Raw genomic sequence first — 57,671 nt, 5'->3', positions numbered from 1 at the left:
TTTCTCTTTGGCTTTTTTATCAATAATCGCCTTCAACTGATCTTTTGGATATTGTTCATCCATCACAGTTAACGCTTCTTCATATTTCGCTTTCGCAGCTGGATAGTCCTCTTCAGCAAAAGACTGATCTGCTTTTGCAATAATATTCAAATAAGTGGCCTTCGTTTCATAACTTTCTTCTTCTGCCGCTTTTCTTCTTGCTTCCTCAGCTAACTGCTCCTCTTGTTTCTTCTTTGCTATTTTGATTTGTTCAATAGGATAGGTCTCATTTGGCTTAATTTTTAAGGCAGAATTATAGCCTTCAATGGCAGCTGTATAATCAGCAGATACAAATTTAGAGTTCGCATTTTCCAATACTTTACTATACTCAGCATCTAATTTAGCATCCTTCTCTTTACTTATCGCTATTGCTTCTTTATCGGCAGCAAGTTTTGCTATTCTAGCATTGATCTCTTCAATTTGTTTTTTAGGATAATCATCAGCCTTTATTTCAATCGCTTTATTGTAGGCAGATTTCGCTTCTTCCAAACTACTCTTAGCTAACAACGCGTCAGCCACAGCAATTTGTTTATTGTAATTTTCCAACTGTTCAGCTGCTTTCTTCTTTGCTGCATCTGCTGCAGCCTTCTCACCCATCATCGCATTAAGCTCATCGATCTTTGTCTGTGGATAAGTTTCAGAAGGTTTAACTGCCAATGCTTTCTTGAAAAAGCCAACAGCTTCATCATATTTCTTTTCCTTAACAGCGCCATCTGCTTGTGCTACCAAAGCGAGGTATTCAGCCTCATTCTTTGCAGCTTCTTTAGCATTCATAGCCGCTGCAATTAGATCATCGGCCTCTTTTATTTTGTCCTTTGGATATTGTTCGTCTTTTACTAACAAAGCGGCATTATACTTTGCCTTTGCATCATCATATTTCTTGGCACCTAAGGCAGCATCACCCTCTTTAATCAATGCAGCATATTCTGCCTCTTTTTTAGCAGCCTTTTCAGCCGCTTCTTTTGCACCCATCGCAGCCAATTCATCTGCAATCATCTTATCGGCTTCTTTTATCTTATCTTTTGGATATTGCTCGTCTTTAACCAATAATGCAGCATTATACTTTGCTTTTGCATCATCATATTTCTTGGCATTCAAAGCAGCATCACCATCTTTAATTAATGCAGCATACTCTGCCTCTTTTTTGGCAGCCTTTTCAGCCGCTTCTTTTGCATTCATCGCGGCAGCAACCAAACCATCAGCTTCTTTTATCTTGTCTTTAGGATATTGCTCATTTGGCTTAATGGCCAATGCTGCATTGTATTTTTTAATCGCAGATTCAAAGTTTTTTGCACTCAAATCTGCATCAGCCGCGGTAATTTGATCTTGGTATTCCTTATCTTTTTTCTCAGCTTCAGCTTTGGCCAACGCAGCAGCTTCAGCATTTGCAGCCAACTTATCGGCTTCTGCTATCTTATCCTTAGGGTATTTTTCATTTGGTTTAATACCCAATGCCTTGTTATAAGCAGCTTTTGCACTCACAAAATCACTAGCCGCAAGCGCATCATCACCAGTTTTTAAAGCAGCAGTATATTCTTGCTCTACTTTTTCTAATGCAGCAATCGCCGTCTGAGCTTCTTTAATCTTATCAGCAGGATAAACTTCATTGGCTTTTATGGCCAAAGCGCCTTGGTAGGCAGTCACAGCAGCAGCATAATCTTTAGCTTTTAATGCTCCATCACCTTTAGCTATTGCCTCTTGGTATAACTTATCTTGAGCGGCTTCCTTTTCTTTGGCAATTCTTATTTCTTCTAATTCCTTTTGTTTGGCAGCTATTTTAACATCCGCTTCAGCTATTTTATCTTTTGGATAAACTTCCGAAGGTTTTAACTTTAATGCCTCATTGTAAGCAGCTTTTGCTTCTTCATAAGTTTCTTTTCCGAATGCGGCATCCCCTTTTTTGATGGCTTCTGCATAGGCAGCTTCGTTTTTCTCAGCAGCCGCTAATAAAGCCGTTATTTCTTTCAGCTTATCTTTTGGATATGCTTCCGCCGGCTTCAATCCACTTGCTTTTTCAAATTCTGTTTTTGCTGTTGTATAATCCTTTGATGACAAAGCTTGATCTGCTAAAGTGATGGCTGTAGTATAGGCTTGCTCTTGTTTAGCCTGTTCCGCAAGCAATCCATCTATCTCAGAAATTTTATCTTTTGGATAAGCTTCTCCAGCTTTTAAAGCTGCTGCAGCTTGATAACTTTTCTTTGCTGCATCATACTTTTTATCTTTCAACGAAAGGTCACCAGCAGCAATTGCATCAGCGTAAGCTTTTTCGTTGGCTGCTTCTTTTGCTAGAATTCCTTCGATTTCTTTTAATTTGGTTTTTGGATAAGCTTCTGCAGGCTTTAACCCTCCGGCCTTTTCAAATGCCGTTTTTGCACCAGAATAGTTTGAGGCAGCTAAAGCTTCATCACCTTCTGCTATTACTTTTTGATATTCTTCATTCTTTTTATTTTGTTCTGCAAGAATTCCATCTATCTCAGCTAACTTATCTTTTGGATATTTCTCATCAGGCTTTAGACCTCCTGCTTTTTGATAGGCTGTTTTTGCACCTTCATAATTTTTAGCAGTTAATGCCTTATCCGCCTCTTGGATGGCCATGGTATACTCTTGCTCTTTCTTGGCATTGGCAGCCAAAATCCCTTCTATTTCAGCAATCTTCCCTTTTGGATAAGCTTCTTGCGGTTTAATACCAATGGCTTTTTCGTAACTCGTTTTCGCAGCGGTATAATCCAAAGCTTTTAATGCTTTATCAGCTGAGGCGATAGCATCTGTGTATTCTTTTTCCTTCGCTTGTTGTTTCGACAAATAATCATCGATTTCTTTGATCTTGTTTTTTGGATATTCTTCAGATGGCTTTATTCCAGAAGCTTCGGCAAAACCTGCTTTTGCTGCATCATATTGATTCGCTTTTAAAGCATCCTCTGCTTTTTGAATGGCAGCTAAATAATTTTGCTCCACTTTGGCTTGGTTTGCCATTAATCCTTCAATTTCCTTCAGTTTATCCTGCGGCAACTGCTCTTTTGGTTTCAAACCTTGCGCCTTTTGAAACTCAGCCTTGGCTGCGGTTAAGTCTTTTGCAGCAATTGCTTTATTTCCTGCTTCAACCGCTGCAGTATATTCTTTGTCTTTTGCCGCAGACTTTGCCATAAAGTCATTGATCTCAGCTAGCTTATTCTTGGGGTATGTTTCAGATGGTTTTAATTCTGCTGCTTTTTGAAAAGCAGTTTTTGCTTGCTCCAAATTATTTACAATTAATGCTTTATCACCTTCATTAATTGCCGCCAAATAATCTTGTTCCGTTTTGGCTTGATTGGCCAACATGCCCTGAATTTCTTTTATTTTTGAATCGGGTTCAGTCGCAGAGGGTTTTAAGCTTTTAGCGGTTTGGTATTCTCCGATTGCTCTTTGTAAATCTTTCGCGGCATATGCTTTATTAGCAGCTTCCATGGCTGCATTGTATTTTTCATCTGCTTGCTCTTGCTTGATTAATTTAGATTGAATTTCTCCCAATTGAAAAGATGGATGCAACTCCTCTGGTTTTGCCTTTTGTGCAATTAAATATTCTTCTTTCGCTTCCTTCCATTGCTCAGCAGCAAAAAACTTGTCTGCTTTTTTTACCGCTGCGTCATACGTTTTTTGAGCATTAGCAGCATTGGCAGCTTCTGCTGCTTTTTTAGCTTCATATTCTTTTTGAAGCTGATCTAACTGTGCTTTTACCTTCCGTGTATGGTCTAAGTCTACATCAAAGTTGGAGATCCCAGGATTATACCGAATAATACCAATCGGTTGATCCAGGATTTTAATATCTAAATCAGGAATTTTCTGAAAAATATCAACTTCAGCAGGAAAGAAAAAATCTTGTCCGCCATCTTCTGGTGGAACATTTCGAGTATCAATATTTAATTTTTTAGTGATCATCCCCATGGAGGAAAATGTCACCATATAGTTGGCTCCTGCATCTAATTTAACTGTTGCCTTCCCTTTAGCATCAGTATTCAACGATTCTACCTTGGTTCCATTTTTAAAAACAGTTACAGAGGCATTGCCTAATTTTCTTCCATCTTCAGTAACAACGGCTTCTAAAACCATTTTCCAATCTTGTGCAGAAAGTGGAGTACTCGAAATGAAAAGAAAAAGGAAAAATATAGTGAGTTTTAAAGCTTTGTTCATATCCTTAAAATGCGCTTTCAGTCAAATTATTGTGTAATAACAAATATCGCAATTCAAAATTGAATATCACGTTGATTTAACAGTTTTGATAAGGTTTTTTAAACTACTAATTTTAAGCAATTAAGCTACTATATCTATAAGTTGATTGAACAACAGTTCCATCAGCCATTTTAAATTCATATTCTTTTATCCGACTTTCTTCGATATTAAAGTCTACTGGTTTACTGAAAATAGGACCATCAAAACAAAAGGAATGATACTCCCCATTTTCTCCACATGCATCCACATTTTCGGGAAGTTCTTCAATAAATTTAAAGTCAATAACTCGATTGATAAAGGGTAACCCAAGCAAAGTCTCGTTCACACAGCAAGTAATGGACTTGAAATTATACATCAAAAATAACTGAATTAAATCTTCAGGCTTCTTATTCCAAAGCGGAAAAACTGCGGTCATTCCAACTTCTTTTAAACGTTTTGTACGGTATTCTTTCAAGTTTTCTAAATAGATGTCTCCGAATGCAACTTCCTCAATGCCTTCTTCTTTAAGACTTAAAAGTGTTTCTCTCATGGCATTTTCATAAGTCCCATTTTCATTGTTTTCAACATGGACCTCAATTAATGGAATTCCAATTGCTTCAGACTGTCTTTGAACCAATTCAGTTGATACGGCATGCATATTTAAGTTGCCATCTGAATTGAAATTTGAAATTAAATAAACAACGTCATACCAATCGTCATTTAACAAAAAGTAAAGCGCTAGAGCTGAGTCTTTTCCTCCGCTCCAAGAAAATGCAATTCGTTTTTTCATGGGATAAAAATAAATCCAGAAGGAATAATTCCCGCATGGAAAGTTTTGATTTCTGTGCCATCTAATGCATACCGATAAACCAATCCTTTTTGTTGATAATCAATAGCATCAGCAATATATAGTTCGTTTGATGTAGGATGTAGTCCCATACTGTAAAAAAGCCGGCCATTTTTTTCTATAATGGGCTGACTTGGGATACTTCCATCAGCGATAGACATCCGAAATACCCCATTATTAAAAAAGTAAAGTTCATCTTTGGTTTGATTCGTTATCAATTGAGATGGATATTCGCTTACTACATTAAAACTAAGTGTTTGTAGAATACTACCTGAAGAATTAATTTGATATAATTTTGGAATCACTTCATCAAAACCTCCATTACACAACACCCACAGATTATCATCTTTATCTTTAATCATTGACCCTGGTTGCCGAATCAATTGAACTCGTTTGAAAATGGAGTCTTTTGTTAAGTCGATTAAAAGTAATTGATTGTTTGTTAAGTCACAGACGTAGGCCGTATCTTCGATGCGTTCCATTTGTTCGGTCCACCCATTTGTCGGAATAGTTTTTATTACTATCCGATCTTCCAAATCAACAACAGAAATGGCGTCAGCATACAAATCTGAAACATATGCTTTCTTTGCGCTAATTGGTAAAATATATCGCGGAGAATTTAATCCTTGAATACTGCCAATAGATTTGAAATCTGATAGGTTAACAACTTCAATTTTCTGTGAATTATTGACCACAATATATCCTTTGTCATTTATTATCTGCATGGATTGAACCACGTCACCTATTGGCCTATTTTGGTTATTGGATTTAAAAACGTGATCATATATTTTATTCTCCGAACTGTTGTACCAATCTATAGAAGCATTACCAGAACCAAAATTCCCTTCATTCAAAATAATGACATCCACTCCACTTTCATTAGCAATGGGTTGAATTCCTTTGTCCTTTTCAGTTTTACAAGCAAATAATAATGCAATCAGAAATAAAAAAAGTAAGCTTTTTGACATTATTTTATAAATTGATAATTAATGGTAATTCCATAATTTCTACCAGGCATTGGTCGCCATTGAATCGCCTCATAGTTATTATCCAGTAGATTATTTATTTCTGCCATAATTACGAAACGATGTTTCTTAGTGGATAGTTGCCTCTGCACTTGTAAATTGTGCAATGTATAAAAGGGAAGAAACTCGCTGTTGTCAGTAGCAGTATATCTTTCAGCGTTGTAATTTAACTGATATGTCACTCCCCATTCTTTCCACTCAAAGGTGGACCTTAAATTAAATGCATGTTCTGGCACATAAATCAATTGCTTATTCACTGAAGCATCATTGACTTGTTTCACCTTTTTATTTATGGATGAAGTGTAACCATATTGAGCTATCGTTCTGTTTTTTACATTTCCAACTTTAGCTTTCAATCCTATATTTAGCTCTACTCCCTTGCTTTGAACTTCTTCAATGTTTCGTGATTTCCAATAGCCGAAAGCCGAGGGCTCCCAAAGGATATAATCCTCTATTCTTAGGTAGAACACATTCGCATTCACTTCCAATTTTAATTGTTCAGATATTTTTAGAGATTTATTGGCTAAACCAATTTCAATGGCTTCACTTTTCTCCACTTTCAAATCTTCATTACCTCCAGGATTCCAGTACAAATCATTCAAATTTGGATATTTGGCATTTTTAGATAGATTCAATCGAACCAACCAATTGCTTTTCTTAAACAATTGATAGGAAGCACCAAAAGCAGGCAAGACCAAAGCAGGTTGTCGAGAAACAGATTCCATTCTAGTTAAGGCAGAAAGGATAATTCGTTTGGTTGGAGAATAGGAATAATTTAGAAAAAATGAGCGTCGCTCCAATCGTCTATTTTCTTGATACACCTTATTTTCTGCCACATCATAATCATAATGAAGCTTGGTTTTAAAACTGTGTTTAGTAGACGGTTGAAAACTAGCAGTCGCAATATTTTTTATTCCTTTAAATGCTGTTGATGAACTAGTTTGAAGTAATCGATTCTCATAATTCAATTGGTTATCAAACACGTTGCTTTTAAAATTAAATTGCCACAAGTCTTTTCTTAACGTATAGCTAATTCCTAGCCGATTGGAATAATCTTGCTGTCCCTCCTTGTTGTTATTGATCAGCATTATGGCTGGAATTTCTCGATCTGCAGCAAGATAAAAGCCGTTGATTCGAAGTTCATTCCTTGGATTCAGGAGGTAAAAAATTTCACCCATGACTCCGTATTGTTGAATGGCAGCATTTTTCAATTGCTCTTCAGGAAAACCTTCTTTCCCTTTATTAATATAAGTATAATCGTTTTCGCCTGTTTTATAAAATGCCCTCAAATGGGCTTGTACTTTAGTATTTCCGCCTTTAATAATGAATGAAGTTCCACTATTTCCAAAACTAGCTAACCGCTGCTGAGCCTCGATTGAAAGTTGATTTTTATAGTCTACACTATTCGTTAAGTTGATACTTCCCCCTAAACTTCCGGCATTTTTATCTAAACTGGCAGCTCCGAAATCGATGCCTACTCCATCAAAAAAAGCCAAAGGAATCAATGAAAAATCAACTTGCCCGTTAAGCGATGAATTGATTGGTATATCATTCCAAAGCAACATGGTGTGAGATGCCGAAGTCCCTCTGAATGAAACAGAGGCCAATCCCCCACTGCCGTATGATTTTACAAAAATCGTAGAATGTTCATTTAGCACATCTGCTAGGTTTCCGCTGCTCTTGTCACTCAACGCGACAGAATCAATTTCCACAGATTTAAATGCGGTTTCAGGTGAAATTATAGCAGGAAAACTCTCGATAATTACCTCCTTTATTTTGGTGGTATCGTTTACTCCAAATTGAGCTTTCAGAGGTGAAAGTCCAATCCACAATACTGCTGATATTGTGAGTAATCGAAACATTATCGCTTAATGATTTTTAAAACTTGTGAGTGTTGATTATCAATTAAATTCAAAAAGTAGATTCCAGAATCAATTCCTTCAAAATTAATTTGATTCAGCACTTTTCCAGATTGAATCCTTTTTCCAAATGCATTGGTCAGCTGATAGTCTACTATTTTTTTCAACCCAATTATATTGATTTTATTTTCTATTGGATTTGGATATACTGAAACAACACGCAGCTTATTCTCATTCAAACTAGTCACTTTATAATGAATGACTCCAATAGCATCTAAATCGAATCCAGACGAAGCAAATGGCGTAGGATATGGATCTTGTATCGCTCTATTTGCTGTATCGTAAGAAGCATATTGATCATTTAAGGTTCCAACCACATCAATCAAACGAACATGAGTGACTTCACTCTTATTTAGCAATGGTGAATTTGGAAGCTCTTGCAAATCAAATGGAGTTCCATAATTGGCCACATATTTACCTGCTAGATTGTTGATGTTTGTCGGATCAACTGCTCCAAAACCACCAATAGGTTGTGTGGTATCTGTTAATGAATGAGCAGGAAATCGAAAATAATTTTGACCATCTGAGCTCACTTCAACAAATGCTAATTCCAAGAAAGTTGGTGAAAAAGAATTTTCAAACACGGCAAAGTCAGGCCCTATTCCATCTGTTATCGGATATTCAAACTGTAAAACAGCTTTGCCTCCATCCCCCAAACTAACAATTCCGTTTAAACCAGCTTTTCCAATTGCTGAAGAAGCTGTTCCAACTGAAGCATAACCAAAAGAGGCGTCTGCAGTATCCTGCAGACCTCTTTGGATTATGCATTGATTCGCCCAACCTACGAATGCAGAAGAATCTTTATGCATTGCGCTGCTGCCCGCCAAACCAGCTCGCTGTGCATAAGGACCTTGTGCTAAAAGCACAGTTGAACTCATCAATAAAAGTATATTGATTAAGTATTTCATTAGTTCTTAATTATTTTCTGAACAGTATAATTTTTGCCAGACAATGCCATCAACAAATACGTCCCTGAAGGATAAGATGACAAATCCAATTTCAAATCAGAACTACTGGTTTTATTTCCATCATAAACGACTCTCCCATTGAGATCAATTATTCTAATCTGCATCGATGATTCGTTATTTTTAGAAGAAACAGTAATATAATCTGCGGTTGGGTTTGGGTAAACAGTCACGTTCAACTGCGCAGCAATTTGCTCGCTAACACCTGTTGTTTGGTTGTAGTACATTCCAATCACTTCAGGAGAAAAACCAACAATCATGGTATCAATCAACGCTCCACTTCTATCGTATATTTTTCCCTCAGAATAGCTAAAAAAGTCGCTTGCTGTGGCGTAAAATAATCCGTTTAGTGTATCATAAGTAAAAGCAATTGAATTATAATCCACCACATTGGTATCGATAATTGATCGACCTAATAAATTATAAGCACCTATTCTATCGTTAATTTCTAAAAACAAAGTATCATTAAAAATCGTCTGCTTTGAAACATTTGCTGAAATGTCAAAACCAATAGAATCAGTTGAAGTAAGTGGGAAAAAGTAGTTGTAATACGAAATGGTATTAGACACGGAGTTAATCGCCATTAATCCATTTCCGCTTGGGTCTTGAATTAAGTGACCTAAATCTTCCCCATTGTTATTGAATACAATATCATTCACATAATCCATTGTATTTAAATTTACTACTGCTAAATATCCGGCAGAATCAGTGTAACCAATGGTGGAATAATTTTGAGCGATGTATAAAGTGGTATCATAAATTAACATACTCGATACGCCTTTACTGATTTGAGGAACTGAATCTACAAGCGCTAAGGTATTCTTGTCATAGATGTATAAGTTGTTTGAAGTTTGTCCGTACCAATTTCCGGCTAACAAATAATTGTTATAAACCAAGATGGTTTTGGTACTTAAGCCAGCAAACGTGTTAGCTGCAATTCTTTTATCGGTTGTTAAATCATAAGCAACTATTGAATCTTGGGCAGCCACGTAAGCTATATTCCCATCAATTAAAAGTTCTTGAACTGATTGTGTTTGAATGGTATCAATGGTGGTGTACACTTTTGAAGCCACATCATAAGTGACTACATTCACATTACTGGAGTTGTTGCCATATTGGCCTCCATTTACAAGGATTACTTTCTGCGAAAATGCAGAACTAGCAGCTACAGCTACCACAAAAAATAGTACGATTTTTCTCATCGGTTTAAATTAATTTGTTGATTATTAAATTTTTAAACCGGGAAAATGAAAAGAAAGATTACCCTAAATGGCGGACAAATAACCTATACTTCACTTTTATCCCGAAAGCATTATAAGTTATAGGCAGGTCTTCTGACTCACTTCCTCTTTTAACGGCCTTCCCATCCGGTGTTAGCGGACAGTGGCAAAGGGTTGTAAAAGAGTTATTGAAGCTTACAGCTGCGGGAACAGTCTCGGATTTACACCGAATTCCCTTTTAATTCCGACCCGTGAGGGTCAAAAACCAATAACGCGGCAAAGGTAAAATAAATAATGATTGTTGAACAAAAGAGTTTAGAAAGTTTCCATTTTAATTTACAACAACCTAAATTATAGCAATTTAATTTTACTGCAAATTACTTTGTCTACAGGAAAAGTAAATTCGTCTCCTTTCATTTTTGAAATTTCTAACCATCTAAAAGATTGGGCTTCCTCTATTGGTTCAAAGTCAAAACGACTTTTTGAAATGCCAGGTAATTGACCACTGTACTCGTCGATAATGTAATAAATGGACAGCAATTGTTCTTTTTTACTGAAGGCGGAATCTTGAAACTTTTCATTGATATAAAATAGGGAAGCATTGAGAACTTCGATTTCCATCTCTTCTTGAAACTCTCTTTTTAATGCATCCAATACTCCTTCTCCAAATTCTAACCCTCCTCCTGGAAATTTGGTAAAAGAGCGTCCAAAACGAAATTCATCTGAAACCAAAATGCTTTGTTTGTCGTCTGAAAAAATAACACCATAAACACGCACATTGAATCGACTTATTTCTGAATTTTTAACCATGGAGTAAAAGTAAGCACCACTGCTGTACAATAAAAACAGTATTGCTAATGTTTTTACATCAATTAAATTAAAGTTTACATTCCCTGATTTTACTACTTTTGCCTCCGATGTTAAAAAAATGCGCTCTACTTTTTATATTGATTGGCTTCACATTGATTGCAAATGCGCAGTTGGCTGAAATTTATGGTGTAATTACAGATGAAAATGGGGAGGCCATTTTTGCTGCAAATATTTCCGTAAAAGGGGAGTCTGGCGGTACGACATCAAACTCTAAAGGAGCGTTTAAATTGGATGTTCCTGCAAATAAGAACTTAACGATTATTGTTTCCCACATTAGTTATTCTATTCAAACTTACTCCATCAATCTCAAAGAAGGTGAAAGAAAGGAATTAAACGCTACAATTGCGTCTAAATCATATGAAATAAATGAGGTGGGTATTCAAGAAGAACGGAATCGAACTTCGACCATGCAGCGAATTGATCCAAAAACCGTTAACCTAATTCCAAACCCTTCAGGAAATTTTGAATCCATTTTAAAAACGCTTCCAGGTGTAACTTCCAATAATGAGTTAAGCAGCCAATACTCTGTAAGAGGTGGGAATTTCGATGAGAACTTAATTTATGTCAATGATATTCAAATCTACCGTCCATTTTTAGTTCGATCCGGCCAACAGGAAGGATTGAGTTTTATCAATTCTGACATGGTTTCAGAAATAGAATTTTCTGCTGGTGGGTTTGATGCCAAATACGGTGATAAATTTTCATCGGTATTGGATATTAAATACAAAGAGCCCAAAGAGTTTGCCGGATCTGTAACCGGAAGTTTACAAGGAGCTAGCATGCATTTAGAAGGTTCTAATAGTAATCACCGATTGACTTATTTGGCGGGAATTCGTTACCGTACCAACCGTTATGTTTTAGGAAGTTTAGATACTGATGGCCAATACCGTCCTAATTTTTTTGATGCCCAAACCTATATTACTTATGACATTTCTGAAAAATGGGAAATTGGTTTTTTGGGTAATATTTCTAGGAACGAATACAATTTTATCCCGCAGACTCGTACCACCGAATTTGGAACTGTTAATGAGGCGTTGAGATTGACGATTTATTTTGAAGGTCAAGAATTGAATCGGTATGAAACTTATTTTGGTGCAATTAGCAATGAATATAAACCAAATGCGAGTACTTCTTTGAAGTTGATCACCTCGGCATACAAAGCATATGAAGATGAAACTTTTGATGTGTTGGGTGAATATTACATTGATGAGCTTGAAAGAGATTTAGGTAGTGATAATTTTGGCGATGTCGCATTTAATCGTGGGGTTGGTGGTTTTAGAAATCACGCTCGGAATACGCTTGAAGTGAGCGTTGTCAATGTAGAACATAAAGGTAAGATGTTTGTCAATCATGGTTCTTGGGAATGGGGAGCTAAATTGCAACGCGAAATGATCAAAGATAAATTGAGTGAATGGAACATGATAGATTCAGCTGGCTATTCACTCCCTCACCCAAGAGATTACATTGGTTATGATTCTACGGACTTTACAACAATTCAAAAGATTAGGGATCAGCAGTTAGAATTAAGTAGCGTTTATAAAGCAAGAAACGAAATCAATTCCAATCGGGTTACTGGTTACATTCAACGAAATTGGGTTTACCGATTAAAAGATACGACCGAAATAGCTTTCACCGCAGGGATACGAACAAATTATTGGACTTTTAACAATGACAATGTAGTAAGTCCTAGAGCTAGTTTTTCCATCAAACCAAACTGGAAAAGAGATTATTTATTTAGAGTTTCGGGCGGTTATTATTACCAAGCACCCTTTTACCGAGAGTTGAGAAACTTTGAAGGTGAATTGAATGAAAACATTAAGTCTCAAAAATCCATTCAAGTCGTTGGAGCAATTGATTATAATTTTAAAGCTTGGGATCGTCCATTTAAATGGACAACAGAAATTTATTACAAGCACATGACCAATGTAATCCCTTACGAAATTGATAACGTTAGAATTCGTTATTATGCTGAGAACAATGCCAACGCTTATGCAACTGGTGTGGATATGAAAGTAAATGGGGAGTTCGTAAAAGGCGTAGAATCTTGGGCGACAATTGGGTTAATGAAAACGGAAGAAGACATTCTTGATGACTTTTATATAGATAATTATAACACTGAAGATGAGAAGATAATTCCAAACTTTACATTTAATGATACTATAAAATATAGTATTCGTCATGAGCCTGGATATATTCCTCGTCCAACAGACCACCGTTTCAACTTTAGTTTATTCTTCCAAGATTATTTGCCAAAGAACCCCACTTTAAAAGCAAACCTGACCTTTCATTTTGCCACAGGTTTGCCATTTGGACCGCCTTCAAATGAGCGCTATAAAGACACGTTGAGAATTCCTTCTTATTTAAGAGTAGACATCGGTTTCTCAAAATTGTTAAAATCTGAAAAACGAGTACTTTCCGAAAAGAATCCTTTCCGACATTTTAAAAGTATCTGGCTAAGTGCAGAAGTGTTTAACTTATTGCAACGAAACAACACCATTTCATATTTGTGGGTAACGGATGTAAGTAATCGGCAATATGCAGTTCCAAACTACCTAACTTCGAGGCAACTGAATGTTCGATTGCAGTTTAACTTTTAGATTGTTAAATATTTGAGAATTCCGTCGTAATTTCGCAATCAAATGTACAAGGATAACTAAGAAAGCGTGCGTGTAGTCGTAGTAGCTTTAACCCCTCCAAGTGCGTCGCTTTTATCATGTCCAAATTACCTCAGGAAAATCAATTCTTTGATTTGTCCGATTACGGAAGACCAGTCGCAAGAGTTATTGCGAAGTCACTTCAAAACACCTCTTTTACAGCCATTCACGTTACATTGGCATTTGTTGTATCAGGAATTATTGCCATTGTGTGTATGTTGCACGAATACTATTGGGCAACTGCATTTTTCTTAATTCTAAAGAGTATTTTGGATGCTGCAGACGGCGAATTGGCACGATTAAAAAAACAACCTTCTTATGTGGGTAGATACTTAGATTCTGTTTCAGATATTATCCTAAACCTACTGCTATTGCTCACTATTCAATACATTACAGGCTCGTCATTTTTCCTGACTATTTTAGCTTTTATTGGATTGCAATTACAAGGTACGTTGTACAATTATTACTATGTGATTCTTAGAAATAAACATAATGGAGATACCACTAGTCGAGTATTTGAGCTAAAAGCACCTAAAGCATTAAAAGGCGAAAAGCAACGCAATGTAAATGTGCTGTTTGCCTTGTACCAGTTATTTTACTCGTTGTTCGATCGGATTATTTATCAATTGGACAGATCTGCTTCTGAAGATGAAGACGTTCCCAATTGGTTGATGACAGCGGTTTCTACTTTCGGATTAGGATTTCAATTGTTGATAATGGGTGGAATGTTGGCAATGAATTTAGGAGCATACATCATCCCTTTCTTCATTTACTATTCCGCTTTTATATTGGTATTTATCGGTATTCGAAAAGTATTGAATTAATTTATTCCGATTCGTTTACATCCGTCATCCTCATGATAACAGGATTGGCGTACATTTTTAAGTACAACTCGCGTAATTTGTCGGCATCTCCTTCTACTGAACCAACTCTCTTCGTCATTACTTTTTCAAACGTAGCTTTCTCTTCTTCAGAATATTCCTTGCTCCAATTTTGAGATCCTTTTAACAAATCACATGCAATATAATTGGTCGGCCATAATTTAAAAGTATGATAAATTTCATGATCCGCTAAAGCGACTATTTGACTTACAAACTTCTCTTCTACTACATCTTCCAAATTATTACTACTCTCGTTCAATGGTTTCCCAAAGTGGATATGAATGCGACCTTTTTTCCCCTCTATCCCTTTCATCATACTCATCAAATCTTCCATAGGAGATTTAATGTATTCTCGGTCCTCGCTTTTTGCCAATAATTCTGGCAATAGCATGGCATCACATGGATTGTATTCATAAGAAATAGAAACTGGAACTATATTCAATGACTGTAAATGCTTTACAGGACTTTTACGGCCAGCTATGGACAACATTTTGATTAAACCCGGTTGCGTTTTATCAATTCCATCTTTCGTTCTTCCCTCACGCTGAGCAATCCAAACGCTTTGGTGATCTGTATTGATGGAATGTGCGATATAATTTGATAATTGAATAGATGCAATTACTTTGTCCTTTCCTTGTTTTCCTCTCTTTACAATAAAACTCTTATTCAGCCTTACCAAATCATTGATCCAAGGTTCCTTCACAAGGTTGTCGCCGATAGCAATTCGAGCCGTTTCGTAGCCATTGTCGTTTAGTGTTAGGTTCATCAAAGCTGAATCCAACACAATGTCTCTATGGGTAGATAAAAACAGATAAGCCTTGTCTTTTTTTATGTTTTCTAGTCCTGAAAAAGTAAATGAATCAGAGGTTTTTTGAATGACAAAACCGAGCATCTTCGTAATTAGGCCACTTTGAAATTGTTTCACTGTTTCAATGCTTTTTAATTGCTCCACTACCTTTTCAAAAGGAACCATACCTTGAAAAGCGTATTCCACCATTCCGCGAAACTCTTTTACTGCTAATAAGCGCGTTATGCCTTCCTTTACCTCACTGTCGTGTAGTGGCCTAATATCTTCAAAATCTAGTGTTTCAACTTCCATCATCAATCTGATTTAGCTTCAATTATTTGCTTCTAATTAGCTTAACTTTGCTTTAAAAAAACGTTAAAGATACCAATAGGAATGAAAATAAGAGAAAAAAAGTCGGTTTTTAAAGGATTTTATGAGCTATATAAAATTCAATTGGAAGATGAATCAAGCGGTAAAATAATAGACCGAGAACAGTTTAATCTATTTGATTCAGTTGCAGCATTGGTATGGGATACACGGTTGAAGCAAATTATCTTAGTGAAGCAATATCGAGTGGGCGCTGAAAAAGAAATCATAGAAATTCCGGCTGGAAAACGAGACGTTATTGGGGAGTCTGCCATCACTACCGCTAAGCGAGAAATTGAAGAAGAAATAGGATACCAAACAGATTCCATCAAAGAAATCGCAAATTTCTACACGACTCCTGGACCAGTGACAGAAAAGATGACCCTTTTTTACGCTGAAGTGAGCAACCAAACCAGTGCCGGTGGTGGAGTTGAAGATGAAAACGAAAACATCGAACTCATTAGAATGGATGCGACTACCTTCTTAAATTCTACTTTTGAAGATGCAAAAACCATCATTGCACAACAATGGTTTCAAATTCATCAAAAAAATTAGTGTCCAACTGGGTACTAATTTGTAATTTCGACCTTTGATGACGTTTGTATACCCCAATTTCCTTTACGCCTTGATCGCCATTGCGATTCCTATCATCATTCATCTATTTAATTTTAGAAGATACAAAACTGTCTATTTCACCAATATTCGTTTTCTAAAGGACATTAAAGAAGAGACACAGTCGGCCAATAAACTCAAGCATTTATTGGTTTTATTGAGTCGAATTCTAGCCATTTCATTTTTAGTGTTTGCATTTGCTCAACCTATTCTGCCTTCAGGCAATTCTGCGCCAAAAGTTGGAAGCTCACTAGTTGGAATTTACCTTGACAATTCTTTTAGCATGCAAGCTGAAAGTAACAATGGTCAATTATTAGACCTAGCCAAAAATAAGACTTTAAGTATTTTAGACGCCTATCGACCGGATGATCAATTTGTTTTGCTCACCAATGATTTTGAAGGGAAGCATCAACGTGCGGTCAACAAAGAACAATTTATAGAATTGATTCAAGCGGTGAATTTAAGTCCCGCTACAAAAACCATTGCAGAAATAGAACAACGATTGAAAGACATATTGGTAGCCAATGATGCTCCCAACAAACAGTTATATGTCGTTTCAGATTTTCAGAAGTCTACATCAACAATTTCAGCATTAAAGCTTGACACACTAATTCCGTTGACGTTTGTACCCATGGAATCTACCATTGCTTCTAACCTTTTTATAGACAGTTGCTGGTTCTATAGCCCTTTTAGACAAGGAAATGGTACCGAAAAAATGGTCGTAAAGATTACCAACGCTTCTGATAAGAACTATGAAAATATTCCCATTCGACTAGAAATTAATGGACAAACTAAAACTCCCGGAAGTTTCAACATTGGACCAAATGAAAGTACCACGGATACCTTAAGTTATACCAATTCTGAAAAAGGAATTCAATCCGCTAAGATTAGTATTAAAGACTACCCCATCACTTTCGACGATGATTTCTACTTTAGTTACACCCTGAAAGAGAACATTAACGTCATGGTTATAAATGAATCAGAATCAAGCAAAGCACTCAATGCATTGTTTGGAGGAGATGATTATTTTACATTGATTCAGACGTCAAAAAATCAAGTCGATTATTCATCTTTTAATCAGCAAGAATTGATCATAGTGAATGGCATCTCTAATTATTCGAGTGGATTAATTCAAGAATTGAAAAAATTTGTCAGCAATGGAGGTAGCTTATTTATTGCGAGTTCTACAGCTGAAAAAACGACTACAGAATCTGCTTTATTGGCTTTTTCAATGACATCCGGAAAGATGGTAACCGGAGCTTCTAAAGTCGATTACATAAATACTGAAGCTCCTATTTATCAGAATGTATTTGATAATGTTCCTAAGAATTTAAACCTTCCAATCGTTACCAAATACGTTGAATTGAGATCAACTGGTGAGGTTTTACTGCGGTTGCAAAATAGAAAGCCATTTTTAATTCGATCTAATTTTGAGAAAGGAAACGTTTATGTCTTGGCAACGGATTTAGAAACAGCATCGAGTAATTTTACAGAACACGCCATTTTCGTTCCTACCCTCTACAATATCGCTTTGAGAAGTCAGAAAACACATCCTTTATTTTACTTTTTAAGCGACAATAATAAATTGGAAGCGGAAGCTATCGGTAAAAGTGAAACGCCTCTTTCTATAAAAGGTAAACAAGTAGATTTTATACCAGAGCAGCGAAAAGTAAATGGAGAAACGGCATTATTTACCCATGGTCAGATCCCTGCAGCAGGCAATTATTCCATCTTCGATTCGGAACAACCGATTAATGGCGTTAGTTTTAATTATGATCGAAGAGAATCTTCTATGCACTTTTACAACTCTGAGGAATTGAGAAATGAATTGGATCAGAATGGAATGAACAGGTATTCGATCCTCAATACTAGCAACGAACTATTAAGTCAAGAAATTACAGAAAACAACCAAGGGATTTCCTTGTGGAAGTATTGCATCATTTTATGTTTGCTATTCCTAGGGTTTGAAGTAATTTTGTTGCGACTTTACCATTAAAACCAATCGAGAATGAAGCTTTTTATCCAATCGGCCAAATTGATTTCAAAGAATTCAGAATTTCACAATCAAATTGTTGACATCTACATTAATAATGGAAAGATTGAGGCAATTGGTAAAAAACTAACCGCTCCTGACAAAGTCACTGTTTACACCCATAAAAATCTACATGTTTCTGCAGGCTGGTTGGACATATGTGCCAACTTTTCAGACCCAGGCAACGAGCACAAAGAAACCATAGAAAGTGGAATCGCTGCTGCTGCAAAGGGCGGTTTTACTGCAGTTGCACTTTCACCCGCTACAGAACCAGCAGTTGACAGTAAATCCATCGTTCAATACATCATTAATAAAGCTAAAGGAGCTGTGGTGGATATTTTGCCAATGGGAGCCATTTCAAAAGGAATCCACGGCCATGAATTGGCTGAATTATTTGACATGCATGATGCAGGAGCCGTTGCTTTTACCGATGGAAAAGAATCTATCCAAAATCCGAATTTATTAAAAACAGCCCTGCTCTATTGCAAAGCTTTTGATGGGTTGGTGATTAATTATGCAGACCACAAAGATTTGAGCTATAAAGGCAAGATGCATGAAGGCGAAAAAAGCATGCATTTAGGATTGAAGGGAATTCCAGCATTGGCCGAAGAAATTATTGTGAACAGAGATTTGTATTTATTGGAATACACGGAAAGCAAAATGCATTTTTCAACCATCAGCACGGCAAAAAGTGTGGAATTGATCAAAGACGCTAAGAAAAAAGGACTAAAAGTAACCGCAGATGTAAGCGCTGCTCACCTCCTACTGGATGATAGTCATCTAGAAGAATTTGATACTCGATTTAAAGTACAACCGCCTTTTCGAGACAAAACGCATATTGCGGCATTGATAAAAGGGTTGAAGAACAATACAATCGATGTCATTAGTTCCAACCACGAACCTGAGGACATTGAAGCAAAAAAGCGGGAATTTGATCATGCTGCTTTTGGAATCATTAATCTGCAAACGGCATTTGGAGCAGCCAACACTGCATTAAAAGGCAAACTTGAGTTAGAAGAAATTATAGAAAAGTTGGCCGAGAATCCTAGAAAAGTATTGAATCTTGCACCAATCCATATTAAAGTCGGTGAAGCTGCCAACTTAACACTCTTCGCTCCTGATGAAAATTGGACTTTGGACAAAAAGTCCATTGTTTCAAAATCAAAAAATAGTCCGTTCATTGGAATGCAATTAACTGGAAAACCATTGGGAGTCATCAATAACAATACAGTCGTATTTTCTTAAGTTCAGATCATGAAAACAAATCTATTCATCCTCGCATTATTGCTGTCTTTAGTTTCAGTTGCGCAAACCAAAAAAAAGAGCACCACAAAAAGTTCTACTGAAAAAGAAGTCATTGTTAAAGTTGATCCAAGAGCAAAATCAATTGAATCGATTCAAAATTACATGGGAGATTATTTGAATCGAAACGTAACGATGGAGCCTACTTTTAGATTGGACACGATTTTGGTTCAAAATGAAATAACAAAAGTACCAGACAGTTTATTACCGAAGGACAGCATTCGATTTGACACTACTCTTTTAGGGGTTGAGGCTAAATATCATTTGTATACCGACGCTTCATTAATAGACTCCTTATCCTTTTATTTGGATAATAAATTCAATGTAAAAGATAGTAATTTAATAAAATTAGGATACGCTATTCAATTGGCCAATGGAGATTTAACTTCATTGGAGAATGCTAAAATAAAGGTGTTGGAAGAATATCCACACGCCATTTGGAACAGTATCACACTAAGAAGAGGATTAGTAGAACATTATAACCGAAAAGGATATGAATTGGGCGATAAACTCACTTATTATTACTTCGATGGGATCTGTAAAAAATGTTCTTACCAAATTATAAGAATTCAATTTGATGCCGAAACAGGAAAAGTAGCAAGCGAAATCAAAATCAAAACAGATTAATCGCTTGATTCATTTGCCATAAACTAGATAGCTCCTTTTTATATCAAGAAAGGTGAGTATCTAGTTAATTTATTGAATCCCTTTCATTGCCCAATTTTATTGGTAATTTACCAGCAACAAATAATATGGACAAAGACCTTTTTTTTACATTCAAATCAAAAATCCTCAACTTTCTAATTGAAATTGGCCCAGATGTGCTGATAGCGATAATCAGTTTTGTCCTCGGTTTATTCCTGATAAAAGTGCTAAAACGTATTCTGAGTAGAGTTTTGAAACGATCAAATGTAGAGTTATCACTTAAAACGTTTATAGAAAGCCTCAGTACTTTTCTGCTCTATGGATTTTTAATTTTCATAATTGGTTCCATTTTGGGGATTAAGTCAACTTCCTTTCTCGCCATTTTTGGTGCTGCGGGGATTGCGATCGGTTTGGCTCTGCAGGGTAGTTTATCCAATTTTGCAGGTGGACTATTGATATTGGTTTTCAAGCCATTTAAAGTAGGTGATTTAATCAATGTCAACAATAACTTGGGCCATGTTGAGAAAATTGACATTCTGTATACGCGCATCATCACTTTTGATGGACGAATAATCACCATGCCCAATGGAAATGTGTCCAATAGCGATGTCGATAACCGCACGATGGAACCCCACCGCAGAGTGGATTTGAATCTAAAATTTTCTTTTGATGCTGACATCGATCAACTAAGACCGATCATTATAAAGGCAATGAGTGCTCACCCAAAATTAGCAAAGCATTTACCTGTTGATGTTTGGTTAGATGCCATCGGAGATTACGAACTGAAATTAGTGGCAAGATGCTGGGTAGAATCCATTGAATACTGGCCCGCTTACTGGGAACAATTAGAAGCCGTTAAAAAAGCATTGGATAAGGAAGGAATCAAAATTCCATTACCTAGTCGCACAGTTTATCAAGGGAATCAGGAAGAAATAGAGAAACGGACATAATGCCATAGTAATTGTAATACTAGGGAGTTTTCAATCGAAATGCTAAGTGGATTTTTAATTTCAATGATCAATTTATCAAAAAATAAAAATCACTTAACCAATTAGAAAAATTAATAATGATGAACGCAAAATTTAATATTCAGGTTTCAAAATTCAAAACAATTGAAGAATTACCAAATGCTTGGAATCTCCAAAACTTTAAAGATTTACTTGAATTAATGGATTATCAAGGAGTTTCTGAGATTAAGGATGAAGAAATTAAAGAAATGTGTTTCTTGAGTTTAACTGATTTTGAAACAAATGAAGCAGCTAAAATTGTATTGAAATACTTATTTAGCGACTCATTAAGTATTGGTCAGATTGATAATCTATCCAATGAAATTGTCAATGAAAAAATGTGGGAAGAGTACCCAGAGCTATCTTTTCATGAAAAGTTTTTTAATGCAGGTCAACTGTTATACAAAGCGTTTAATGGGAAATTTCCACATCCTGAAGCAGTTCAGTTTAATTTAGAAATAACAGCCACTAAATTAGATGCGTTAAAGGACCTTGACAAATGGACAGAAATTCAACTTTTAAGATTAATCGCTTTTGGTATGCCTGAAAATACATTATTGAAAAGGCTTTTCTCAGATCAATTAGTGAAGGGAGATTTTCCAGATGCAAAAGATATTTTATGGCAAACTGCTCAAACAGCTAAATCCGATACTTCAGTTTCATTTTCTATTGTTTCTTCACTATACTGGTTCCACGATTTAAAAAACACATCAAATTATGATGTCGAAGTTAGTTTAGATGAATTTTATGAGTAAACTACCCTAATTCATCATCAACAATCGAATATACCTCACGGGTGCACTTCCAAAACTTAGAAATTCTTCATGGAAGGTTTTCAGATCGAAATCGGTGCCTTTTCGTTTCTTTAATTCTTCACGCAGATCCATAATTTCATAAAATCCTGTAAAGTAGCTGCACAATTGCACTGACGACAATTGCACTCTTCTCCATTTTCCTCTCGTCTCTTCTTCTTGCTGAAATGCCTCTTTCATCAGCAATTGAAGGGCTTCTTCTTCATTCATGCTCAAAACATGAACGCCGTAATCCAAAATAGTGTTGCACACCGTTCTCAAATTCCATTTGTAATACATCAACCACAATTCATCTGAATTTTTACCGTATCCGTTCTCCAGCATCATCAATTCAGAATACACTGCCCAGCCTTCCATCATGGCTCCATTTCCTAAGATACTCTTGATTAAACTTGGCGACTGATTGCTGTAGATCAACTGTGTATAATGGCCCGGAATGGCTTCGTGGATATTCAATATTTGCAAAACATATTGATTGTATTCACGCAGATAACTCTCTGCTTGCTCAGGAGTGTAACCGTCTAAAGGCGTTACATTGTAATACGTTTCAGCTTCTAAATCAAAAGGTCCAGGAGCAGAAATAGACGCTCCAGCAATTCCCCTCATGTATTCTGGGGTAGCTCTTACAATCAAAGGTTTTTCAGGATCCAAAGTCAATAAGTCATTTTCAGTAACAAAGCGCTCCAATTGGGGAATTTGCTTTCGAATAGTTACTATAAATGAATCTCTGTGCGCATGAATCGAAGACAAAGTGTCAATCATCATTTTAATGGCGTCTTCCTTCCACTCAGGCATTTTAGTATCCGCCATGTATTTCGGCCACATCTTTTGTGTTAATTCAAACATTTTTCCATGCAGGTCATTTTTGCGCTCTATCGCTTTTTGGTAGATTTCTCTCGCCGTAAAAGAAGAGGACATGTTGTGTTTGAACTTTTTCTCATATAAATCTGCTCCCAAACGGAAATCAATGGCTCGCTCTCCACTTTCTACCAATGGCTTCAAATCAACTTCCAACCAAGTGGCAAATTCATTGATATCCGCAATGGCTGAATCTAACTTTGTATTGATTGTCTTTTTCTCTGATTCCTTTAAAGTGGAAGATTTTAACGAATCTCTAATGGATTGGTCAAACACACTGATGGATCCTCTTATTTGCTGAATGGCTAAGTTGGTGTGAACCAATGTCGGTGATTTAATTTGTTCTTTAGCAGCAGTATAATAATTTTTGACACGATCCAGTTTCACTGAAATATTCTGTAATCGCTGATCAATGGAATGCTCTCTATAATTTAATACAGTAAAGAATTGACCACCTAAATTGTATTGTGAAGGATTCCATTCATGGGATTTCATTTCATTGACATTGAAATATTGCCCCTCAATAAAGTCTCGAATCAGGTAATAATCAGTCGTATTTCCTCCTGAAAGGGATTCCATTTTAAATCGATTCAACCGCGCTTTAGAAGAATCCAAAAACAAGCGAACTTCTGCTCTATTTGCCTCATCGGGAATGCTCAATTCTTGATCATAGTCGTGCATGCCTTCTCCTGCGGCCCATGATGGAAAAACTTTCCACAATTGATCAATGAACTCAGTTTTGAATGCCTCAAATTGACCATCTTGATTATTTGATTCGGACTTTTTATCAGTTGATTGAGAGCAAGATATTGCAATCATGCAAACCATTAAAGCAGCAATTATTTTCTTCATATTTTTTGATTTGAAATCAAGGTCTAAAGTACTATTTATCCTTTCGATTTACTAAATCCATTTTTGATTTTAATCAAATGATTAAGTTTACCATTGAAAACAAAAACAAATCGATGAAAAAATTAATCATAGCCTCCTCTATTCTAAGCTTATTTGCTTGTGGTGAAGGAGAAAAGAAAGCCGAAACTCGTGTGGACATCAAAGTAAAACCGTACCCTGAAGTTAGAAAAGACAGCGTGTCAGACGATTATTTTGGAACAATTGTAACTGATCCCTACCGATGGTTGGAAGACGACAGATCAGACGAGACCGCAGAATGGGTAAAAGCTCAAAACGAGGTTACTTTTGACTATTTAAGTCAGATTCCTTACCGCGAACAAATCAAAAACAGGTTGACCGAGTTGTGGAACTATGAAAAAGTCTCTACTCCTTTTAATAAAGGAAAATACTATTTCTACTATAAAAACGATGGGATCCAAAACCAATACATCTTGTATTTCAAAGAAGGATTGGAAGGCGAAGAAAAGGTATTGTTGAACCCGAATGAATGGTCGGAAGATGGAACCGCTGCTATGAATGGTTTGAGTTTTTCTAAAGATGCCGAATTCATGGCTTATGGTGTTTCAAAAGCTGGTTCAGACTGGTTGGAAATCCAAGTCATGGACATGGAAAAAATGGAAATGTTAAGCGACACTGTGCGTTGGGTAAAATTCTCAGGAATCTCTTGGTACAAAGACGGGTTTTATTACAGTAGTTATGATGCTCCAAAAGACGGTTCTGAATTCTCAAATAAAAATGAATTCCATAAAGTCTATTACCACCAATTGGGAACTCCACAATCGGCTGACGAGTTGATTTTTGAAGACAAAGTAAATCCAGAACGCAATTTTTACGCAGGTGTAAATGAAGCACAGACGTTATTGATTATTTCAGGTTCGGAGTCTACTTCAGGAAATACCTTAATGGTGAAGGAATTGGAGAAAAATAACGGTTTCATCACTTTGGTTGATGATTTTGAAAATGAACAAAATGTAGTGGGTTATGAAAACGGTGAAGTATTGTTGTTCACCAACGTAAACGCACCAAACAATAAACTAGTTAAGGTAGATTTAACGAAACCTACCAAAGAAAACTGGGTAGATGTATTGCCAGAAAAGAAAGACTATTTAAACAATGTTATCATCGCCAACGACCAGTTGGTGGCTTCTTATATGAAAGATGTAGTGACGTCATTAGAAATCTATCAGAAAGATGGAACGTTCAGTCATGGCATAGAATTACCCGGATTAGGAACTGCAGGATTTAGTGGTGACAAAGACACTTCTTTGGCTTTTTACTCCTTCTCTTCTTATACCAAGCCAGGAACAATTTATAAGTACGACATGAATACCAAAGAGTCTACCCTCTGGTATGAAGCTAAAACAGCTTTTAATGGGGATGATTACGAAACCAAGCAAGTGTTTTACGAAAGTAAAGACGGCACTAAAATCCCGATGTTTATCACCCATAAAAAAGGGTTAAAAATGGATGGACAGAACCCTACTTTCCTATATTCATACGGTGGATTTAACATCAGTATCAAACCTAATTTTGACGTTAAGACAACTGTATTCCTAGAGCAAGGTGGAATTTATGCGGTAGCGAATTTACGTGGTGGTAGCGAATATGGCGAAGACTGGCACAAAGCCGGAATGAAAGAAAAGAAACAAAATGTGTTTGATGATTTCATTGCTGCAGGAGAATACTTGAAGAAAAACAACTACACTTCTACCGAGAAATTGGCAATTCATGGCCGAAGCAATGGTGGTTTGTTGATTGGAGCAGTGATGACTCAACGCCCTGATTTGGCGCAAGTAGCTTTGCCTGGAGTTGGAGTATTGGACATGTTGCGTTACCACAAATTTACCATTGGATGGGCTTGGGCTGGCGAATATGGTGACAGTGAAACCAAAGAAAGCTTTGATAATTTGTATAAATACTCTCCATTGCACAATGTAAAGAAAGGAACGGATTATCCTGCGACAATGGTGACAACAGCCGATCATGATGATCGAGTAGTTCCGGCACACTCATTCAAATTCATTTCTGAATTGCAAGCGAAAGGCTCTGACAAAAATCCTTTGTTGATTCGTGTGGATGTAAATGCAGGGCACGGAGCTGGAAAACCAACGTCAAAAACCATCGAAGAATGGGCAGACATATGGAGTTTTGTGCTTTGGAACCAAGGGGTAGACAAATTGAAGTAACCACAATTTATATTTTATTCTAAACTCCTTATCCTATTTGGGTAAGGAGTTTTTTTTTGAATTAGAAATTTGAAAGTATTTTTTACAAATTGAAAAAAAAGAGGAAGAGATTTGTTTTGGATGACATCCAATAGAACCGAGATGATGCTGCATCAGGAAAGATTATTATAGAATAATATTTGTGCCCCCTCGATACAAAAAGCATACAACACCCCAACATAAGTTAAATAATTTGCTGATAATTGTATGCAATCAATCACCTGACTTCTCAATCATTGATTGACACTCTAAAAATTAACTTAACAGAATAGAACTTTGCCATTACGACCAATTCTCAAACTTGCTGTATCACTGCTTTTCTTGCTTTTTCTTACTGCTGCAGACTTCAAAGACTACTTTGTTATTTTAGACCAAGAAGACTATATTAAATTGGCCAATAGAGGTGACAAAGAAATATTGAAGCGCAGCATTGTCTTTGATGAATTGATAAAGCCCTCCGAAAATCCACACTTGATCACTAACGAAAAAATAAAAACGGAACAATTTGCTTTCTTGTTGAAGAAAATGAACACTGACGAAATCGAAAAATTCTTAAAGTCACACGATTCTAACTTGTCTATCCATCACTTTTATGTGGGTTTTAGTCAATTTATGAAAGGAGATTACGAAGCTGCAAGTTTAGCACTTCAAAAATATGAGGGGGAAAATTTCCTTTTCCATAAAAACCTGCTCTTAGCCGATTGCTTTTACGAACTAAAAGGACATGCAGCGTTAGATGAATTGATAGTAGCTTATCAAAAAGCAATGGACTCCTCAAAAAATGAAATTGGAAAAGAGATCGTTAAAAATAGAATCAAATACATTATTTATAAAAAATGATCCAAAAGTCTTCCCCACTTCTACTCTTAATCGCTTTTGCTTTCATCGCCACAAGCTGTACTTCCACTAAAAAGGTACAAGAACACTTAGAATACAACAAACAGACGGTGGTATACCTAATGGATTCTGAACCAGTTGATCAAAAAAGTAACATTAAAGTGACCCTTACTTCTGTAAAAATTGATCCAACGATTCGAAATCAAACCATAGCGGTGAAAGAAACAGGATGGGCTGTTCCTTTATTGGCTTTTAATTATTGGGAGTCTCGTAAAATGTGTTATCAAGGTGCTTCAAACTACCGAACTAGTTGGGAGGATGCATTGAAATACAATTTTAGCAGAGAAGTAAATCGTTCGGGAACCTTCCAATTGGATAGTGCTAAAACTGCTTATGAATTGGAACTAACAATCAATAAAGTGCAAGCCGTTGGTCCATATGTCAGTCAGGGTTTATTTGTGTATTTGGTATTCTTTTATGTTTACACTTTTGGTGATTATGCAGGTCCTTCAGATACTGAGCTAGCCATTTCTTATCAACTAAAAGAGAACGGCAATGTCGTTCATGCAAATACATTTGAAACTAAAAAGACCACTGAAGTTTTTAAAAACGGGTATAAAAACAAAAAAGAATTGATTCAAACTTTTGCGACCAGCATGGCGGAAGCGACTTCTGAAAACTACAAACATGTGATCCAATTAATGGTGGATGACTTGAATAAATATTTTGAATCTGAATAAAGACCATCTTCAATATAATCGCTCTTTTCTAATTTTTACAATTACATACAAATACAATCATGAAAACCCGCACGCTTTCATTAATCACGTTATTGCTCACAATCTCTTCTTTTGTATCGGCTCAAGATTCTATTCCTCAATATAAGAGTTCATATGAACAAGCAGTATTCGATAAAATTGCTGATTCCATTGATGTGGATGCATTAGAAATAATGATAGCATTAGAATATCAACAAGGGAATGAAATCAAAATACCTAAACAGATAGATCAACTATACAATGGCTTAGACCCTGAAAAGTTGAAGTCAAAAAGTAAGAAGAAGCAGATAAAAACCATCTACTCCAACATCCATAGTGCGAAGTTAAAAAAGTACATCATTGACGCTGACTTCAACCAGCTATTCACGAAAGGAGAATACAATTGTGTTTCGGCAACTGCACTGTATGTTCAGATATTTAATCGATTCAACATCGACTATGAAATTCGAGAAACTCCAACTCACGTCTACTTAATTGCTGACCCAAAGGGAGAAAAAATACTGGTAGAAAGCACATTACCACTTCAAGGAACGTTTGTATTTGACTATAAAACTCAAAAAGAATACGTTAATTTCCTAAAAGCCAATAAACTCATCTCAGAGGTGGAATTTGAGAACAATTCAATAGAGACACTTTTTGACCAATACTACGACACCAATAAAGTAATTAATGACAAACAATTAGCGGCATTACTTTACTACAACAAAGGAGTTGAAAAATACAACCAAACCAACTATACAGAAGCAGCTTACTTTCTAGACAAAGCTTATCAGGTATACCCGTCTGCGAGTATTCAATTCATGACCAATTATGCTTTGATTAATGTGTTGGCAAAATGCGAAACAACCAATCAATTTGATCCACTTTCGCTTGCCCAATTGGTAAACTTAAATACTAAAGGCACTCAGTACGAATCGATAGGATTGAATCACTTTCAATATGTAAGCAATGAATTAATGGTATTGAGACCAAACATACTTGTGTATAAAAAGTATTACGAACGATTTAAAGCCGCAGTTGACACCTCAATTGATTTAAAGGAATTTGAGTTGAATTACAGGTTTCGACTAGCCTATGTTTATCAAGTAGAAAAAAAATATCCAGAAGCACTTGAAGAGCTGTCGATTGCGTATAAGTTAAATCCTGAGAACCTTGAATTGAAAGAAAATATTATCAGTATGGCTACTTTTCACATGTTGACGGATAGAAAACATAAGGAAAACATCGATTCTTTGGACAAATACATGATGAAGTTTGATATTTTAAAAACAGATCCAACCATTCAGCAGTATTATAATTATTATAAAATGCGAGTAATCCGTGAATATGTCACTTATGGTAAATTCAACGAAGGAATGGAACGTCTTTCAGACTTTGAGAAGAATTTAAAAGATAATCCATCAACAAATTACGATGAAAGCTACCTTGCTGCAATGTATGTTGATATTGCTAACTACTATTACAAAAATGGTAACATGTCAAAAGTAAAGCAATCCATTCAAAGGGGATTAGAATTTGTACCAAACTCCTTGATTCTTTTGGATAGAATGCAAGCAATAAACAAGATCAATAACAGTATTCAAACTTTTGAAATTAAAGAGCAAGAATCTTTTGAAGAGAGAGTGGAAAACTATATAAAAAACTGTTGGTCCTATGACGGCTTTACTACGAAAAAAGGTGAACAAGGAGAATACGACAAAACCTTTAAAATTATGGCGTATCAAAACAAAGACGTCAACTTTGTGATAAATGGAAAATTTGAGGTGGGTAAATATTCCATTCGAGTAAAAGCTAAACTGCTTTACTTAACGCCAAATAGAGATAAGGATGACTATGTTGTTTTTAAAATCATGGAAATAAGCAAAAACTATTTGGTATTGATGCCTTTTAAAGATGATAAGCTGACTGGCGAGAAAATATACATGTCTTTATGTAAAGATTAAAAAAAACGAGGAGTGCAGACATCTGCATTCCTCGTTAACTATTAAACAACCCTCTCATAAATATTAATCCAATTGCTCGCCATTCTCTGCGGCCTTCTTCAATTTTTTGTTGGCAAAAATCGCCATTTCTACTCTTCTGTTGGCTTGTTTTCCTACTTCGGTATCGTTTGATTCTATGGGTTGTTCTTCTCCATATCCAACGATGGAAATTCTAGAACCTGAAACGCCCAATCCTTTTATATAATCAGAAACTGCGCGCGCTCTTTTTTTAGACAACGTTTTATTGTAGTCTTCGCTACCAGTGTTATCTGTGTGACCTTCAATAAGAATTTCCGTGTCTCCGTACTTTTCTAAAGTCTCTGCTAATTCTCTTAAGTTTGCTTTGGTAGTTTCATTCAATGACGATTTATTGACCTCAAACAATAAACCGGAGTCAAAGGTAATTTTAATCCCTTCCCCTACTCTTTCCACATCTGCACCTTCAATGTCCTTTTCAATTTCGCGGGCTTGTTTATCCATGTATGCACCGATGGCTCCACCGGCTGCTCCACCTATAACAGCACCCAAAATGGCACCTGTTGCTGTGCTTCCATTATTTTCTCCAATGATTCCTCCAATGATGGCTCCACCAGCTGCTCCTGCTGCTCCACCTTGTACCCCTTTACTTGTTCCACAACTTGTTATTGTCGTTGCTGCAATGGCTATAGATAATGAAACCATTATCGTTTTTTGCTTTAAATTGATTTTCATATTTTCAGTTTTAAGTTGATATTTAATAAAAAGAGTTCAATCTATGTACCAGAGCAAACAAAGTCTTTAAATTCTCACTCTTCCTAATAGCTTTTAAGATTCAAAACGAACCTAAAACAAGCCATAAGAATTTCATAAACAACTAGATATATCTCTTTAAATTAATTCATACCACCTCTTTACGAAGTAATATCTTTCTCCTCAAAAACTATAGAAATTGAATATCGATTTGAGGAGAAGGTTACACAAAAGCGAGTTTTAAGGTTAAACGTATTTTATATTTTCATTTATATTTGCCTTAATAAACCCTCCTCCTCATGCAAATAGAAGCATCCACTCCAGACGAATACATTTCAAAAATACCTAGAGAACGTCAGGCTGTTATGCAGCAACTGCGAGAAATTATTAAAGCCAATCTAACTGCTGAAATAGAAGAATGCATCAATTACGGGATGATTGGATATGTGATCCCTCATTCGGTTTACCCAGATGGATACCATGTTAATCCAAAGTTACCATTACCGTTTATCCACATTGCTTCTCAAAAGAACTTCATTGCACTCTACCACAGCGGTGTGTATATGAATGAGGAATTGATGCAGTGGTTCGTAGCTGAATACCCCAAACACTGTAAATCCAAGCTCGATATGGGTAAGAGTTGCATTCGATTTAAAAAAATAGATCAAATCCCGTTTGAATTAATTGGTGAATTGATCAAACGAATGACGGGCAATGAGTTTGTGGCTTTGTATGAATCTAATTTAAAGAAATTGCGGCAGTAATTTTGGCCTAAGAATACTCTAATTTGAAAAACCACATCCAGCAATCGCCATTAATTAAGCCAAGTATAGAAATCATGGTTTCTATAATTTTAGTCCCTTTAATAAAGAAGCTCTAGCCGACTACTTTTCTAATTTTTCGAGCCAATTCTCGTTTAAAGTGAGAGAAATTAAATACAAATCGTTTTCCATCAATAATGTATCTTCCTCCTACTTTACTAAAAGTATGTAACCCTTTGTTGTATTTTGAGTTGGCATCAGGCAATACCTCTCCTATTTCGGTTTCTAAATAGGTTGTAGTGGTCATTTCCTGAATGTGCTGTAAAATAACTGATCCGCCATAAGTGTGCGTTGAATTCTGAGCAGGTCGAATCAATCTGCCTTTATCATCAATAAATAGCGGTCCTCCTGGGCGTGCTCCTCTAACGTCTATCTTTATAGGATTCAACGCATGCGGCAAGTATTCGCCCGCTAACTCATCGGAATAAAACAGGTGCAACTCCTCATTTGAATGTTGCTGAGGCGAACAAAACAGCCACCATTTATCATTGTATAAATATAAAGTCCCATCTACCCAACTGCCTTTCAACAACACTTTCTTTTGTTGAAATTGATCGTCTCCTTTTTTATATAAAGCAATTTCATTGGCTTCGTAATTCTCTGGTAAAAGGTACTGCTTATCATTATGATCCACCAAATAGGGATAGGAGAAGTGTGTTCCATTGTCAATGACAGTTTCTAGGTCGCTCCAATTTCCGTTGTTGAAGTATCGTTTGGCTATTTTCCCTTTTCCTGTTTGGTAATTGTACCACTCAAAAAAAAGTTCATTGGTCTTAATATTATAAAAAGGATCTGCTTGATAAGCATCAACATTAACTTCAGGCAGCCAAGATATGTTGCTAATTTTTAAATTATTCCAATTAAAATTATTCGCTATTCCACTGTTCCAAATCTCAGATTGAAACAATTGGGCCTTGTGAAAATTCACTTTCGCTTTCGCAATTTTAAGATAGAATAATCCCACCTTCCAATTGGAGGGCACTTTATAGATTGGACCTTTTAGTTGCAATGGTTGATTAAAAAGCTGTGGCTGATTACTGCGAATGGCATCTGCTACCCAACGTGGAAAATCGATACCAACGGTAAACAACCGTTCGATGTGCTCTAAAAAGGAATGCGATCGACACCTAATTGTTCCTCTTCGCAGTATGACTCCTGCGTCCAACTCATTAGTCAATCGCTGCAAGATAATCCCATTGGTTGGTACTCCATGCAAAAATTCCCAAAACCCCGGAGGTCCGCCTCTGTATTGTTCAGGGTTTCCATGGTGAAACGACCAAATGCCATAAGTTGGCAAGTCAAGTGCTTCACCCCTAATAATGCCAAAACCAAATCGAATCACAAAATCCAATTCATAGGCTTTCAATATATCGCAATCTTCTGTAGAAATGTAATTTGAAATTCCTTTTTTAACCGGTGTTATGGATTCTACTGCAACTTCTGAAAATAAATGGCGACTATCAAAAGGTTGCAGTACTTTTAGCTGTCTTAATTGATGTTCAATCCATCGGTATCCCAACGGTATCTTTGACGCATCGTAACTGCTTTCAGTATCATTTTTAATTACCACCACCAATTGATTGGATGCATCCTGAATCAACCGGTCCACAACAGTCATCTGCCATTGCTTAAGCTGAAAACCATCTATCATGACTCCAAAACGCAGGATATTGATTGGTTTATCCATGATTCAATGCTTTTTTATACACAGTCAAAAATTGCTGACCTATAGATTGTTCACTGTATTCTCGTTCTGCAAAAGCACGAATTGACTTTTTACTATAGTTGTTGTGTTCATTACACATTTGCAATAAAGCTGCTTCAAACGCTTCCAAATCACCTGTTGGTACCATTATCCCTAACTCTGAATTCATTCGTTCTGCAATTCCGGGAATATCAGGAACCACAATGGGAATACCGCAAGACAAGGCTTCGTTAATGACACAGGGTTGATTTTCAAAATAACTGAACAAGATGAGGAAATCAGATTCGCCCATCACTTGAGCTACTTCTACTCTATTTAAAGTTCCTTTCAGCGTTACTTCTTGGTTCAACGATAGTTCATTGATTAATTCTTGACAGGCTTTTTCATCTACGCCTTCACCAACTATGGACAAATGAAAATTTGAATATTGCTGTTTCAACACATTCATCGAGCGAACAATGTCCAATATCCGTTTGGGCATTTGCAACAAATTCCCTACAAATAAGATCTCTGTTCGTGGATGATTCGTTTCAAAGGGAACAAATACCTTCGTATCTACCACATTTGGGATAACGGTATACTCTCCAAATAATCGATGTCCTTGCATGGCTTCTTTCAGTTGGCTAGAAACTGTCGTGATTCCACTCGCTTGTTTCACCACCAATTCTGTTCCCAATTTCTTCAAAAATCCTTTATACAGTCCATTCGCTTTCAGGTAACCCGACCAATGTTCGGTAATAACAAACGGGATATTTTGTTTCATTTTTAGATGAATCGCCAACAACGCCGAACGAGTCAACACATGGATGTGCGACAAATCAGGCGCTTCATGAGTCTTTAGTAATTGCTTGTAGGCCAATTGTTGTGCTTGAAAATATCGAAAAAGGGTAACTAAATTGTTCCACACACCAATTTTAGAAGTCGCCTTTTTGAAAAACACTCGAATCTCATTAATGCCTTGATTGTTTTGTTGAGTCAATCGGTAATTATTTTCCGGTTTAGGCTCTGAATGCACAAATATCACTGAGACGTGGGCTACTAATTTTACAGCATGCGCATGATTCTCAATAAAATTACCGTCGAAAAAATCGTACTCATTTGGGTACCACTTTGGTAAAAAAAGAATGTGCAAGGGTTTTTCTGACAATTAAAAGCGTTTAAGGTAGGATTCAAAAATAGGATTATCCACTATCTGTTGCAAGGATTAAAAAGGGTACAAAATTCTACGAAAGTGAAAACGATTTTATAAGGCAATAATTGCAGAGTATGGTATCTTTAGGCCAAAAAACAATCCATGCGATACATCCTTTCAATTAGTGCGCTGTTTCTCTTATTTTCCTGTTCAAATCCTGTTGAGCTGAAAGACACCGCAACTGAAAAAAACAATGTAGTAACCACAGATGAATTTGAAATTCATTATGCTGAAAAACAGACTGCTACCCTTTTTTTATTTCCTTGTTTTTCCTGCGATGCCAATCATACAAAAGAAGAGTTTGACATTTTGGATAGTGCCTATACCAATGGCATTACGGTGGTTTTACTCAATTTTAATTTTCGACTATCGTTGGATTCGTTTGAAAGAAATATGTTGAAAGACTTTTTCAATGAAATCATAGATTACTATCAGTTAAATACTCAAAATATCACCATTGGTGGTTATTCTGGTGGTGGAAATGTCTCATTATTACTTTCTGATTATTTAATCGAACAAAACAACAAATACCAACCGAAAGGAGTGTTTGTAGTAGATCCACCGATTGACTTATGGAACATTTATCGCTCATCTTCACTCAATATTGAGCGCAATTTTTCCGCACCATCTGTAGAAGAATCCAATTTATTAATCGGCTTGTTAGATAGTATTGTTGGAGAAGAAAATCATTTTCCAGATTCATTTGCGGTTCATTCGCCCATTGTGAATGAGATCAAAAATTACAACAACGTATCGCACTTAAAATCAATAAAAGTGAGGTTATATACTGAACCTGACTCCTTGTGGTGGAAAGAGAATCGACAAGCAGATTTTAATCAAACGAACTCCTATGCACTTCAACAGTTTTACAACAATCAGCATGCAGATTTTACTCAATTGGAGTTAATTGAAACGCAAGATAAAGGCTATAGAAGTAATGGGGCCAGACATCCCCACTCTTGGAGCATTATCAATACCAATGAATTAATTGACTGGATCAAAAAATAAAATGATGAAAACTCACATCGCATTACTCAGAGGAATCAACGTGGGAGGCCACCGAAAAGTACCCATGGCCGATTTGAGAACGCTTCTAGAAAAACTAAAATTGAAGAACGCCTCCACTTACATTCAAAGTGGAAATGTGGTATTTCAATCGGACGAAACAGATTCAGAAAAACTCGAAAGGATTCTTGAACAAGCAATTGAACAGCTATTCGGTTTTGAAGTTTCGGTGATTGTGATCGGATTCAACCAGTATAAAAAAACAGCATCAGACAATCCTTATTTAAAAACTAGTCCGGCTATTGAGAAGCTATACATTTCTCATTTCAAAACTTCTCCAACTTCTGAAGGCATAGAAAAATTAGGAGAATTTAATGTTGGTAGAGATCAATATACGATTGAGAATCAAACCGCTTATTTATTGTATGATGAAAAAGTAAGCGCCTCTAAATTGAGCAACAACTTATTGGAAAACAAACTAAAAGTGATCGCAACGACCCGCAATTGGAAAACCACTTTGAAACTCATTGAAATAGGAGAATCCATCTCAAAGTAGCGGTTTTTTGCCTTATTTTGCAAACTCAAATCTCATCCATGGAAAACAGCTCGTCTACTCGAATCAATAAGTACCTCAGTGAAGTTGGCTATTGCTCACGCAGAGCCGCAGACAAGTTGATTGAAGAAGGACGAATCACCATCAATGGGAAAGTGCCAGAAATGGGCACTAAAGTCGTTGAAGGTGATGAAGTTTGCGTGGATGGCAAATCAGTTATAGCTCCTAAAGAAAAACCAGTTTACATTGCCTTTAACAAGCCGGTAGGTATTGTTTGCACCACAGATACTGGAGTAGAAAAAGACAACATCATTGATTTTATTAATTATCCAACACGTATTTTCCCAATTGGGAGATTAGATAAACCTAGTGAAGGATTGATTCTACTGACCAATGATGGAGACATCGTGAACAAAATTTTACGCTCTCGAAACAACCATGGGAAAGAATATATTGTGACGGTCAACCGACCAATCAATCCATTTTTTATTCGAAAAATGAGCAATGGGGTCCCTATTCTTGACCAAATGACGAAGCAATGTTATGTGGAACAGCTAAGTACCTATGAATTCAAAATTATTCTAACTCAAGGGTTGAATCGTCAAATTCGTAGAATGTGTGATTATTTAGAATATCAAGTCACCAAATTAAAGCGCATCCGTATCATGAACATTAATCTGGATGTTCCAGTGGGAAAATGGCGAGATCTGACCGAAACAGAATTAAAAGAACTCAATATTATGATTGCTGATTCTGAGAAAACGATCTAGGAATAAATTATTTTTTATTGAAATAATCCATATTTCTTTGAGGTTGTAGGTGTATTCTTGACACTACTCAAAGTCAAACAGCAAATATTATTTATGAAAAAGAAAATTTATAATATTTAATGTATAAATTAGTCCTTATTAACTACTTAAGGACTATGCTTCGATACTCAAAACCATACATAGAGCGCTTTTTACTTGGAACAATACTATTCATTTCAATAATTGCAATGATTGGTTGGATCCTAAATATTCCATTTTTAGTTAGTTTTATTAATGGGAGTGTCACTATCAAATTCAACACTGCACTACTCACTTTTTTGATTGCAATTTGTGCTGCTTTGGATATCAAAAAGGGGAGGATAAATAAACTAGCTACTGTTATACTCGTTGGATTTGTGTTTCTATTCTCTTTCCTTTCATTGTTAGAATATTATTATCCAATAGCGCTAGAATTAGATAACCTTTTTATTGTAGACACGATTTCTCCCAATATTAGTGGAAGAATGTCACCCGGCACCTCTGTCTCATTTATTCTTACCTCCTTGGGAATCACCTGTAGTTTAATTTCCAAAAAAGGAGAGAACAGAATATGTAGTGCATTCTTCTTTACAGTGCTTGTGATTGCTTTTATTTCAATCATCACATTCGTCTTGTTTATTCCCATTGAACATAAGCTCCCATTCTTTCAAACTATGTCTTTCCCTACTACGTTGATTTTCTTATCTATTTCAACGTTAATGATGTTTAAATATCCCAGTATTGCATTCAAAAACATTGTTAACTTGAAAAAGGTTGGAAGTAGACTATTTTGGAAATTTATCCCCCTAATTATCCTTTTCCCTATTTTAATCAGTTATTCTTTACTCTATTTTTCTAGTGAAGTCAGAATGAATATAGACTTTGGCATAGCTTTAAGTACCATTATTTTCATCTCTCTTTCTGGAATCCACTTGATTTATCTAAGTATTCAGTTAAATGATTCAGAAAACAAAAGAATTATTTTGGAAAAAAAATTATTCATCTTAAAAGAAAATGAAATTAGGATAACCCTGCTAAAAGAGACGCATCACCGCGTAAAAAATAATTTTCAAATAGTAAATAGTCTATTGGGTTTACAATCAAACAAAACGAATAACCTTGATCTAAAAGTCATTTTATCCGATTGCCAAAATAGAATTCAAGCCATTGCTTCATTGCATGAATCCATCTATGTGACTGGAAATTTTGAAGTGGTTAATCTTGATTACTTCATTAAGAGTATTGTGATTAATCTTATTGAAATCCATTCAGATGGAAATACAATTGATTTAGACATTAACATTCCAAACATTGACCTCGATATGAAGTATGCAATGCCGCTTGGTCTAATCATCAATGAAATCACTACAAATTCATTAAAACATGCATTTGTAGATCAAAAAAAGAGAATAATTAAGTTGCATTTAAATTTGTCTGCTGATTCGCATTTTGAACTTTCAATTGGGGACAATGGCATTGGTAATGATAAAATGAAAGGAGAATTAAAAAATCCTGAAAGCATGGGTGGAGAATTAATCACACTATTTACCGATCAATTAGATGGAGTAATTCATGTTGAAAATAAGAATGGATTAACGTATCTCCTTTCTTTCAACGTGAACAATTCACAACTTAAAATTGCCTAACATACATGCTAATTTCTGATCTAAACTTCTTGTACTTTTCACTTTTTGTACTATTTTAGATTTCTCAATCCAAACTGATTTATTATGAATGCATCAAACAGCGAAATCTCAAATCAAGCATTACAAGCATTAAAAGGCAATTGGGGACTAGCGATTGCTACTTATGTAGTCTATATTATAATTATTGGAGCTGTCGGGGCAGTCCCTATATTTGGACAAATTATTACTCTAATTATTGCTGGACCATTTTCAATTGGCGCCGCTATTTTTGCAATTTCATTATCAAGAGATAAAAATCCAAACATCGAACAGATTTTTAGTGGATTTAATCGTTTACCGCAAGCAATTGTAGCCTACATTTTAATGGTAGTATTTATCATTCTATGGAGCTTATTATTGATTATTCCAGGAATTATTGCAGGAATTTCTTATGCCATGACTTTTTACATAATGGCAGAAAATGAAAGTATTGGTGGCATGCAAGCCATTGACAAAAGCAAAGAAATGATGAATGGATACAAAATGAAGTATTTTCTATTGTGTCTGCGTTTTCTTGGTCTAGGGATTTTGTGTATTTTGACTTTAGGGATCGGTTTCTTTTGGTTAATTCCATACATGCAAATTTGTACTGCTAAATTCTATGATGATATAAAAGGTAAACAAACAGAAAGTTATTTTTAACCATAAAATCAATTCAACCTAAGTTTCATTTAGCTATTATAATGACTAGAGAACAACACCTCACCTTTTGCAAGGTTTGTATAAACAAGTCCTTTCATAGAGACAAAGGCATTACATGTAGCTTAACCAATGAAATAGCAGCCTTCGAAACTTCTTGTGAAAATTTTGAATCAACTGCTCGTTTGGAATCTATCAATACTGATTTGAATACCAAGCAAGTTAACGCATTGGATTTAGCAAGTAAAGAAAAGCGATTCTTAAATTACTTGATCGACTTGGTAGTTCTATACTTATTAAGTATTGTTATAGGATTCATTATCGGAATCTTGTGGGGAATCATTTCGCCAGAAACCGTTGATGCAATCACAGAATATGAGAAAGCACTGGGTTATGTAATCGGAGCCATTGCCATTTTAATTTACTATACGATTATCGAATACCTCACAGGTAGGTCTGTTGGTAAATATTTCACTAAAACTAAAGTGATTGATTTAAATGGAAACCTTCCTAACTTTAATAAAGTATTTATCCGCAGCATTTGCCGAATTATTCCTTTTGAAACATTTACTTTTTTAGGGAAAGAAGGCAGCGGGCTTCATGACAAATTATCCAAAACTAGAGTAATCAACAGTTAATACATCAAATGAAAATCTTACCGATCTATTCAATACTATTTTCATTATTAATTAGTTGTGACAAAGTAGTGGTAGATCCTCCAATAAGTTGCACAGAAGAATTCAGATTTATAACTGTAGAAATCGATGGTGATTCATTAACTGAATTCTATACCGTTAGAAAACTCAATAGCGACACGATTCGTCCTCAATCAAACACTCCACTATTCGAGAACAGCTACGAAGTTTTAAATGACTCCTATTCAAGTATTCTAAAAAACAAATCGGAGTCATTTCAATTTGTTGGAAAAATAAATGATAGCACTCAGGTTCAGTTAGAATACGAAATAGGTGCCGACGATTGCCACATTTATAAAGTCGCAGGCCCCTCCTTTCATCAGTTGTAAGATTTTAGTAAATTGAAATTCCAAATTAAAGGGATTAACTACATTTGCCGAATATTCAATTCAACTGATTATGAAAAAAATTGTTCGCTTTTTCATTGCTATCGCTAGCTTTTTTACGTTTGCCTACCTCCTAATTTTCTTCCCAATTCCAAGTATTGTAGGAATTGCCGTTATTATCACTGCAGTTGGAGTTTACGATTTAACCCAAAAGAAACATACGATTTTAAGAAACTTCCCTATTATCGGACACTTTCGATATTTACTAGAAGGAATTGGACCTGAAATTAGACAATACTTTATCGAATCAGATACTGATGGAAAACCATTAAATAGAAATCAACGAACGTATATCTATTCTCGTGCAAAACTTCAGATTCCGACTCACCCATTTGGAACGGAGACAGATTTACAGAAAGACGGTGCTGAGTGGACCATGCATTCAATCTATCCATCAAAATTGATGGCTGAACCACCGAGAGTTAAAATCGGAGGAAAAGAATGCAAACATCCTTATGATGCAAGTATTCTAAATATATCAGCAATGAGTTTTGGCTCCATGAGTAAAAATGCAATCATGGCACTAAATAAAGGTGCTCAAGGCGGTGGTTTTTATCACAACACAGGAGAAGGAAGTGTCTCTGATTACCACCGAATGGGAGGAGATTTAGTGTACCAAATTGGAACTGGATACTTTGGGTGTCGTGCTGATGACGGTAACTTCTCTGCAGAAAGGTTTGTAAAAAGTGCAGCCATTGAAACCGTTAGAATGATAGAAATTAAACTATCTCAAGGGGCAAAACCAGGACATGGGGGAATGCTTCCAGCTGCAAAAAACACAGAAGAAATCGCCAGAGTTAGAGGTATTAAACCTTGGACAGACGTTCATTCTCCTTCTGCTCATACTGCTTTCAACTCAGCTGAAGGATTGTTACAATTCGTGGCTCAATTGCGTGAATTATCAGGTGGTAAGCCAATCGGATTTAAACTATGTATCGGAAATACCAAAGAATTTGAGGCCATTTGTGATGCGATGAAAACTTCGGGTATAATGCCTGACTTCATTACTGTTGACGGTGCTGAAGGCGGAACTGGTGCTGCTCCAATTGTATTCTCAGACCACGTTGGGATGCCATGGGAAAACGCATTGGTTTTTGTGGTAAAAACGTTAAGAAACTATGGCTTGAAAGAGGATATTAAAGTCATTACTTCAGGTAAAATTATCGATGGTTTTGACATTTACAAAGCACTTTGTTTAGGGGCAGACATTTGCAACTCAGCAAGAGCAATGATGTTGGCGATAGGATGTATTCAGGCATTGGAATGTCACAAGAACACCTGCCCGACTGGTGTAGCGACCAATAACCCAAATTTATTCAGAGGCTTGGTTGTAGAAGACAAGTGGCGACGCGTCACCAACTACCAAAAAAGTACGGTGAAAGATTTCTTGGAAGTATTTTCTGCTGCAGGATGCACTAAATTAAGTGACCTGAACAGTGATATGATTTTTAAACAAGTGAATGGAAAAGCCGTTTCCTTCTCCAATATCTACCCAGAACTGGTTGAATCCAGAAAAGCGAAAGAATTAGAATTGATGAATTAGAACCAACAGCGTTATTCATTTTCATTAATCCATTTTAAGCCGATTGAAAGAACTTTTATTAATTACCCCTCCATTTACACAATTAAATACGCCGTATCCTGCTACAGCCTATCTAAAAGGATTTTTGAATACAATTAATAGATCTTCACTTCAAGTCGATTTAGGTATTGAGGTAATTCTAGCACTTTTTACTTCCAATCAATTGGAATCTATTTTCAATAGTGCATCCACTGCCAATCGAATTTCGTCGACTAATTGTAAACGAATTTATTCATTGCGAACAGACTATTGTCAAACGATTGATGCCGTTATCTCCTTTCTTCAAGGTAAAAACCCCACATTCGCTCGTTTAATTTGTGGGGGTAACTTTCTGCCAGAGGCATCTCGAATGCAAGCTGCAAATGACCTTGATTGGGCCTTTGGTGAAATGGGAATGCAAGATCAAGCCAAGCATTTAGCCACATTATACTTGGAGGACATCTCCGATTTTATTGTAGAATGTGTGGATGAGAACTTTGGTTTTAGCCGATATGCTGAGCGATTAGGCAGAAGCGCTAATAGCTTTGATGAACTCTACCGTGAATTGCAACAACCGTTGTCTCTTGTGGATGAATTAACAGTTAAAATTTTGCACCAAAAGATTATTGAAACTACCCCGCAATTGGTGTGTTTTTCGGTTCCTTTTCCAGGAAATCTATTCAGTGCATTTCGATGTGCACAATACCTCAAAAAACACTTTCCAAATCAGAAAATTGCCATGGGTGGTGGATTTCCAAATACAGAATTGAGAAGCCTTACCGATGTGAGAGTATTCGACTTTTTTGATTTCATCACCTTGGATGATGGAGAAGCTCCAATTGAACAACTTTGCAATTTAATAAAATCAAAAGATGCTGATTATAATAACCTAAAGCGGACTTTATTAAAGCAAAACAACAAGGTTAATTACATTAATAATCCGTCGATAAAAGATTATAAACAAGCTGAGGTCGGAACCCCGGACTACACCGACTTACCGCTCAAGGATTACATTTCTGTTATAGAAATTGCGAATCCCATGCACAGTTTATGGAGCGATGGCAGGTGGAATAAACTAACCATGGCGCACGGCTGCTATTGGGGAAAATGTTCCTTCTGTGATGTCAGTTTGGATTACATAAAAATCTACGAACCAGTTACGGCTCGTTTGATTGTGGATCGCATGGAGGAAATGATTAAAAAGACTGGTGAAAATGGCTTTCACTTTGTGGATGAAGCGGCACCGCCGGCATTGATGCGCAGTATTGCATTGGAGTTAATAAAGCGTCGAGTTTCGGTGACATGGTGGGCGAACATACGCTTTGAAAAAAGCTTTACTATAGATTTATGTCGATTGTTAAAAGCCTCAGGTTGCATCGCCGTTTCAGGTGGTTTAGAAGTAGCCTCTGACCGGTTATTGAAACTGATTGAAAAAGGAGTTACTGTTTCTCAGGTAGCACAGGTAACAGACAACCTCACTCAATCAGGCATAATGGTGCATGCCTATCTGATGTATGGCTATCCCACTCAAACGATTCAAGAAACGATAGACAGTTTAGAAATGGTTCGGCAGTTATTTGAAGCCGGTGTATTAAAATCGGGTTTCTGGCATCAATTTGCCTTAACTGCCCACAGTCCTATTGGATTGAATCCTGAAGCCTATGGCATTGTACCAGAACTAAAACCCATTACATTTGCAAACAACGATGTGGCTTTTAAAGACAAAACCAATATCGACCACGACCAATTCAGTTATGGTCTAAAAAAGTCATTGTACAATTACATGCATGACATCGGCTTTGACTTGCCGCTGAACCAATGGTTTGATTTCAAAACACCACCGCCAACAATAGCAAAGAACTACATATCAAATTCTTTGGATACCCAAGATATTTGGACCATAAAACCAACAGCAAAAGTCGTTTGGATTGGAAATGCTCCTGAACATCATATAATTACCAGAACAAAAAAGGGAAAGTCTTTTGAAAATATGGAGTTGATCATCCACAGTAAGACGGCTCAAAACAAGATTTATTTGAAACCAGAAGAAGGTAAATGGGTGATCGAAACTATTGCTAAAATTTCTATTTATCAGCCAACCTCGTACACTTTTCAGCAATTAAAGATTGATTTCGAAACAAAATTTGATCATTTTGAATTATTCTGGCATTCAAAACCAATGCAAGAGCTTCGGGAAATAGGTCTACTCCTGCTCTAGTGATTTCGATTCCTCCATGAACAACATGTATTCAGCATGTGCCTGAATGTTTTCATCTAAAGAAACTCCTTTCTTCTCAGCATCCTCTTTGACCAACTGCAGCCAATCAGGATTATTTAAAATGCTCTTTTTTGCCGCAACGAGTTTTAGTTCTCGATCTGTATTCGGATGATTGCTATAATACTCAAACAACTCATCAATAAACCCATAAGCGAAATTGGGTAAATTTCCTTCAGTGAATAACAACATCACAACTTGATGTGTCCTAATTTCATTTATTTTATTCAAATCACTCAATTTCCGCTCCTCAAAACCAGGCTGGTATACCAAATTGTTGTAAAACCAAAATTGGGAATTATTGAATACATAATCAGTCACTTCATGGCCATACATTCCCCAGTAATAGCTATCGCCGATGGTCAACACCTTGGTTCTCTCATCAACCCCTTCAAAATCGAACGAGAATTTAGGATACGCCATTCGATTGGGTTTTAAATGAAATAATAAGTTCATTCCCAACTCAATGTCATTGTCAGCAAAACGAGATGTATCAGACCATTCAACTGATTCTATCACAATTTTTGGGAGCGGAGTCTGCCGCACATCAGCTATAAATCGACTGATGGAATCGGCCACTATCATTTCTCCATAATGAGTCCAATGTGTTCCACCTTTTGGATAAAGTGGATAAGTCGTGGTGTCCTTCATTTTTAAAAACCACCCATTTACATCAATTGTCAATAAGTTTTTTTGTTGCAATGCGTTCAGATACCGTTCATAATTGGTCGTGTCCTGCTTTTCTGCCAAACGAGAGTTTGGAATGTATTCCGGGTAGTAAAAACCTTTCCCGGGTGCGATCACGTTAACTAGGTCGATCCCTTCTAGTTTTAATTGCTTAGTAATATATTCAAGCTTCTTTACCTTTTCCGCGATGATTTCTTCTCCAACAAAATCCGTCCCTAAATAAGACCTGACATACTGTTCTTCAAACAAATACTTCTCCTTCCCGATTACTACTCCATTGGCTCGTGCCACTCCAAATATGGAATAAGCAAATTGGTTGTTCAAACGAATCAAGTAATTTCGAAACCCAATGTTCTCTTCAACATATCGTTGTCTCTTTTCTTGATATTCTCCGCTAAACCAAGCATCAAAAGTTAGTTCAGGCTTTGCAGTATTTACATAATAACCATTGAGGTATCCTTTTTCGAAAATCTTAAATTTCCCTTGAATGCGAAATACAAACAGGAATAAAATGATTCCAGCAAAGAGGACTTTCTTGATATGTTGATGCTTCCCCATTAGAATCTAAAATAAATAAATGGGTTAAACTTAGCAGCAGTAATCGCCCCAAGTGAAATCATGAACAATAAGCACGAAAAACCAATGATGACAAAGTATTGAGGTAAAGAATACGCTTCTCTTTCGTAAATAAAGTCTTGGATTCTTTTCCCCACCTTAAATGCTGCGAAAAATGAAAAAACGAGGGCTACAATTCCCATTTCGAATGCAAAAGGAATTAGTCCTGGTTGATAGTACTCACTAAAATCAAACATTCGTTTCAAATAGAGGATTACTTCGCTAAAATCCTCTAAACGAAATAATAACCATCCAAACATCACCACAATAAAAGTAAAAAGGATGCTGATAAATGATCCTAACTTTTCCAATAACTTCACTAAAAACAAGCGATCTAAAATCAAAAACAAACCGTGGTAAGCTCCCCACAACACGAAATTCCAAGAAGCGCCATGCCACAGACCAGATAATAGAAACACAATCCATAAATTGAGGTAAACCCTAGATTTAGAACTCATTCTATTTCCACCCAAAGGAATGTATAAATAGTCGCGCATAAAGGATCCTAAAGTGATGTGCCACCTTCGCCAGAACTCAGAAATATTCTTTGAAGCATAGGGCGAATTGAAGTTTTCGGGAAAGTGAAATCCCATCATTTTACCCAAACCAATTGCCATGTCGGAATAACCAGAAAAGTCAAAATAGATTTGAAGTGTATAAGTTAATATTCCAAGCCAAGCAGCGGCGTAATGCAGCGTTTCTAGATCGGATGTAAAAATCGCATCGGCCTGCTGCCCCATCACGTTTGCAATCAACACCTTTTTAGCCAACCCAATACAAAACCTAAAAAAACCTACCAACTTGTCGTCTATGACTTCTTTTCGATTGGTAATTTCATCTGCAATTTCATTAAATCGAACAATTGGCCCAGCAATCATCTGAGGAAACGACATGATATACAGCAAGTAATCGGACAGTTTATTTAAGGGTGCATGTACTTTGCGGTACACATCTATACTGTAGGTTAACGTTTGGAAAGTGTAAAATGAAATCCCGATGGGTAGAATCACTTTTGTCCAATGAATGGTAGAACCACCAAAAATAGAAAGCAATTCATTTACATTATCAATGAAAAAATTGGAGTATTTAAAATACAACAGCAAGCCCAAATTGATAAAAACAGAGGTAAATAATAAACCGTTTCGAGTGGATTTAATGGTGGAGGAAGCTAATTTCTGAACGATGTAAAAATCGATGATAGTAGAAGCTAAAATGACAAAAATGAATTTTGGTGCTCCCCAACTATAGAATAAAATACTAGCTAATAAAATGATCCAATTCTTAAGCTTTACGCCTACCAAGTGATAGATGAGCAAAAAGATGGGGAGGAAATACAGTAAAAATATACTGCTACTAAAAACCATTTATGAAGCGTTTTTTATTCGATTGCAAATTAATCTAATTCTATTCAATTATCATCCATATAAATCGAATAAAGGAAAGAAAGTGGTCACTCAACGAAAAATTGGCGGCAAAGGGCTTCATTGCGACCAAATAATTACCATACTATTTGAAATAGTTATACTTTCGCAAAAAATATAATCGTCAGAAATGACACCATTTTAAATCAACCAAAATGAAGAAAACCTTTTTAATTGCAAGTTTATTTGCAATCGTTGCTGTAGGATGCAACCAAGCTGAAGAAGTTAAAGAAGAAGTAGTAACTGAAAACACAATGGATGCTGCTACAGATTCAGCAATTACTGCATTGGATGCAGCAACTGAAGAAATCGAAGCATCAGCTGCTGAATTAGACAATGCATTAAACGAACTTTAAAATATACATCGATGAAAAATACATTAAAAATAACTGTTTTAGGTGCAATGATGATGGTTTCTTCTTTCACTTTTGCTCAAATGAACATTGGAAAAGAAGCAGAACAATTAAGAAAAGCGACTGAAGTAGAAGTTGAAAAAACGAAAAAGCAAGAAATAATTGACAACGCCAAGACTACAGGTAAAGAAGTAATGGATAAAGCGAAGGTAAAAGCTGAAGAAGTTGGAAAAGAGAAAATAGAAGTGGCTAAAGTGAAAGCTGAAGCAAAAGGAAAAGAAGTGGTAGAAAATGTAAAAGGAAAAGTTTCTGGTAAAAAAGAAGAAACAACGACGGTTACAGAAACCGCAGAAACAACCAATACTGAAGTAATGGAAGAGACTACTGAAGTAGTTGAAGAAATGGAAACTGTAGCGTCTACTCCTGAAGAGAAAAAAGCAGCTTCTCAAGCAAAATTAGAAGAGTCTGTGACTAAGAATGAAAGCAAAATTGATGCAGCAAAAACAAAAATAGCAGAAGCTATTGCAAAGTTGGATGCGGCGAAATTAGCTGGAACAATAACTGAATCAGAATATGTTGCAAAAAATGAAAAAATAGAAAAAGCAAAAGCAAGTTTGGAGCAATTGACTTCTAAGGTAGCGAATGCAAAAAGCATGTTGTAATTAACTATACGATTCAAAAAAAGGGGCTAAAATCATAGATTTTAGCCCCTTTTTTATTTGTCTTTTTCTACTTCTTGTTCTTTTAGTTCCATTTGAAGTTCCATGTCTCCATAGAAATCTTTGAGCTTGATATTGAGTTTATGGTATCTAAATATTCCCACTATCAAAATAATCACCGTAAGGGTTAAAGAAGTGTATCCTAGGAATTTAATTTGCTCAAATCCTTCTAATTTCAAGAGCGCAATTCCACCTAACAACAAATACAAAGAAGCCCGAATATAGGACAGCAGTGTCCGTTCGTTGGCTAACTTGGTTCGTTCCAAGGCTAAAAAATCACGCAAAATAATGTGCTCTTGATTTTTAAAGGTAGATCCTAACTTTGGTATTATTTTATTGATTTTCATCAGACTATTGAATTAAAAAGGAAAAAACAAAGATATTATAAACGAAGCCGCAACCCAAATAATGATATTCAGCGGTGTCCCAATTTTCAAGAAATCATTGTATTTGTAATTTCCGGGTGCATACACCATCGTATTGGTAGGGTAACTAACTGGTGTCATAAAAGTGAGTGAGCAAGCAAACATTACAGCCACTAAAAAAGGTTTGTAACTGACCTCCATAGCTGTGGCCAAACTAATGACAATGGGAGCCATTAAAGCCGCTGTGGCTTTACTAGACAGGACATTGGTAGATAAAAAAGTAACTAAAAATATTGCACTTAGGGTGATTCTAGGATCTAATTCGCCCAATTGTTCAAATACGAAACTCGATATGATATCAGCTCCGCCAGTTTTTTCTAAAGCTGTTCCCATTGAGAGTACTCCAGCCATCATAAAGATGACCTTCCACTCTATGGCTTCATAGGCTTCTTTGGGTTTGATAATTCCAGTGGTTACCAATAATAAACAACCAATCATTCCACTCATTAAAATAGTGGTGATTCCGGTTGCAGCAGTCGTTACCACACCTGCAGCAATTAAAAGCGCAGGAATGGCCTTTCTTAAATTGACTTTCTTTTCACTGTATTCGGAAAGCATAATCAACAATTTATCTTGAATACTTTTATTGACACTTGATTTAGAACCGTGCACCAAAAGCATGTCTCCTTCTTTAATTATAGCGAAAGATAAATTGTCGGTCATGGTTTCTTCTCGCCTTTTAATCGCAATAACTGAAAAGTGTGAGCGATGCCCCAAATTCATTTCTAAAATAGTACTCCCAGCCAATAGTGATCCAGCGGGTACCATCATTTCATAAACCTTTTGTGAAATATTGCCCTCATCTTTGTGGTTTGCATTCCCAATTACTTTATAAGATGATTGACTTTTAAGCTCTGCCAAATGATTGGGGCTGATTAATATTCTTAAAATATCTTGACTCTCGATTTTATCTGAATTTGCAAAATCTTTGATCCAATGTTTATCTCTCAAAATCCCTAGAATCTGAACATTGTATTCTCTATGTAATCGACTCTTATCTATGTTTAAACCAATGTCCTTATTGCTTGCTAATATTTCAACTTCAGTAATGTAATTCTCCGTTTGCTTCAAAAGGTTTTCATCCTTAAGCTTTCGTTTCGGCAATAGAATGGGACTAAAAATAAAAATAAAAGCCAATCCAATCCCCATTAAACAAAGGGCAGGCAAGCTGAACTCAAACATTCCAAAAGGCTCTAATCCACTTTTTTGGGCAATACTACTCACTAAAATATTCGTAGAAGTGCCTATTAACGTGCATGTTCCGCCAAACAAAGCCGAAAAAGAAATGGGAATCATTAGTTTTGAGGGAGCGATACCTGTTTGCCGACATACTGAAAGCGCCAAAGGAATCAAAATTGCGACTACAGCAGCATCGTTCACAAAGGCCGAAAAGACCGCAGAAATAGAACAGAATAAGAGAAGTGCGACCATGTAATGGATCTTGGCTAACATCACAATCTTGGAACTCAAGCTGTCGATCAATCCGGATTTAAAGACGGCAGCACTCACCACAAACATACAACCCAACGTTATCGTAGCCGGGTGATTAAACCCTGAGAACCCCTCTTCAGGACTCAATACTCCAGTGACGATAAACATCGCCATAATCAGGATAGAAGTGGTGTCTATACTAAAATAGTCTTTGACAAAAAGGAAGATACTTACTGCAATAATTGCAACAGTGAAATACAAATCCATAGAGCAGTTTTATTAGTGTATGAAAATAAATAATATTTTGTTGCTAAATCAAATCTGATTCACATTTACAAAAGTTATTCCCAAGAATAAATTCAAAAAAATGCTATATCTAAATGATGGCGTAATATTTTATAAATTTGAACATGCTCCAATACATCAAAAACATTACTTCAATTCTATCATTTATGATTGTGATGCAATCGTGCTCCTACTATGTGTCTAATACAACTATGCCAACCGCATTTAAAGATAAAAATGATTTTAGTGCAGGAGCAACAATTAGCGCACAAGGTGCATTTGCAAATCTCGCTTATTCCCCAATTAAACATATATCGGTCAACGCTCAAGGAACCGCCGCACGAGGAAGCACTCACTTTTCAGGTGGAATTGGTGGTTACTACTCTATTGATGAAGAATTTGGAATAGAAGCTTGCGTTCAATATGGATTGGGAAATTTTGACTGGGGAGATCCAATGAATGGAATGAGTGAGCCCTCTCAAATAAATTTAGCAGTTGGAAATCTCCAACAAACCAATTCCTTATTTTCATTTAACTTTTATTTAAAGAATTGCGATATTTTATCTCTAGCCTTGGTTCATCGATACCTAGATGTAAGCTTCGATAGAACAAATTATGATGATCCAACAAGAGGATTTAAAGTAAAAAGAAATCAATTTCAGATGTATGGTGCACATCTCATTTATCGAAAACGACTAATCGATCAACTCAACTTAACAGCAAAATTAGGCTATGAGGGAACTAATTCAGAAGACACGTATTATACCTACAATCCAGTGTTTTTAAGAGTAGGTTTAGAATTTCGTCTATCCAAGTAATAATAAAAAATATAACTCCTTAATTAATTTAGTTGTTTCTGATGTAAAAGTGGTATCTAAAAAGTTCAAAATCGCAACAAAGTATTATTCCAAACAATCCACTTACCTTTGCGGCTTAATAAACATATATGACATTCAAAGAATTAGGGGTTATCGAACCCATTCTAAAGGCTTTAGACGCCGAAGGATATACACATCCTACTCCAATACAAGAACAATCAATTCCAAAACTGCTCCAAAAAAGAGATTTATTAGGTTGCGCACAAACCGGAACAGGAAAAACTGCCGCTTTTACTATCCCTATATTGCAGCACCTTTTTCAAGAAAAAGGCAATCAAAACAGAACACGACCAATTAAAGCGTTAATCATTACTCCTACTAGGGAATTGGCTTTGCAAATTGGCGAAAGCATTGTGAGTTACGGAAAACATACCGGACTAAGAAGCACTGTAATTTTTGGTGGCGTAAAACAAGGAAAACAAACCACCGCTCTGAGCCAAGGCATCGATATTTTGGTGGCAACACCTGGTCGTTTATTGGATTTAATGAACCAAGGATTCATTAACCTTAATGGCATCGAATACTTTGTATTGGATGAAGCCGATCAAATGTTGGACATGGGTTTTATCCATGACATCAAGAAGATTTTGGCCAAATTGCCTACCAAAAGACAATCGTTATTTTTCTCTGCTACTATGGCACCCGCTATCGTAGAATTGTCGAATAAAATATTGGGTAACCCAGAAAAAGTAACCGTGAAGCCAGAACAAGCGACTGCTGAAAAAGTAGAGCAAGGCGTTTACTTTGTAAGCAAAGGCAATAAAGTGAAATTGTTGGTTCATTTGATCAATCAGAAAGATGCGAAATCTGTTTTGGTATTTTCTAGAACCAAGCATGGCGCCAATAAGATTGTAAAGCAACTGGCGATGGACGACATTACTGCTGAAGCCATTCACGGGAATAAATCACAAACGGCTCGTGTGAAAGCACTGACGAATTTTAAAGAAGGAAGTACCAAAGTGCTAGTCGCTACTGATATTGCTGCTCGTGGTATTGACATCGACGAATTAGAATTGGTAGTGAACTATGACTTGCCAAATGTTCCAGAAACGTATGTTCACCGAATTGGCCGTACTGGTCGTGCGAAAGCAAGCGGTGTGGCGATTAGTTTTTGCGACGGTGAAGAAAGGCCTTTCTTAAGAGACATTCAGAAACTGATCAAACAAACAGTTCCTGTGATCGAAGATCATCCGTTTCCAGACGATGGTAAAGTGATTGAAAAAGAAGAAAAAAGACCGCCACAAAATAGAAACAGAGGTCCTAAGAAACCGTTTAGAGGTGGCAATAATAGACCAAAGCAACAGTCTTCCAATCGAGATGGCAATCAGCCTAGACGGAGAAGAGAGGATTAAATTTTCGCTGCGCTGTTAGAGGTTAGAAGATAGAAGTTAGACCGCTGCGCTGTGAGAGGTTAGACTTAAATTATTGAATCCACTTTGAAAAACTCTGTGAACTTTGTGTCTTTGTGGTTATTTTTAAATAAATGAATCAGTCAATCAATCAATGAGTCAATTAATTATTGAATCTACTTTGCGAAACCTCTGTGAACTTTGTGTCTTTGTGGTAAATTTAGAGACTAGAAGATAGAAGTGAGACCATTGCGCTGTGAGAAGAGAGAGAATAGAGCGCTGTGCTTTATGAAAAAATACAGAATACCAATGAAACCAAAGAGTAAGATATGATTGTTGCCAAATACATCGTACTGCTTTTTGGTTTTTTCATTATTTCAATGGGGTTTCTCATGTTATTGAATCCAAAAAGAGCGAGAGCAACCTTGCAGAAAGCTGGCAGTACCAATTTTATCAATTATACTGAAATTACGCTACGATTGATTCCTGCCATTGCATTAATTATTGCGGCTCCCATTTCTAAAATCCCATTATTCTTCGAGGTATTTGGTTGGATCATGACTAGTACCTCTCTCCTATTGTTTTGCATTCCTCGCAGATGGCACCACTCTTTTTCACTGAAAAGTGCCGAAATTCTGAAGCCTATTTATTTCAGATTGATTTCACCTTTTGCCATTTTAGGTGGTGGATTTATTATTTGTAGCGCTCTATAAATCATTAATTTAAAAAAATAAATACTTCCAAAATAAAAATAATTTCAAAACAGTTGATATATCAATTGTTATTTATATACATTTGCAGCGCGATGAAAACAATAGAAGAAGTAATCTTATTTCAAATTGAAAAAACAAGTAAAATATCTAAAATATATTCCCAAAAGGAATTTGATAGATTACAACTTGGAATTACTGTTGAACAATGGATTCTATTAAAAATAATTGAAGAATCGACCTTGCTATCGCAAAAAGAATTGGCTAAAAAATCATTGAGAGATCCTGCCTCCATTACAAGAACTTTAGACTTACTTGAGAAAAAAGAATTAATCACACGGGCTAAAATAGAGAATAATCGAAGACAATATAATCTAGAATTAACGCAAAAAGGAAAGGAGTTTATAGCTAAATACCTTCCAGTCATTAACGAGCATAGACATCAAAGCATTGAAGGCCTTACGGTATCAGAGCTCAATTCTTTAACCACTATTCTTAAAAAAATTCAGAACAATTTAAGTTGACTTTTTTTACTTTTTAAATTGATATATCAATATTTGATTATGACAACTATAAAATACATATTAATCATCCTAAGTAGTATCCCCACATTAATTGAAGCACAACCCCAAATGATGGTTTCCAATGAGGTTTATAGTACCTACCCGTTTGGGTTTTCACAAGCAGTGCTAACTGACAATCTCATTTTTGCCTCAGGTATGGTAGGATGGGATACCAACTATCAATTAACAGGTGAAGATTTCAAATCTCAAGTAATACAAACTTTTGACAATTTAGAAAAATTTTTAACTAACAGTCAAAGTGACTTTCAAAACGTATTACACATTCGTTTTTATGTAGTTGATTTAGATGAATCAAAGTTAGGTATCATAGCAGACGAAATGAAAAAATACTATTTAGAAGAGTATAGACCCGCTACCACATTAATTGGAATAGAAAGACTGGCAAGAGAAAAACTAAAAATTGAAATCGAAATAACAGCAAAAAAAATATAACAATGAAAAATCTAATTCTATTAATCATTTTAAGCTCAACTATTTTAAAACCAACACTAGCTGACAAAATGGGCTAAAAGGAAATTGAAAAAAATGGAATGAAAGTAAGTTGGACCCATGATAATGATTCCATCACATTTACGATGTCAGCACCCACAAATGGATGGGTTACTATTGGATTCAATGATCAAGTCGAAACAACCAATTCATACCTATTGATGGGAAACGTAATCCTTGAAAAGGCGGTAGTTGTTGAACACTATACAATTAGTTCGGGCAACTACAAATCATTTGATCAGCTAAATGTAAAATCATCAGTAGAAAAAGTAAATGGAACTCAAACAAATAAACATACTTCATTGACTTTTAGACTTCCCCATAAGGCACAAAATAAATATGCCAAGAATTTAAATTCAGGAAATAAATATGTTCTTCTTGTCGCATACAGTCAAGAGGATGATTTTCAACATCATTCAATTATGCGAACCTCATTAAATGTAATTCTTTAATCATTAATTATAAATACTTTAAACCAATGAAAAATTTAAAATCAGTAAGTCTAGTTGTATTATTTCTAAGTCTATTCAGCTGCAAAGCTCAATCAGATGAAATGAAATCAATCCAACAATTAGTAGAAAATTTTGCGAAAGCAGGTGATCAATACAATACTAATCTACTAAATAACTATTTGGATGAACACTATAGAATTGTAATGAATCAGCTTTTTGGAAGTGACAAAATCTTTACTATGGACAAAAAAAGTTATCTAGAAAAAATAGAGTCAAAAGAATTTGGCGGAGATAAACGCAAAGTAAGCTTAGATCATTTAATTGTAAACGGGAATAACGCTTCGGCTAAAGTGACCATGGTTGGTGAAAAATCAACTTTCATTTCCTTGATGATTTTTGTAAAAGATAAAAGCAATAATTGGAAAATTGTAAGTGATGTCCCTACCATAAAATAATTTACATGAACCTTACTATTGAAGAGGGGATTAGTTTCTCTTTAATAGTAAGGTTTTGATATCACAATGGAAGTATAAAAAACAAGTATTTTTCTATTTGATTTGATATATTTGAATCGAATCCAACCAATTCCATTTTGATGCAACAAAACACCAATAAAGTCGCTCTAATTGTGCATGCCTGTGACCGGTATGAGATCCTTTACCAAGGATTTGAATACTTCTTTCATCAACATTGGGATTTCTCCATTTCGACTACTAATTATTTCGCTACGGAAGAAAAGACGGCTAATGTTAAGGGATTTACCAATATAAAATCAGGTAAAGGCGCTTGGGCAGATCGACTTAAAATAATGTTGGAAGAAAAGGTAGATGAAGAATACATCCTGTATCTGCAAGAAGACATGTGGTTTACCAAATCGGTGGATGGTGTGTTTATCAATGAAGTGATTCAATATGCACTTGACAATAAAATTGATTGCTTGAAGCTACACAGTTCTGAAGTTTATCAAACCAACCCTACAGGAGTTGAATTTCAGGGGCTGTCGTTGGGTCTGTTGGACAATGAACAATCTGGTTTTTTGATGTCACATCAGATTACGATTTGGAAAAAGAGTTTCTTGATACAGCAGCTCCACAAAAAAGAGCACCCGTGGAGAAATGAGCGAAAAGCCACCAAAAGACTGAAAAAACTGAATCCTGCCATTTATCAAATCGACTACTTTGCAGAAAATGGAAAAGGTGAAGTGAACCAAAACAAACGGCCTGAAATTAGAAGTGCTTACTACACCGTTTCGGTGAATGGGATGCTGGGCATCAATTACAAGCAGTTTGTCAACAAAACCTTTAGTGATACTGCTACAGCAGATTATTTCCACCAACTGAATCACAATTTTGCCAATCAGATCACGCACGATGGACAAGCAAAACCAAAAAAGCAAGACATCTTCAACAAGCTTAAAAAGTTAGTGAAAAACAAATTAAAAAAGTAAGCCATGAACATTGAAGAGTTTAGAGATTTTTGCATGAGCTTTAAAGGCGTTACCGAGTCCATGCCGTTTGACGACAAAGTATTGGTGTTTAAAGTGATGAACAAAATGTTTTGCCTGACGAACATTGAAAACTTCTCTACTATAAATGTGAAATGCGATCCTGAAAAGGCCATAGAACTGCGTGCTCAATACGATGCCGTTCAACCTGGTTACCACATGAGCAAAGTGCATTGGAACACCGTGCAATTGGATGGTTCGATTCCCATTACTCAAATACAAGAATGGGTAACGGATTCATATAACCTGATCGTGGCGAGCTTGACCAAAAAGCTGCAAGCAGAATTGGCGACGTTATAATAAAAGCCACAACGTTCTAATTTTTAAACACTCCTACTCTATTTATTGATTTTTTTGGTTTATCTTCGAATTGGAAAAAATGATTTGATGAATTGATGGTGAACATTTATCTGTTTTTACGTGTCTGCCGAGGAGGAAACACTTAGAAACGTTTAAATGACTAAATTTCATTTAGTTAACTTAAATTTAAACAATTGAAGCTTTAAGCGAAATATGTACAATAGCACTTGTACAGTTGTTAGCGACAATTAACAAATAGAATAATCAAAAATATTATGATTAAAAAGGAATACATTCAACATAATTACATCAATGATAATGAGATCAAAGATGTAAAACCAGAGAGCATTGACAGTGTTTTATATCCTATAGGTAACTTTCCCGATGCATATAGGTTGGAACCTTTAAAAAGTGATTGTAGAATTGACAAGGCATCTGCAAAATTCATTGAATTTCCAGATAAAGAATCAGAGATTGATAAACTGCTAAATCAATCTGATTATAATGACTCCAAATTAGAAGAAGCAATTAAATACGTTTTTGGACGAGACGATAGAGTTAGGGTCACTGGCTCAGCATTACAAACCGCACCTTATTCATCAGTTGGTAGAATAACCTTTAGATTTCCAGATGGAAGAAGTGGTATTGGCACAGGGTTTTATATTGGCAATGATAAAGTATTGACAGCCGGACATGTTGTGTGGGATACAAAGGTTGATAAGCCTCACTTGGACGTTTGGTTTGAGCCTCAAAGAGATGGTAATAGTTTGCCAATAGGTAGGTATAAAGCAGAAAAAATTCTTGTTTCTAAACGCTACATAGATTTTAACAGTTACTTCTTTGTTTTTGATTGGGCTGTAATTAAAGTTAGCGGGCTTATAGGGAAATTATGCCCATTGCCTGTATATGGCTCTAAGGAATTGGTTCATTCTATGTTTGGGACAATGGGTACACAGCCTCTTGAAGTAACAGGATACCCTGGGAGGGTTAGAAATGATATTATAGGTAATCAAATGTACACGCATCGAGCTAAGGGTTGGGGAGGCAGAAATGATGTGATTAGCGGTTATAATATAGATTATTCAGCTGGGCAAAGCGGAGGGCCGGTAATTACTATGTCAAACAATGGGCAAAATAAAAGAGTGATAGGAGTTGTTTCTGGAGAAGTTTCCAATATAAATGGAGCCGTCAATAAAATGTCGACAATAATGCATGACGATATTCTTGAAATATGGAAATTCGGCTTGTCAACCATTTGAATGAATCCTATAAAGCAATAGATCAATAAACTTACAATTACCAAACTAATGAAAATGTCTTTAGACATGTTTAACCTAAAAAAAAAGAAAAATAACAGTCGTTGACATTGTATATAAAAATAGCGAAAGTCCTTGCAAAAATTAAGAATTGTGCACTTTTTCAACGTCGCTAAATTTTTAAATTTGGCTTATTGAGAAAAGAAAAATAATAAGTAAAATTTAAAAAATAGGCTTGTGCTTAACCGAATGATAGTTGCTTTTTCCCGCACTGCTTTTCATATACGATGCCGTCAGACTGTCTCAAAACTCACAATCGTTTGTTGATTACAATTCTTAAACTTTATGGTTAAAGGTTTGATATTGGTTATCTTTAGGTATGGAATACATTAAAGGAAATCCTCGAGATCAAATCACG

50 protein-coding genes and 1 riboswitch (1 of these 51 running past the window's edge) are annotated in these 57,671 nt (G+C 35.9%); of the genes, 34 read left to right on the top strand and 16 right to left on the bottom strand.

From position 1 onward, the window contains the following. From ACTB0X_RS12710 to ACTB0X_RS12680, 7 genes are all read right to left on the bottom strand, one after another. Positions 1–4,206, bottom strand: the 5' portion of a protein-coding gene (locus ACTB0X_RS12710; RefSeq protein ID WP_463025412.1) for a hypothetical protein. Its footprint begins 1,599 nt before the window's first position; 4,206 of the gene's 5,805 nt are visible here — the first part of the coding sequence; the start codon lies at positions 4,204–4,206; its stop codon lies beyond the left edge, outside the window. Between the two features lie 112 nt (positions 4,207–4,318). Next, the gene (locus ACTB0X_RS12705) at positions 4,319–5,014 is read right to left on the bottom strand and encodes a Dph6-related ATP pyrophosphatase (protein ID WP_463025411.1); all 696 of its coding nucleotides are present in this window, start codon (positions 5,012–5,014) and stop codon (positions 4,319–4,321) included. Continuing rightward, on the bottom strand, positions 5,011–6,039 hold the full coding sequence (locus tag ACTB0X_RS12700; protein WP_463025410.1) for a DUF5074 domain-containing protein: 1,029 nt from the start codon (positions 6,037–6,039) through the stop codon (positions 5,011–5,013). The genes ACTB0X_RS12705 and ACTB0X_RS12700 overlap by 4 nt, the downstream gene beginning before the upstream one ends. Then, positions 6,039–7,958 carry a TonB-dependent receptor plug domain-containing protein gene (locus tag ACTB0X_RS12695; RefSeq protein ID WP_463025409.1) on the bottom strand — a complete coding sequence of 640 codons (1,920 nt, stop codon included), beginning with the start codon at positions 7,956–7,958 and terminating at the stop codon, positions 6,039–6,041. The genes ACTB0X_RS12700 and ACTB0X_RS12695 overlap by 1 nt, the downstream gene beginning before the upstream one ends. After that, a complete protein-coding gene (locus ACTB0X_RS12690) occupies positions 7,958–8,923 on the bottom strand; it encodes a T9SS type A sorting domain-containing protein (RefSeq protein ID WP_463025408.1) in 966 nt (321 codons plus the stop codon). The genes ACTB0X_RS12695 and ACTB0X_RS12690 overlap by 1 nt, the downstream gene beginning before the upstream one ends. Further along, on the bottom strand, positions 8,923–10,182 hold the full coding sequence (locus tag ACTB0X_RS12685; RefSeq protein ID WP_463025407.1) for a T9SS type A sorting domain-containing protein: 1,260 nt from the start codon (positions 10,180–10,182) through the stop codon (positions 8,923–8,925). Before ACTB0X_RS12685 ends, ACTB0X_RS12690 begins: the two co-directional genes overlap by 1 nt. Positions 10,183–10,287: 105 nt before the next feature. Beyond that, positions 10,288–10,485, bottom strand: a riboswitch (cobalamin riboswitch). Between the two features lie 66 nt (positions 10,486–10,551). Then, the gene (locus ACTB0X_RS12680) at positions 10,552–11,010 is read right to left on the bottom strand and encodes an NUDIX domain-containing protein (protein WP_463025406.1); all 459 of its coding nucleotides are present in this window, start codon (positions 11,008–11,010) and stop codon (positions 10,552–10,554) included. A gap of 107 nt (positions 11,011–11,117) precedes the next feature. Between ACTB0X_RS12680 and ACTB0X_RS12675 the strand changes: the two genes are divergently transcribed. Both ACTB0X_RS12675 and ACTB0X_RS12670 read left to right on the top strand, forming a co-directional pair. Further along, entirely contained in the window at positions 11,118–13,667 is a 2,550-nt protein-coding gene (locus tag ACTB0X_RS12675) for a TonB-dependent receptor (protein WP_463025405.1), read from the top strand. Between the two features lie 116 nt (positions 13,668–13,783). Continuing rightward, the gene (locus tag ACTB0X_RS12670; protein ID WP_463025404.1) at positions 13,784–14,548 is read left to right on the top strand and encodes a CDP-alcohol phosphatidyltransferase family protein; all 765 of its coding nucleotides are present in this window, start codon (positions 13,784–13,786) and stop codon (positions 14,546–14,548) included. Position 14,549: 1 nt separating this feature from the next. On the opposite strand, the gene ACTB0X_RS12665 is transcribed toward ACTB0X_RS12670, so the two are convergent. Continuing rightward, the gene (locus tag ACTB0X_RS12665; RefSeq protein WP_463025403.1) at positions 14,550–15,707 is read right to left on the bottom strand and encodes a 1-acyl-sn-glycerol-3-phosphate acyltransferase; all 1,158 of its coding nucleotides are present in this window, start codon (positions 15,705–15,707) and stop codon (positions 14,550–14,552) included. 78 nt (positions 15,708–15,785) lie between these two features. Between ACTB0X_RS12665 and ACTB0X_RS12660 the strand changes: the two genes are divergently transcribed. The 6 genes from ACTB0X_RS12660 (at position 15,786) to ACTB0X_RS12635 (ending at position 22,111) form a co-directional block, all read left to right on the top strand. Next, on the top strand, positions 15,786–16,313 hold the full coding sequence (locus ACTB0X_RS12660) for an NUDIX hydrolase (protein WP_463025402.1): 528 nt from the start codon (positions 15,786–15,788) through the stop codon (positions 16,311–16,313). A 37-nt stretch (positions 16,314–16,350) separates the two neighbouring features. After that, positions 16,351–18,366, top strand: coding sequence for a BatA domain-containing protein (locus tag ACTB0X_RS12655; protein ID WP_463025401.1), 2,016 nt, complete (start codon positions 16,351–16,353; stop codon positions 18,364–18,366). 12 nt (positions 18,367–18,378) lie between these two features. Next, positions 18,379–19,647: a dihydroorotase gene (locus tag ACTB0X_RS12650; protein WP_463025400.1), complete on the top strand. Its 1,269-nt coding sequence runs from the start codon at positions 18,379–18,381 to the stop codon at positions 19,645–19,647. A 9-nt stretch (positions 19,648–19,656) separates the two neighbouring features. Further along, on the top strand, positions 19,657–20,331 hold the full coding sequence (locus tag ACTB0X_RS12645; RefSeq protein ID WP_463025399.1) for a hypothetical protein: 675 nt from the start codon (positions 19,657–19,659) through the stop codon (positions 20,329–20,331). Between the two features lie 125 nt (positions 20,332–20,456). Next, positions 20,457–21,299 (top strand): mechanosensitive ion channel family protein, encoded by an 843-nt coding sequence (locus ACTB0X_RS12640; RefSeq protein WP_463025398.1) that lies wholly within the window; start codon positions 20,457–20,459, stop codon positions 21,297–21,299. 116 nt (positions 21,300–21,415) lie between these two features. Further along, positions 21,416–22,111 carry a hypothetical protein gene (locus tag ACTB0X_RS12635; protein WP_463025397.1) on the top strand — a complete coding sequence of 232 codons (696 nt, stop codon included), beginning with the start codon at positions 21,416–21,418 and terminating at the stop codon, positions 22,109–22,111. A 6-nt stretch (positions 22,112–22,117) separates the two neighbouring features. On the opposite strand, the gene ACTB0X_RS12630 is transcribed toward ACTB0X_RS12635, so the two are convergent. Further along, the gene (locus tag ACTB0X_RS12630; protein WP_463025396.1) at positions 22,118–23,878 is read right to left on the bottom strand and encodes a DUF885 domain-containing protein; all 1,761 of its coding nucleotides are present in this window, start codon (positions 23,876–23,878) and stop codon (positions 22,118–22,120) included. 113 nt (positions 23,879–23,991) lie between these two features. Here ACTB0X_RS12630 and ACTB0X_RS12625 point away from each other — a divergent pair, with 113 nt between their 5' ends. The 4 genes from ACTB0X_RS12625 to ACTB0X_RS12610 all read left to right on the top strand — a co-directional run bounded on the left by ACTB0X_RS12625 (position 23,992) and on the right by ACTB0X_RS12610 (position 29,722). Continuing rightward, a complete protein-coding gene (locus tag ACTB0X_RS12625; protein ID WP_463025395.1) occupies positions 23,992–26,124 on the top strand; it encodes a prolyl oligopeptidase family serine peptidase in 2,133 nt (710 codons plus the stop codon). 315 nt (positions 26,125–26,439) lie between these two features. Further along, positions 26,440–27,003 carry a hypothetical protein gene (locus ACTB0X_RS12620; RefSeq protein ID WP_463025394.1) on the top strand — a complete coding sequence of 188 codons (564 nt, stop codon included), beginning with the start codon at positions 26,440–26,442 and terminating at the stop codon, positions 27,001–27,003. Further along, complete coding sequence (locus tag ACTB0X_RS12615) at positions 27,000–27,740, top strand: hypothetical protein (RefSeq protein WP_463025393.1); 741 nt, start codon at positions 27,000–27,002, stop codon at positions 27,738–27,740. Before ACTB0X_RS12620 ends, ACTB0X_RS12615 begins: the two co-directional genes overlap by 4 nt. Positions 27,741–27,799: 59 nt before the next feature. Continuing rightward, on the top strand, positions 27,800–29,722 hold the full coding sequence (locus tag ACTB0X_RS12610) for a tetratricopeptide repeat protein (RefSeq protein ID WP_463025392.1): 1,923 nt from the start codon (positions 27,800–27,802) through the stop codon (positions 29,720–29,722). Positions 29,723–29,785: 63 nt separating this feature from the next. Here the strand turns inward: ACTB0X_RS12610 and ACTB0X_RS12605 are convergent, their stop codons facing one another. After that, on the bottom strand, positions 29,786–30,472 hold the full coding sequence (locus tag ACTB0X_RS12605) for an OmpA family protein (protein WP_463025391.1): 687 nt from the start codon (positions 30,470–30,472) through the stop codon (positions 29,786–29,788). 317 nt (positions 30,473–30,789) lie between these two features. Between ACTB0X_RS12605 and ACTB0X_RS12600 the strand changes: the two genes are divergently transcribed. Next, the gene (locus ACTB0X_RS12600; protein ID WP_463025390.1) at positions 30,790–31,254 is read left to right on the top strand and encodes a DUF1801 domain-containing protein; all 465 of its coding nucleotides are present in this window, start codon (positions 30,790–30,792) and stop codon (positions 31,252–31,254) included. 112 nt (positions 31,255–31,366) lie between these two features. Here the strand turns inward: ACTB0X_RS12600 and ACTB0X_RS12595 are convergent, their stop codons facing one another. Further along, complete coding sequence (locus tag ACTB0X_RS12595; protein ID WP_463025389.1) at positions 31,367–32,998, bottom strand: glucosamine inositolphosphorylceramide transferase family protein; 1,632 nt, start codon at positions 32,996–32,998, stop codon at positions 31,367–31,369. After that, a complete protein-coding gene (locus ACTB0X_RS12590) occupies positions 32,991–34,163 on the bottom strand; it encodes a glycosyltransferase (RefSeq protein ID WP_463025388.1) in 1,173 nt (390 codons plus the stop codon). Before ACTB0X_RS12590 ends, ACTB0X_RS12595 begins: the two co-directional genes overlap by 8 nt. A 147-nt stretch (positions 34,164–34,310) precedes the next feature. Between ACTB0X_RS12590 and ACTB0X_RS12585 the strand changes: the two genes are divergently transcribed. From ACTB0X_RS12585 to ACTB0X_RS12545, 9 genes are all read left to right on the top strand, one after another. Further along, the gene (locus ACTB0X_RS12585) at positions 34,311–35,216 is read left to right on the top strand and encodes a hypothetical protein (protein WP_463025387.1); all 906 of its coding nucleotides are present in this window, start codon (positions 34,311–34,313) and stop codon (positions 35,214–35,216) included. Between the two features lie 4 nt (positions 35,217–35,220). Next, positions 35,221–35,769, top strand: a complete 549-nt coding sequence (locus tag ACTB0X_RS12580; RefSeq protein WP_463025386.1) for a DUF1697 domain-containing protein — start codon at positions 35,221–35,223, stop codon at positions 35,767–35,769. Between the two features lie 38 nt (positions 35,770–35,807). Beyond that, a complete protein-coding gene (gene rluF / locus ACTB0X_RS12575; protein ID WP_463025385.1) occupies positions 35,808–36,536 on the top strand; it encodes a 23S rRNA pseudouridine(2604) synthase RluF in 729 nt (242 codons plus the stop codon). Positions 36,537–36,691: 155 nt separating this feature from the next. Next, a complete protein-coding gene (locus tag ACTB0X_RS12570) occupies positions 36,692–38,200 on the top strand; it encodes a sensor histidine kinase (RefSeq protein ID WP_463025384.1) in 1,509 nt (502 codons plus the stop codon). Between the two features lie 84 nt (positions 38,201–38,284). After that, a complete protein-coding gene (locus ACTB0X_RS12565) occupies positions 38,285–38,881 on the top strand; it encodes a DUF975 family protein (RefSeq protein ID WP_463025383.1) in 597 nt (198 codons plus the stop codon). A 41-nt stretch (positions 38,882–38,922) separates the two neighbouring features. After that, positions 38,923–39,516 carry an RDD family protein gene (locus ACTB0X_RS12560; protein ID WP_463025382.1) on the top strand — a complete coding sequence of 198 codons (594 nt, stop codon included), beginning with the start codon at positions 38,923–38,925 and terminating at the stop codon, positions 39,514–39,516. A gap of 8 nt (positions 39,517–39,524) precedes the next feature. Continuing rightward, on the top strand, positions 39,525–39,902 hold the full coding sequence (locus ACTB0X_RS12555; protein WP_463025381.1) for a hypothetical protein: 378 nt from the start codon (positions 39,525–39,527) through the stop codon (positions 39,900–39,902). A gap of 70 nt (positions 39,903–39,972) precedes the next feature. Further along, on the top strand, positions 39,973–41,502 hold the full coding sequence (locus ACTB0X_RS12550) for an FMN-binding glutamate synthase family protein (protein ID WP_463025380.1): 1,530 nt from the start codon (positions 39,973–39,975) through the stop codon (positions 41,500–41,502). A 43-nt stretch (positions 41,503–41,545) separates the two neighbouring features. After that, complete coding sequence (locus ACTB0X_RS12545; RefSeq protein ID WP_463025379.1) at positions 41,546–43,738, top strand: B12-binding domain-containing radical SAM protein; 2,193 nt, start codon at positions 41,546–41,548, stop codon at positions 43,736–43,738. On the opposite strand, the gene ACTB0X_RS12540 is transcribed toward ACTB0X_RS12545, so the two are convergent. Both ACTB0X_RS12540 and ACTB0X_RS12535 read right to left on the bottom strand, forming a co-directional pair. After that, on the bottom strand, positions 43,724–45,040 hold the full coding sequence (locus ACTB0X_RS12540; RefSeq protein WP_463025378.1) for an alginate O-acetyltransferase AlgX-related protein: 1,317 nt from the start codon (positions 45,038–45,040) through the stop codon (positions 43,724–43,726). The genes ACTB0X_RS12545 and ACTB0X_RS12540 overlap by 15 nt on opposite strands. Continuing rightward, the gene (locus ACTB0X_RS12535; protein ID WP_463025377.1) at positions 45,040–46,461 is read right to left on the bottom strand and encodes an MBOAT family O-acyltransferase; all 1,422 of its coding nucleotides are present in this window, start codon (positions 46,459–46,461) and stop codon (positions 45,040–45,042) included. The genes ACTB0X_RS12540 and ACTB0X_RS12535 overlap by 1 nt, the downstream gene beginning before the upstream one ends. Before the next feature lie 212 nt (positions 46,462–46,673). Between ACTB0X_RS12535 and ACTB0X_RS12530 the strand changes: the two genes are divergently transcribed. Then, on the top strand, positions 46,674–46,874 hold the full coding sequence (locus ACTB0X_RS12530) for a hypothetical protein (protein ID WP_463025376.1): 201 nt from the start codon (positions 46,674–46,676) through the stop codon (positions 46,872–46,874). Between the two features lie 11 nt (positions 46,875–46,885). Further along, positions 46,886–47,533: a hypothetical protein gene (locus tag ACTB0X_RS12525; protein WP_463025375.1), complete on the top strand. Its 648-nt coding sequence runs from the start codon at positions 46,886–46,888 to the stop codon at positions 47,531–47,533. A gap of 53 nt (positions 47,534–47,586) precedes the next feature. On the opposite strand, the gene ACTB0X_RS12520 is transcribed toward ACTB0X_RS12525, so the two are convergent. Beyond that, positions 47,587–47,937, bottom strand: a complete 351-nt coding sequence (locus ACTB0X_RS12520; protein ID WP_463025374.1) for a DUF202 domain-containing protein — start codon at positions 47,935–47,937, stop codon at positions 47,587–47,589. Positions 47,938–47,949: 12 nt separating this feature from the next. Then, the gene (locus tag ACTB0X_RS12515) at positions 47,950–49,713 is read right to left on the bottom strand and encodes an SLC13 family permease (RefSeq protein ID WP_463025373.1); all 1,764 of its coding nucleotides are present in this window, start codon (positions 49,711–49,713) and stop codon (positions 47,950–47,952) included. Between the two features lie 143 nt (positions 49,714–49,856). Here ACTB0X_RS12515 and ACTB0X_RS12510 point away from each other — a divergent pair, with 143 nt between their 5' ends. From ACTB0X_RS12510 to ACTB0X_RS12465, 10 genes are all read left to right on the top strand, one after another. After that, a complete protein-coding gene (locus ACTB0X_RS12510) occupies positions 49,857–50,549 on the top strand; it encodes a hypothetical protein (protein ID WP_463025372.1) in 693 nt (230 codons plus the stop codon). A 128-nt stretch (positions 50,550–50,677) separates the two neighbouring features. Next, complete coding sequence (locus ACTB0X_RS12505; RefSeq protein ID WP_463025371.1) at positions 50,678–51,961, top strand: DEAD/DEAH box helicase; 1,284 nt, start codon at positions 50,678–50,680, stop codon at positions 51,959–51,961. Positions 51,962–52,287: 326 nt separating this feature from the next. Beyond that, positions 52,288–52,671: a hypothetical protein gene (locus ACTB0X_RS12500; protein WP_463025370.1), complete on the top strand. Its 384-nt coding sequence runs from the start codon at positions 52,288–52,290 to the stop codon at positions 52,669–52,671. A gap of 92 nt (positions 52,672–52,763) precedes the next feature. Continuing rightward, positions 52,764–53,192, top strand: coding sequence for a MarR family winged helix-turn-helix transcriptional regulator (locus tag ACTB0X_RS12495; protein ID WP_463025369.1), 429 nt, complete (start codon positions 52,764–52,766; stop codon positions 53,190–53,192). A 39-nt stretch (positions 53,193–53,231) separates the two neighbouring features. Continuing rightward, on the top strand, positions 53,232–53,684 hold the full coding sequence (locus tag ACTB0X_RS12490) for a RidA family protein (RefSeq protein ID WP_463025368.1): 453 nt from the start codon (positions 53,232–53,234) through the stop codon (positions 53,682–53,684). A gap of 98 nt (positions 53,685–53,782) precedes the next feature. After that, complete coding sequence (locus ACTB0X_RS12485; RefSeq protein ID WP_463025367.1) at positions 53,783–54,193, top strand: DOMON domain-containing protein; 411 nt, start codon at positions 53,783–53,785, stop codon at positions 54,191–54,193. 26 nt (positions 54,194–54,219) lie between these two features. Continuing rightward, positions 54,220–54,648 carry a nuclear transport factor 2 family protein gene (locus tag ACTB0X_RS12480; RefSeq protein WP_463025366.1) on the top strand — a complete coding sequence of 143 codons (429 nt, stop codon included), beginning with the start codon at positions 54,220–54,222 and terminating at the stop codon, positions 54,646–54,648. 140 nt (positions 54,649–54,788) lie between these two features. Beyond that, positions 54,789–55,640, top strand: coding sequence for a hypothetical protein (locus tag ACTB0X_RS12475; RefSeq protein WP_463025365.1), 852 nt, complete (start codon positions 54,789–54,791; stop codon positions 55,638–55,640). Positions 55,641–55,643: 3 nt separating this feature from the next. Next, positions 55,644–55,997 (top strand): MmcQ/YjbR family DNA-binding protein, encoded by a 354-nt coding sequence (locus tag ACTB0X_RS12470; protein WP_463025364.1) that lies wholly within the window; start codon positions 55,644–55,646, stop codon positions 55,995–55,997. A gap of 275 nt (positions 55,998–56,272) precedes the next feature. Further along, on the top strand, positions 56,273–57,256 hold the full coding sequence (locus ACTB0X_RS12465; RefSeq protein WP_463025363.1) for a trypsin-like serine peptidase: 984 nt from the start codon (positions 56,273–56,275) through the stop codon (positions 57,254–57,256). Positions 57,257–57,671 lie beyond the last annotated feature (415 nt).

The sequence above is a fragment of the Acidiluteibacter sp. genome (assembly GCF_055129545.1).
Note: the sequence above shows the minus strand (reverse complement) of the source record. Positions and strands in the feature narration are given on the sequence as shown.

Coding starts and splice junctions, on each gene's coding strand:
- ACTB0X_RS12465 (WP_463025363.1), top strand. CDS start 56,273: ATGATTAAAAAGGAATACATTCAACATAATTACATCAATGATAATGAG.
- ACTB0X_RS12580 (WP_463025386.1), top strand. CDS start 35,221: ATGAAAACTCACATCGCATTACTCAGAGGAATCAACGTGGGAGGCCAC.
- ACTB0X_RS12480 (WP_463025366.1), top strand. CDS start 54,220: ATGAAAAATTTAAAATCAGTAAGTCTAGTTGTATTATTTCTAAGTCTA.
- ACTB0X_RS12565 (WP_463025383.1), top strand. CDS start 38,285: ATGAATGCATCAAACAGCGAAATCTCAAATCAAGCATTACAAGCATTA.
- ACTB0X_RS12550 (WP_463025380.1), top strand. CDS start 39,973: ATGAAAAAAATTGTTCGCTTTTTCATTGCTATCGCTAGCTTTTTTACG.
- ACTB0X_RS12560 (WP_463025382.1), top strand. CDS start 38,923: ATGACTAGAGAACAACACCTCACCTTTTGCAAGGTTTGTATAAACAAG.
- ACTB0X_RS12660 (WP_463025402.1), top strand. CDS start 15,786: ATGAAAATAAGAGAAAAAAAGTCGGTTTTTAAAGGATTTTATGAGCTA.
- ACTB0X_RS12615 (WP_463025393.1), top strand. CDS start 27,000: ATGATCCAAAAGTCTTCCCCACTTCTACTCTTAATCGCTTTTGCTTTC.
- ACTB0X_RS12470 (WP_463025364.1), top strand. CDS start 55,644: ATGAACATTGAAGAGTTTAGAGATTTTTGCATGAGCTTTAAAGGCGTT.
- ACTB0X_RS12695 (WP_463025409.1), bottom strand. CDS start 7,958: ATGTTTCGATTACTCACAATATCAGCAGTATTGTGGATTGGACTTTCA.
- ACTB0X_RS12650 (WP_463025400.1), top strand. CDS start 18,379: ATGAAGCTTTTTATCCAATCGGCCAAATTGATTTCAAAGAATTCAGAA.
- ACTB0X_RS12555 (WP_463025381.1), top strand. CDS start 39,525: ATGAAAATCTTACCGATCTATTCAATACTATTTTCATTATTAATTAGT.
- ACTB0X_RS12510 (WP_463025372.1), top strand. CDS start 49,857: ATGCTCCAATACATCAAAAACATTACTTCAATTCTATCATTTATGATT.
- ACTB0X_RS12535 (WP_463025377.1), bottom strand. CDS start 46,461: ATGGTTTTTAGTAGCAGTATATTTTTACTGTATTTCCTCCCCATCTTT.
- ACTB0X_RS12605 (WP_463025391.1), bottom strand. CDS start 30,472: ATGAAAATCAATTTAAAGCAAAAAACGATAATGGTTTCATTATCTATA.
- ACTB0X_RS12645 (WP_463025399.1), top strand. CDS start 19,657: ATGAAAACAAATCTATTCATCCTCGCATTATTGCTGTCTTTAGTTTCA.
- ACTB0X_RS12540 (WP_463025378.1), bottom strand. CDS start 45,040: ATGGGGAAGCATCAACATATCAAGAAAGTCCTCTTTGCTGGAATCATT.
- ACTB0X_RS12495 (WP_463025369.1), top strand. CDS start 52,764: ATGAAAACAATAGAAGAAGTAATCTTATTTCAAATTGAAAAAACAAGT.
- ACTB0X_RS12600 (WP_463025390.1), top strand. CDS start 30,790: ATGCAAATAGAAGCATCCACTCCAGACGAATACATTTCAAAAATACCT.
- ACTB0X_RS12525 (WP_463025375.1), top strand. CDS start 46,886: ATGAAAAATACATTAAAAATAACTGTTTTAGGTGCAATGATGATGGTT.
- ACTB0X_RS12485 (WP_463025367.1), top strand. CDS start 53,783: ATGAAAGTAAGTTGGACCCATGATAATGATTCCATCACATTTACGATG.
- ACTB0X_RS12705 (WP_463025411.1), bottom strand. CDS start 5,014: ATGAAAAAACGAATTGCATTTTCTTGGAGCGGAGGAAAAGACTCAGCT.
- ACTB0X_RS12475 (WP_463025365.1), top strand. CDS start 54,789: ATGCAACAAAACACCAATAAAGTCGCTCTAATTGTGCATGCCTGTGAC.
- ACTB0X_RS12625 (WP_463025395.1), top strand. CDS start 23,992: ATGAAAAAATTAATCATAGCCTCCTCTATTCTAAGCTTATTTGCTTGT.
- ACTB0X_RS12640 (WP_463025398.1), top strand. CDS start 20,457: ATGGACAAAGACCTTTTTTTTACATTCAAATCAAAAATCCTCAACTTT.
- ACTB0X_RS12610 (WP_463025392.1), top strand. CDS start 27,800: ATGAAAACCCGCACGCTTTCATTAATCACGTTATTGCTCACAATCTCT.
- ACTB0X_RS12685 (WP_463025407.1), bottom strand. CDS start 10,182: ATGAGAAAAATCGTACTATTTTTTGTGGTAGCTGTAGCTGCTAGTTCT.
- ACTB0X_RS12530 (WP_463025376.1), top strand. CDS start 46,674: ATGAAGAAAACCTTTTTAATTGCAAGTTTATTTGCAATCGTTGCTGTA.
- ACTB0X_RS12490 (WP_463025368.1), top strand. CDS start 53,232: ATGACAACTATAAAATACATATTAATCATCCTAAGTAGTATCCCCACA.
- ACTB0X_RS12570 (WP_463025384.1), top strand. CDS start 36,692: ATGCTTCGATACTCAAAACCATACATAGAGCGCTTTTTACTTGGAACA.
- ACTB0X_RS12515 (WP_463025373.1), bottom strand. CDS start 49,713: ATGGATTTGTATTTCACTGTTGCAATTATTGCAGTAAGTATCTTCCTT.
- ACTB0X_RS12500 (WP_463025370.1), top strand. CDS start 52,288: ATGATTGTTGCCAAATACATCGTACTGCTTTTTGGTTTTTTCATTATT.
- ACTB0X_RS12680 (WP_463025406.1), bottom strand. CDS start 11,010: ATGGTTAAAAATTCAGAAATAAGTCGATTCAATGTGCGTGTTTATGGT.
- ACTB0X_RS12635 (WP_463025397.1), top strand. CDS start 21,416: ATGATGAACGCAAAATTTAATATTCAGGTTTCAAAATTCAAAACAATT.
- ACTB0X_RS12585 (WP_463025387.1), top strand. CDS start 34,311: ATGCGATACATCCTTTCAATTAGTGCGCTGTTTCTCTTATTTTCCTGT.
- ACTB0X_RS12675 (WP_463025405.1), top strand. CDS start 11,118: ATGTTAAAAAAATGCGCTCTACTTTTTATATTGATTGGCTTCACATTG.
- ACTB0X_RS12595 (WP_463025389.1), bottom strand. CDS start 32,998: ATGGATAAACCAATCAATATCCTGCGTTTTGGAGTCATGATAGATGGT.
- ACTB0X_RS12700 (WP_463025410.1), bottom strand. CDS start 6,039: ATGTCAAAAAGCTTACTTTTTTTATTTCTGATTGCATTATTATTTGCT.
- ACTB0X_RS12665 (WP_463025403.1), bottom strand. CDS start 15,707: ATGATGGAAGTTGAAACACTAGATTTTGAAGATATTAGGCCACTACAC.
- ACTB0X_RS12520 (WP_463025374.1), bottom strand. CDS start 47,937: ATGAAAATCAATAAAATAATACCAAAGTTAGGATCTACCTTTAAAAAT.
- ACTB0X_RS12505 (WP_463025371.1), top strand. CDS start 50,678: ATGACATTCAAAGAATTAGGGGTTATCGAACCCATTCTAAAGGCTTTA.
- rluF (WP_463025385.1), top strand. CDS start 35,808: ATGGAAAACAGCTCGTCTACTCGAATCAATAAGTACCTCAGTGAAGTT.
- ACTB0X_RS12670 (WP_463025404.1), top strand. CDS start 13,784: ATGTCCAAATTACCTCAGGAAAATCAATTCTTTGATTTGTCCGATTAC.
- ACTB0X_RS12690 (WP_463025408.1), bottom strand. CDS start 8,923: ATGAAATACTTAATCAATATACTTTTATTGATGAGTTCAACTGTGCTT.
- ACTB0X_RS12655 (WP_463025401.1), top strand. CDS start 16,351: ATGACGTTTGTATACCCCAATTTCCTTTACGCCTTGATCGCCATTGCG.
- ACTB0X_RS12630 (WP_463025396.1), bottom strand. CDS start 23,878: ATGAAGAAAATAATTGCTGCTTTAATGGTTTGCATGATTGCAATATCT.